This window comes from Streptomyces sp. NPDC023838, from assembly GCF_040639555.1.
Lineage (GTDB): Bacteria > Actinomycetota > Actinomycetes > Streptomycetales > Streptomycetaceae > Streptomyces.
This window is the reverse complement of sequence record NZ_JBFAAD010000006.1, coordinates 171,117-226,966: the sequence shown is the minus strand read 5'-3', so window position 1 is coordinate 226,966 and position 55,850 is coordinate 171,117. Positions and strand designations below refer to the sequence as shown.

General features: G+C 72.0%; 55 protein-coding genes and 1 pseudogene (1 of these 56 only partly in view). 26 read left to right on the top strand and 30 right to left on the bottom strand.

From position 1 onward, the window contains the following. Positions 1-162: 162 nt before the first annotated feature. Complete coding sequence (locus AB0G17_RS10425) at positions 163-660, bottom strand: MarR family transcriptional regulator (RefSeq protein WP_361378659.1); 498 nt, start codon at positions 658-660, stop codon at positions 163-165. 150 nt (positions 661-810) lie between these two features. Here AB0G17_RS10425 and AB0G17_RS10420 point away from each other — a divergent pair, with 150 nt between their 5' ends. Continuing rightward, positions 811-1,449 (top strand): NAD(P)H-binding protein, encoded by a 639-nt coding sequence (locus tag AB0G17_RS10420; protein ID WP_361378656.1) that lies wholly within the window; start codon positions 811-813, stop codon positions 1,447-1,449. 20 nt (positions 1,450-1,469) lie between these two features. On the opposite strand, the gene AB0G17_RS10415 is transcribed toward AB0G17_RS10420, so the two are convergent. From AB0G17_RS10415 to AB0G17_RS10395, 5 genes are all read right to left on the bottom strand, one after another. Continuing rightward, entirely contained in the window at positions 1,470-2,816 is a 1,347-nt protein-coding gene (locus tag AB0G17_RS10415) for an alpha-glucosidase/alpha-galactosidase (RefSeq protein WP_361378653.1), read from the bottom strand. Continuing rightward, positions 2,813-3,775, bottom strand: coding sequence for a carbohydrate kinase family protein (locus tag AB0G17_RS10410; protein ID WP_361378650.1), 963 nt, complete (start codon positions 3,773-3,775; stop codon positions 2,813-2,815). Before AB0G17_RS10410 ends, AB0G17_RS10415 begins: the two co-directional genes overlap by 4 nt. A 64-nt stretch (positions 3,776-3,839) precedes the next feature. After that, positions 3,840-4,712, bottom strand: a complete 873-nt coding sequence (locus AB0G17_RS10405; protein ID WP_361378923.1) for a carbohydrate ABC transporter permease — start codon at positions 4,710-4,712, stop codon at positions 3,840-3,842. A gap of 11 nt (positions 4,713-4,723) precedes the next feature. Next, positions 4,724-5,743 (bottom strand): sugar ABC transporter permease, encoded by a 1,020-nt coding sequence (locus tag AB0G17_RS10400; RefSeq protein WP_361378647.1) that lies wholly within the window; start codon positions 5,741-5,743, stop codon positions 4,724-4,726. After that, the gene (locus AB0G17_RS10395; protein ID WP_361378644.1) at positions 5,740-7,092 is read right to left on the bottom strand and encodes an ABC transporter substrate-binding protein; all 1,353 of its coding nucleotides are present in this window, start codon (positions 7,090-7,092) and stop codon (positions 5,740-5,742) included. The genes AB0G17_RS10400 and AB0G17_RS10395 overlap by 4 nt, the downstream gene beginning before the upstream one ends. Before the next feature lie 407 nt (positions 7,093-7,499). Here AB0G17_RS10395 and AB0G17_RS10390 point away from each other — a divergent pair, with 407 nt between their 5' ends. Together AB0G17_RS10390 and rph are read left to right on the top strand one after the other, a co-directional pair. After that, complete coding sequence (locus tag AB0G17_RS10390) at positions 7,500-8,300, top strand: TNT domain-containing protein (protein ID WP_361378641.1); 801 nt, start codon at positions 7,500-7,502, stop codon at positions 8,298-8,300. A gap of 312 nt (positions 8,301-8,612) precedes the next feature. Then, positions 8,613-11,285: a rifamycin-inactivating phosphotransferase gene (rph, locus tag AB0G17_RS10385; protein WP_361378638.1), complete on the top strand. Its 2,673-nt coding sequence runs from the start codon at positions 8,613-8,615 to the stop codon at positions 11,283-11,285. A gap of 347 nt (positions 11,286-11,632) precedes the next feature. Here rph and AB0G17_RS10380 read toward each other — a convergent pair whose 3' ends face one another. Then, positions 11,633-12,238 carry a class I SAM-dependent methyltransferase gene (locus tag AB0G17_RS10380; RefSeq protein ID WP_361378635.1) on the bottom strand — a complete coding sequence of 202 codons (606 nt, stop codon included), beginning with the start codon at positions 12,236-12,238 and terminating at the stop codon, positions 11,633-11,635. 144 nt (positions 12,239-12,382) lie between these two features. On the opposite strand from AB0G17_RS10380, the gene AB0G17_RS10375 reads away from it, so the two are divergent. Beyond that, on the top strand, positions 12,383-13,213 hold the full coding sequence (locus tag AB0G17_RS10375) for an alpha/beta hydrolase (RefSeq protein ID WP_361378632.1): 831 nt from the start codon (positions 12,383-12,385) through the stop codon (positions 13,211-13,213). Here the strand turns inward: AB0G17_RS10375 and AB0G17_RS10370 are convergent. The 7 genes from AB0G17_RS10370 to AB0G17_RS10340 form a co-directional block, all read right to left on the bottom strand. Continuing rightward, positions 13,200-14,396, bottom strand: coding sequence for an oxygenase MpaB family protein (locus tag AB0G17_RS10370; RefSeq protein WP_361378629.1), 1,197 nt, complete (start codon positions 14,394-14,396; stop codon positions 13,200-13,202). The two genes, AB0G17_RS10375 and AB0G17_RS10370, sit on opposite strands and share 14 nt — an antisense overlap. Positions 14,397-14,483: 87 nt before the next feature. Continuing rightward, positions 14,484-15,524, bottom strand: coding sequence for a polyprenyl synthetase family protein (locus tag AB0G17_RS10365; protein WP_361378626.1), 1,041 nt, complete (start codon positions 15,522-15,524; stop codon positions 14,484-14,486). A gap of 1 nt (position 15,525) precedes the next feature. Next, a complete protein-coding gene (locus tag AB0G17_RS10360; protein ID WP_361378623.1) occupies positions 15,526-15,807 on the bottom strand; it encodes a hypothetical protein in 282 nt (93 codons plus the stop codon). A gap of 206 nt (positions 15,808-16,013) precedes the next feature. Then, on the bottom strand, positions 16,014-17,153 hold the full coding sequence (locus AB0G17_RS10355; RefSeq protein ID WP_361378620.1) for a serine hydrolase domain-containing protein: 1,140 nt from the start codon (positions 17,151-17,153) through the stop codon (positions 16,014-16,016). An 86-nt stretch (positions 17,154-17,239) separates the two neighbouring features. Then, positions 17,240-20,686 (bottom strand): sialidase family protein, encoded by a 3,447-nt coding sequence (locus tag AB0G17_RS10350; RefSeq protein WP_361378617.1) that lies wholly within the window; start codon positions 20,684-20,686, stop codon positions 17,240-17,242. Positions 20,687-20,824: 138 nt separating this feature from the next. After that, the gene (locus tag AB0G17_RS10345; RefSeq protein WP_361378614.1) at positions 20,825-22,252 is read right to left on the bottom strand and encodes an alkaline phosphatase family protein; all 1,428 of its coding nucleotides are present in this window, start codon (positions 22,250-22,252) and stop codon (positions 20,825-20,827) included. Between the two features lie 176 nt (positions 22,253-22,428). After that, a complete protein-coding gene (locus tag AB0G17_RS10340; RefSeq protein WP_361378611.1) occupies positions 22,429-22,986 on the bottom strand; it encodes a TetR/AcrR family transcriptional regulator in 558 nt (185 codons plus the stop codon). A gap of 142 nt (positions 22,987-23,128) precedes the next feature. On the opposite strand from AB0G17_RS10340, the gene AB0G17_RS10335 reads away from it, so the two are divergent. The 4 genes from AB0G17_RS10335 (at position 23,129) to AB0G17_RS10320 (ending at position 25,411) form a co-directional block, all read left to right on the top strand. Next, the gene (locus AB0G17_RS10335; RefSeq protein ID WP_361378608.1) at positions 23,129-23,587 is read left to right on the top strand and encodes a nuclear transport factor 2 family protein; all 459 of its coding nucleotides are present in this window, start codon (positions 23,129-23,131) and stop codon (positions 23,585-23,587) included. A gap of 27 nt (positions 23,588-23,614) precedes the next feature. Further along, the gene (locus AB0G17_RS10330; protein WP_361378605.1) at positions 23,615-24,178 is read left to right on the top strand and encodes a hypothetical protein; all 564 of its coding nucleotides are present in this window, start codon (positions 23,615-23,617) and stop codon (positions 24,176-24,178) included. Positions 24,179-24,275: 97 nt separating this feature from the next. Beyond that, on the top strand, positions 24,276-24,524 hold the full coding sequence (locus AB0G17_RS10325; protein WP_361378602.1) for a DUF397 domain-containing protein: 249 nt from the start codon (positions 24,276-24,278) through the stop codon (positions 24,522-24,524). Positions 24,525-25,018: 494 nt separating this feature from the next. Further along, a complete protein-coding gene (locus AB0G17_RS10320) occupies positions 25,019-25,411 on the top strand; it encodes an SsgA family sporulation/cell division regulator (protein ID WP_361378599.1) in 393 nt (130 codons plus the stop codon). Between the two features lie 37 nt (positions 25,412-25,448). Here AB0G17_RS10320 and AB0G17_RS10315 read toward each other — a convergent pair whose 3' ends face one another. Next, on the bottom strand, positions 25,449-26,291 hold the full coding sequence (locus AB0G17_RS10315; RefSeq protein ID WP_361378920.1) for a helix-turn-helix transcriptional regulator: 843 nt from the start codon (positions 26,289-26,291) through the stop codon (positions 25,449-25,451). 144 nt (positions 26,292-26,435) lie between these two features. On the opposite strand from AB0G17_RS10315, the gene AB0G17_RS10310 reads away from it, so the two are divergent. The 3 genes from AB0G17_RS10310 to AB0G17_RS10300 all read left to right on the top strand — a co-directional run bounded on the left by AB0G17_RS10310 (position 26,436) and on the right by AB0G17_RS10300 (position 30,214). Further along, positions 26,436-26,732, top strand: a complete 297-nt coding sequence (locus AB0G17_RS10310) for a hypothetical protein (protein ID WP_361378596.1) — start codon at positions 26,436-26,438, stop codon at positions 26,730-26,732. A 169-nt stretch (positions 26,733-26,901) separates the two neighbouring features. Continuing rightward, positions 26,902-28,032: a hypothetical protein gene (locus AB0G17_RS10305; protein ID WP_361378593.1), complete on the top strand. Its 1,131-nt coding sequence runs from the start codon at positions 26,902-26,904 to the stop codon at positions 28,030-28,032. A gap of 61 nt (positions 28,033-28,093) precedes the next feature. Beyond that, positions 28,094-30,214, top strand: coding sequence for a BTAD domain-containing putative transcriptional regulator (locus tag AB0G17_RS10300; protein ID WP_361378590.1), 2,121 nt, complete (start codon positions 28,094-28,096; stop codon positions 30,212-30,214). Here AB0G17_RS10300 and AB0G17_RS10295 read toward each other — a convergent pair. Then, complete coding sequence (locus AB0G17_RS10295; protein WP_361378587.1) at positions 30,196-31,017, bottom strand: hypothetical protein; 822 nt, start codon at positions 31,015-31,017, stop codon at positions 30,196-30,198. The genes AB0G17_RS10300 and AB0G17_RS10295 overlap by 19 nt on opposite strands. Before the next feature lie 141 nt (positions 31,018-31,158). On the opposite strand from AB0G17_RS10295, the gene AB0G17_RS10290 reads away from it, so the two are divergent. Together AB0G17_RS10290 and AB0G17_RS10285 are read left to right on the top strand one after the other, a co-directional pair. After that, complete coding sequence (locus tag AB0G17_RS10290; RefSeq protein ID WP_361378584.1) at positions 31,159-32,001, top strand: metallophosphoesterase; 843 nt, start codon at positions 31,159-31,161, stop codon at positions 31,999-32,001. After that, a complete protein-coding gene (locus tag AB0G17_RS10285; protein ID WP_361378581.1) occupies positions 31,995-32,711 on the top strand; it encodes a 4'-phosphopantetheinyl transferase superfamily protein in 717 nt (238 codons plus the stop codon). The genes AB0G17_RS10290 and AB0G17_RS10285 overlap by 7 nt, the downstream gene beginning before the upstream one ends. Before the next feature lie 36 nt (positions 32,712-32,747). Here the strand turns inward: AB0G17_RS10285 and AB0G17_RS10280 are convergent, their stop codons facing one another. Beyond that, on the bottom strand, positions 32,748-33,269 hold the full coding sequence (locus AB0G17_RS10280; protein WP_361378578.1) for a helix-turn-helix domain-containing protein: 522 nt from the start codon (positions 33,267-33,269) through the stop codon (positions 32,748-32,750). A gap of 318 nt (positions 33,270-33,587) precedes the next feature. Between AB0G17_RS10280 and AB0G17_RS10275 the strand changes: the two genes are divergently transcribed. The 5 genes from AB0G17_RS10275 (at position 33,588) to AB0G17_RS10255 (ending at position 38,389) form a co-directional block, all read left to right on the top strand. Beyond that, positions 33,588-34,331 (top strand): hypothetical protein, encoded by a 744-nt coding sequence (locus AB0G17_RS10275; protein WP_361378917.1) that lies wholly within the window; start codon positions 33,588-33,590, stop codon positions 34,329-34,331. A gap of 150 nt (positions 34,332-34,481) precedes the next feature. Continuing rightward, positions 34,482-34,931 (top strand): SPW repeat protein, encoded by a 450-nt coding sequence (locus AB0G17_RS10270; protein ID WP_361378575.1) that lies wholly within the window; start codon positions 34,482-34,484, stop codon positions 34,929-34,931. 218 nt (positions 34,932-35,149) lie between these two features. After that, on the top strand, positions 35,150-36,085 hold the full coding sequence (gene hemC / locus AB0G17_RS10265) for a hydroxymethylbilane synthase (RefSeq protein WP_361378572.1): 936 nt from the start codon (positions 35,150-35,152) through the stop codon (positions 36,083-36,085). Between the two features lie 196 nt (positions 36,086-36,281). Continuing rightward, a complete protein-coding gene (locus AB0G17_RS10260; protein WP_361378569.1) occupies positions 36,282-37,586 on the top strand; it encodes a radical SAM protein in 1,305 nt (434 codons plus the stop codon). Between the two features lie 293 nt (positions 37,587-37,879). Next, on the top strand, positions 37,880-38,389 hold the full coding sequence (locus AB0G17_RS10255) for an ATP-binding protein (RefSeq protein ID WP_361378566.1): 510 nt from the start codon (positions 37,880-37,882) through the stop codon (positions 38,387-38,389). A 42-nt stretch (positions 38,390-38,431) separates the two neighbouring features. Here AB0G17_RS10255 and AB0G17_RS10250 read toward each other — a convergent pair whose 3' ends face one another. Continuing rightward, positions 38,432-38,641, bottom strand: coding sequence for a hypothetical protein (locus tag AB0G17_RS10250; RefSeq protein ID WP_361378563.1), 210 nt, complete (start codon positions 38,639-38,641; stop codon positions 38,432-38,434). A 423-nt stretch (positions 38,642-39,064) separates the two neighbouring features. Between AB0G17_RS10250 and AB0G17_RS10245 the strand changes: the two genes are divergently transcribed. The 4 genes from AB0G17_RS10245 (at position 39,065) to AB0G17_RS10230 (ending at position 41,657) form a co-directional block, all read left to right on the top strand. Beyond that, positions 39,065-39,517, top strand: coding sequence for a subtilase-type protease inhibitor (locus AB0G17_RS10245; protein WP_361378560.1), 453 nt, complete (start codon positions 39,065-39,067; stop codon positions 39,515-39,517). Positions 39,518-39,674: 157 nt separating this feature from the next. Next, positions 39,675-40,712, top strand: a complete 1,038-nt coding sequence (locus AB0G17_RS10240) for a PHP domain-containing protein (protein WP_361378557.1) — start codon at positions 39,675-39,677, stop codon at positions 40,710-40,712. A gap of 117 nt (positions 40,713-40,829) precedes the next feature. Next, positions 40,830-41,123 carry a hypothetical protein gene (locus AB0G17_RS10235; RefSeq protein WP_361378554.1) on the top strand — a complete coding sequence of 98 codons (294 nt, stop codon included), beginning with the start codon at positions 40,830-40,832 and terminating at the stop codon, positions 41,121-41,123. Between the two features lie 171 nt (positions 41,124-41,294). Next, positions 41,295-41,657, top strand: coding sequence for a hypothetical protein (locus AB0G17_RS10230; RefSeq protein ID WP_361378551.1), 363 nt, complete (start codon positions 41,295-41,297; stop codon positions 41,655-41,657). A 72-nt stretch (positions 41,658-41,729) separates the two neighbouring features. Here AB0G17_RS10230 and AB0G17_RS10225 read toward each other — a convergent pair whose 3' ends face one another. Next, positions 41,730-42,083 (bottom strand): nuclear transport factor 2 family protein, encoded by a 354-nt coding sequence (locus tag AB0G17_RS10225; RefSeq protein WP_361378548.1) that lies wholly within the window; start codon positions 42,081-42,083, stop codon positions 41,730-41,732. Positions 42,084-42,257: 174 nt separating this feature from the next. Here AB0G17_RS10225 and AB0G17_RS10220 point away from each other — a divergent pair, with 174 nt between their 5' ends. Beyond that, positions 42,258-43,790, top strand: a complete 1,533-nt coding sequence (locus AB0G17_RS10220) for an SDR family oxidoreductase (RefSeq protein WP_361378545.1) — start codon at positions 42,258-42,260, stop codon at positions 43,788-43,790. 12 nt (positions 43,791-43,802) lie between these two features. On the opposite strand, the gene AB0G17_RS10215 is transcribed toward AB0G17_RS10220, so the two are convergent. The 11 genes and pseudogenes from AB0G17_RS10215 to AB0G17_RS10165 all read right to left on the bottom strand — a co-directional run. Beyond that, positions 43,803-44,354 (bottom strand): DUF2165 domain-containing protein, encoded by a 552-nt coding sequence (locus AB0G17_RS10215; RefSeq protein ID WP_361378542.1) that lies wholly within the window; start codon positions 44,352-44,354, stop codon positions 43,803-43,805. A gap of 48 nt (positions 44,355-44,402) precedes the next feature. After that, positions 44,403-44,954: a hypothetical protein gene (locus tag AB0G17_RS10210; RefSeq protein WP_361378539.1), complete on the bottom strand. Its 552-nt coding sequence runs from the start codon at positions 44,952-44,954 to the stop codon at positions 44,403-44,405. Between the two features lie 159 nt (positions 44,955-45,113). Then, a complete protein-coding gene (locus AB0G17_RS10205) occupies positions 45,114-45,611 on the bottom strand; it encodes a peptidylprolyl isomerase (protein WP_361378536.1) in 498 nt (165 codons plus the stop codon). 140 nt (positions 45,612-45,751) lie between these two features. After that, positions 45,752-46,054 (bottom strand): hypothetical protein, encoded by a 303-nt coding sequence (locus AB0G17_RS10200; protein ID WP_361378533.1) that lies wholly within the window; start codon positions 46,052-46,054, stop codon positions 45,752-45,754. A 102-nt stretch (positions 46,055-46,156) separates the two neighbouring features. After that, positions 46,157-48,406, bottom strand: coding sequence for a tetratricopeptide repeat protein (locus tag AB0G17_RS10195; RefSeq protein WP_361378530.1), 2,250 nt, complete (start codon positions 48,404-48,406; stop codon positions 46,157-46,159). Beyond that, complete coding sequence (locus AB0G17_RS10190) at positions 48,406-49,089, bottom strand: hypothetical protein (protein WP_361378527.1); 684 nt, start codon at positions 49,087-49,089, stop codon at positions 48,406-48,408. The genes AB0G17_RS10195 and AB0G17_RS10190 overlap by 1 nt, the downstream gene beginning before the upstream one ends. Positions 49,090-49,241: 152 nt before the next feature. Further along, on the bottom strand, positions 49,242-49,880 hold the full coding sequence (locus AB0G17_RS10185) for a maleylpyruvate isomerase N-terminal domain-containing protein (protein ID WP_361378524.1): 639 nt from the start codon (positions 49,878-49,880) through the stop codon (positions 49,242-49,244). An 86-nt stretch (positions 49,881-49,966) separates the two neighbouring features. After that, positions 49,967-51,205 (bottom strand): cytochrome P450, encoded by a 1,239-nt coding sequence (locus tag AB0G17_RS10180; RefSeq protein ID WP_361378521.1) that lies wholly within the window; start codon positions 51,203-51,205, stop codon positions 49,967-49,969. Further along, entirely contained in the window at positions 51,202-51,801 is a 600-nt protein-coding gene (locus tag AB0G17_RS10175; protein WP_361378518.1) for a cupin domain-containing protein, read from the bottom strand. The genes AB0G17_RS10180 and AB0G17_RS10175 overlap by 4 nt, the downstream gene beginning before the upstream one ends. A 38-nt stretch (positions 51,802-51,839) precedes the next feature. Then, positions 51,840-53,036: a cytochrome P450 gene (locus AB0G17_RS10170; RefSeq protein ID WP_361378914.1), complete on the bottom strand. Its 1,197-nt coding sequence runs from the start codon at positions 53,034-53,036 to the stop codon at positions 51,840-51,842. 360 nt (positions 53,037-53,396) lie between these two features. Then, positions 53,397-54,437, bottom strand: a pseudogene (locus AB0G17_RS10165) (type III polyketide synthase); the annotation flags it as partial. A gap of 389 nt (positions 54,438-54,826) precedes the next feature. On the opposite strand from AB0G17_RS10165, the gene AB0G17_RS10160 reads away from it, so the two are divergent. The 3 genes in view from AB0G17_RS10160 to AB0G17_RS10150 are tightly spaced (at most 56 nt apart) and all read left to right on the top strand, a layout consistent with a single transcriptional unit that may run on beyond the window. Further along, positions 54,827-55,318 carry an SDR family NAD(P)-dependent oxidoreductase gene (locus tag AB0G17_RS10160; RefSeq protein WP_361378515.1) on the top strand — a complete coding sequence of 164 codons (492 nt, stop codon included), beginning with the start codon at positions 54,827-54,829 and terminating at the stop codon, positions 55,316-55,318. A gap of 56 nt (positions 55,319-55,374) precedes the next feature. Further along, a complete protein-coding gene (locus AB0G17_RS10155) occupies positions 55,375-55,524 on the top strand; it encodes an SDR family oxidoreductase (RefSeq protein WP_361378911.1) in 150 nt (49 codons plus the stop codon). Between the two features lie 23 nt (positions 55,525-55,547). Beyond that, positions 55,548-55,850 carry the 5' portion of a signal peptidase I gene (locus tag AB0G17_RS10150; RefSeq protein ID WP_361378512.1) on the top strand. 99 nt of this gene lie beyond the right edge of the window, so 303 of the gene's 402 nt are visible here — the first part of the coding sequence; the start codon lies at positions 55,548-55,550; its stop codon lies off the right edge, out of view.

The window sequence follows — 55,850 nt, the reverse complement described above, 5'->3', positions numbered from 1 at the left end:
CGGGCCGACGGGCGGGGCATCGGCTCCGCGCCCGGGACCGGGGCCCGTGCGGGCCGACGCCGTCTCCACTGTCTCCTCCAGCGCGTGCCCACGCCCGTCGGCCGTACTCCATCCGTCGCCCGGCGCCGCTGCCTCGGGCCGTCCGGGGTGTCGGCGGCCGGATCAGTCGATGCCGTCCCCGAGGGATTCGAGGAGTTCGCGCAGGGTCCCGGCGAGTTCGTCCCGCCGGTCCGGGCCGAGGGCCGTGAGCAGCCGTTCCTCCGTGGCGAGGTGGTCGGGCAGCGTCCGGTCGACGAGCGCCTGGCCCTCGGTGGTGAGGGCGACCTGGACGACCCGGCCGTCGGTCGGGCTCGGGGAGCGGGTCACCAGGCCGCGCGCCTCAAGGCGGTCGAGGCGCTGCGAGACGGCGCCCGAGGTGACCATCGCCGAGCGCATCAGCTCGGCGGGCGTGAGCAGATGGGGCGGCGCGCTGCGGCGCAGGGTCGCGAGCACGTCGAAGGACGCCGGGTCGAGGCCGTGCTCGGCGAAGGTGCGCCGCAGCTCGGTCTCGATCAGCCGGGAGAGGCGTTTGAGCCGCCCGATCACCGCCATCGGCGAGACATCGAGGTCGGGGCGGCGTTCGCCCCACTGCGCGAGCAGGAGGTCCACATGGTCGGTCACGGATCTCAGACTAGCCAATCTCTTAGCGGTGAGGTACTTTTCTCTTAGCGCTAAGAGAAACTTTCAGCGCGGACCGGCCGAACCCACGACCGGCCCCACCAGTGACCGGCCGAGCCGGTGCGACGGACGAACCAGAAGGAGCGGACACTCATGCGCATCACCGTCTTCGGAGCCGCGGGAAACGTCGGCAGGCGCGTCGTGGACGAGGCCATCGCCCGGGGCCACGAGGTCACCGCCGTCGTGCGTGACCGCGTCCGCTTCGCCGAACTCCACCCGGCCGCCACCGCCCGTACCGGCGACGCCGCGAACGTCCAGGACATAGCCGAGCTGAGCGCCGGGCAGGACCTGGTCATCAGCGCCACCCGGCCCCCGGCGGGCAGTGAGGGCGACCTGGTCACGGTGACCAAGGCGCTCCTGGCCGGGCTCGCCGGGACCGGGGTGCGCGTGCTGGTCGTCGGCGGCGCCGCCACCCTGACCCTGCCGGGCGGCGGCGGAGCCACCGTCGTCGACGACCCGGACTTCCCGGCCGACTGGCGGCCGATCGCCGACGCGTGCACCGAGCAGCTCGCCGTCTGCCGCGCCGAGACCGAGGTCGACTGGGCCTACCTCAGCCCGGCCGCCCTCTTGGAGCCGGGCGAGCGCACCGGAACCTACCGGCTCGGCGCCGACGAGCTCCTCGTGGACGACCAGGGCGTGTCCGCCATCTCGATGGAGGACTTCGCGGTGGCGCTCCTGGACGAGGCCGAGGAGCCCCGCCACCACCGCACGAGGTTCACCGTGGCGTACTGAGGCGCCTGCCCGCAGCGGTCTCAGTGCCCGAGCAGCACCCTCAACTCGGGCTGGAGCAGCTCCCCGTGAGCCTGTACGAGGTCGTCGCACAGATCCCAGATCCGCTCCACCGGCAGCGTGGCGGCGGTCGCCGCGTCGGTCATCGCGGCGTGCCGCACATGTCGGGGCTCGCCCTCGGTGGCGGCGCGGACGACCAGATCGGTGACGCTCGCGTATGTACGGTTCAGCGCCGCGCACTGCGGCGGGAGCGCGCCGACGTGGGTCGGCTGGACGCCCGACGCGTCGACCAGACAGGGGACTTCGACCACGGAATCGGTCGGCAGATTGCTGATCAGATGGTGGTTGGGGACGTTGCCGTAGATCGTGCGGGGGGTGCCGGTCACGATGCTGTGGACGATCTGCGGGGCGTACTCCATAGTGCCCTCGACCGGCAGCGGTCGGCCCGCTGCCAGGGCGTTGCGGGTGCGCTCGTAACTGACCGTGTTGTCCTCGATGATGTCGAGGTAGGCGCCGATCGGCAGCCGCAGCCGCTCCACCTCGCTGTCGTGGTGCAGGTACCACGGCACGTACTCCGAAGAGTGCTCACTGGTCTCGGTGGGGTAGTGGCCGAGCCTGCGGTACATGTCCACGCGGACCCGGCGCAGCAGTTCGCGGTCCTTCTCGATGGCGGCGTCCAGGAGCGGGTGCAGATCCCGGCCGTCGCGCTCGAAGCGCAGCACCCACGCCTGGTGGTTCATCCCGGCGGCCAGGTACGACACCTCGGAGAAGTCCACGCCGACCAGCTCGGACAGGTCGTGCATCGTCCAGTACACCGAGTGGCACAGCCCCACCGCCTTCAGGTGGGGGGCGATCCGGTGGAGATACAGCAGGTTCATCGCCATCGGGTTGGTGTAGTTCAACAGCCAGGCGTCCGGGCAGAGTTCGGCCATGTCCTCGGCGATTCCGCGCAGTACGGGGAAGGTGCGCAGGGCCCGGAAGATGCCGCCGACGCCGAGCGTGTCCCCGATGGTCTGGCGCAGCCCGTAGCGCGCGGGGACGGCGAAGTCGGTGCGGGTCGCCGCGTTCATGCCGACCTGGACGGTGTTGATGACGAAGTGCGCCCCGTCGAGGGCGCCGCGCCGGTCGGGGTGCGCGGTGACGACGGGGGCGACCTTCAGAGCCGTCGCGATGTGCCGGGCCGCCGCCTCCGCGGTGGCCAGCCGCTCCGGGTCGATGTCGTGCAGCGCGATCCGCAGACGGGTGAACTCGGGGAAGGCGAACAGGTCGGCCAGCAGCCCCTGGGTGAACACCACGCTGCCCGCGCCCATGAAGGCGATCTTCACTTCGGCCGGTTCGGCCATCTCGGTGACTCCAGTCGTCTCGGTCATGCGGGAACTCCGGTCCCGGGGACGTGGGCCAGTGCCTCGTCCCAGGTGGGCTGGGCCGCGGTGCCGCCGCGGCCGCGGGTGGACAGCGAGCCGCAGGCGACGGCGACGGCCAGGGCCTCCGGAAGGGCGAGCCCGCGCAGGACCGCGGCGACGAACCCGGCGTCGAAGCTGTCCCCGGCCCCGACCGTGTCGAGCGGCTCGACGGGCAGGGCGGGAGCCGTGGTGACCCGCGTGCCGTCGTGAGCAAGGGCGCCCTCGGCGCCGTTCTTGACCACGACGAGCGGGCCGCGCCGGGCCAGCGCGGCCGCCGCCGCGGCCACGCCCTTGGCGACGCCGGTCAGGGCGCGCGCCTCGGCCGCGTTGGGCAGTACCTGGTCCGTCACCTTAAGGACCGGGTCGAGCAGTTCCGCGTCCCAGCGGCCGGACGGGTCGTCGTTGGTGTCGAGCGAGGTGGTCGCGCCCAGCTCGCGCGCCCGCGCGAACACCTTGGCGAGCGCCCCGGCGAGCCGTGGCATCAGGAAGAACGAGGCGGCGTGGACGTGCCGGGCGCCGGCGAGCAGCTCCTCGGGGACGTCCCCGGGCCCGGTCGCGGCCAGGCACCCGGGAGCGGTGAGGATCGCGCGGTCGGCGCCCCGGGTGAGGACGGCGGTGAGCGGGGTGGCCCGTTCGGGGTCGGTGGTCAGGGCCGAGGTGTCGACTCCGCGCGCGGCCAGGGCCGTACGGACGAAGGCGCCCGCCGGGTCGTCGCCGACGCGGCCCGCGAACGCCACGCGCAGCCCGAGGCGGGCCGCGCCGCAGGCCATGATCGCGGCGGAGCCGCCGAGGACGAGGTCGGCCCGCTCGACGAGCTGCTCGCGCTGTCCGTACGCGAGGTCGCGCGGCACCGGGCCGAGGACGACGTCCGGGTTGGCGTCGCCCACGACCAGCAGGTCGAAGGGGCGGGAAGGAGGTGAAGGCATCACGAAGGGCTCTCTGGTCCGGGGGAGGGTGCTCGGGGGCGTCCCGTGAAGGCGCGGGTCCGCCTCAGCCCTTCAGCCCGCTCGACGTCAACGACTGGATGAAGGTCCGCTGGGCGAACAGGAAGGCGAGCAGCACCGGCAGCACCGTGATGACGTTGCCCGCCATCACCGCCGCCCACTGCGTGTGGTGCTGCCCCTGGAAGGTGGTCAGCCCCAGCTGGAGGGTGTACTGGGTGTCGTGGTTGATGGCGATCAGCGGCCAGGACAGGTCGTTCCAGGTGGCGAGGAAGGTCAGCACCGCGACCGTGGCGAGCGCGGGCCGGGCCAGTGGCAGGACGATCGAGAAGAGCACCCGTAGCCGTGAGCACCCGTCGATCCAGGCGGCCTCCTCCATCTCCCTGGGCAGCCCCAGGAAGAACTGCCGGAAGAGGAACACCGCGAACGGCGTGACCAGGGACGGCACGATCAGCGCGCCCAGTGTGTCGATCAGCCCCAGCCACTTCATCACCAGGAACGTCGGGATCATCGTCAGCTGGAACGGGATCACCATCGTCGCCAGCATCAGCGCGAGCAGCGCCCGCGAGCCCCGGAACCGCATCCGGGCGAACGCGTAGCCGCCGAGCGCGCCGAGGACCAGGTTCGAGCCCACGGCGACGGTCGAGACAATGCACGAGTTGGCGAACCAGCGCGGGAACATCGCGTTGCCCAGCACATAGCGGTAGCCGCCGAGGTCGATCCCCTTGGGCCACAGCGCCGGCGGGAACCGGTTGATCTCGGCATTGGTCATGAACGAGCTGAGCACCAGCCACACCAGCGGCAGCGCGAAGCCGAGCGAGAGCGGAGCGAGCAGCAAGTGCCAGGCGCTGAACGGCAGTCGACGCCGCCGGGCCGCGCGCGGCACGGGGGCCGCCGCGGGAGCGGCGCCCTCCTTGACCATGGTGGAGGCGGTCATCGGGCCACTCCTTCCGCGCGCCGCAGTCCGGGCGCGGCGCCGGTGGTGCGCTCCCGGTGGCGGCGGTAGAGCGTCACCGCCGTGCCCGCGAGCAGCAGGGCGACCGCGAGTACGTACGCGGCGGCGGCGCCGTAACCCGCGGTGAAGGTCCGGAACGCCTGCTCCCACACGAAGTACACGATGACGGTGGTCGACTCCAGCGGGCCGCCCTTGGTCGTCACGTACACCAGGTCGAAGACCTGAAGCGCGGTGATCAGCTGCCACAGCACCAGGAACGCGGTGATCGGGGCGAGCGTCGGCAGCGTCACGTACCGCAGGACCTGAGCCCGGTTCGCCCCGTCCAGACGCGCCGACTCGACGAGTTCGGTGGGTACGTCCTGGAGCGCGGCCAGGAAGACCACGACGCAGAAGCCGATCCCGCTCCACAGCGAGATCGCGAGCAGGACGTACAGCGACTGGCCGGGGTCGGTCAGGAAGCCCTGCGGGGAGACGCCCAGCTTGTGGAGGATCGAGTTGGCCGCGCCGAACTGCGGGTCGAAGATGAAGGAGAACAGCACGCCCTGCGCGGCGGCCGAGACGACGAACGGAATGAAGACGAGCGTGCGGTAGACGCCCACGAACCGGATCCTCCGGTTCAGTGCGAGGGCCAGCGCGAGTCCGCCGGCCAGGCTCAGGGGCACGTACACGCCCGCGTACGTCAGCGTGTTCTCGACGGCCTTGCGGAAGCCGGGGTCCTTCGACAGGGCCCGGTAGTTGTCGAGGCCGACCCAGCGGCCGGGGGTGACCAGGTCGTCGGCGCGGAACGACAGCAGCAGCGACCAGATGACCGGCACCACGCTCAGCCCCAGGATGACCAGGACCGACGGGGTGATGAACGCCCAGGCGGTGGCCTGTTCGCCGCGCGCCCGCCGCCGTCGGGCGCGGCGCCGCTCGGCGGGCTCCCGGTCGGCAGGGGCCAGGGTCAGCGGGCGGGGTGCGCCCGTACGGGATCCTCGGTCCACGACGGCCCTCCTCATCGGGGAATCAGCAGGGCGGCGTCCGCCTTGTCGGCGCACCGGCGCACCGCCTTGGCGGGGGAGGCGCGGCCGAGCAGCACGGACACCACGGCCTCGCCGGTGGCCTGGGAGATCTGCGGGTAGGCGGGGTGGATGGGCCGCACCCGGGCGGTCTCCAGGGCCTTGGTGAACACGGGCAGGCCCACGGTGTCGGCGGAGTGCCGCTGCCAGGCGCTCTCGTGCTCGGTCCGTCTGCTCAGCGGCAGACTGCCGCCTCCTATGTCCCACCGCACGTCCTGCGCGGGAGTGATCAGCCAGCGGACGAACTCCACGGCCGCCCGGGCGCGCGCCTTGCCGTTGTCGAAGACGGTCCAGGTGTCGGGCCCGGAGATGGTCAGCGGCTTTCCGCTGTAGGTGGGCATGGGCACCACGTCGTACGGCAGTTTGGATTCCACGATGTTGGGGAGCTGCCACGGCCCGGTGATCACCATGCCCATCCGGCCGGAGGTGAACACCTGGTACATCTGCTCGCTGCCGGGTTTGGGGTCGACGTAGACGCTCTTGTCGGCGACGAGCCGCGCCACCGTCTCCAGGGCCCGCCGCCCGGTGTCGGCGAAGCCGATGCCCTTCCCGTCCGGGGCGATCACATCGCCGCCGAGGTCCCAGATCATCGGCCACAGCCGCCACACCGTGTCCTCGTCGCCAGCGCCGGGCCAGGCCGTGCCGAAGACGCCGCGCCCGGCGTCGGTGAGTTTCTTGGCGGTGGCCACGAACTCGGGCCAGGTCCAGCCGGGCTTGGGCAGCGGAATCCCGGCGCGCTTGAACAGGGTCGTGTTGCAGGCGACGGCGAGCGAATCGAGGAGGGAGGGCGCGGCCCGCACCTTGCCGTGCAGGGTGACGGCGTCCCTGACGGAGGGCCAGAAGTCGTTCCACGGCGGGTCGCCGTCGTGCATCACACCGGTCAGATCGACGACTTTGGGGCTGCGGGCGATGCTGGCGAGGTCCGAGCCGAAGATGTACGCGATGTCGGGGTAGGCACCGGCCGCCAGCGCGGCCGTCACCTTCTGGAGCATGGCGTCGGCCACGACGCCACCGCCGCTCGCGTTCACCCGGATGCGGGGCTGCGAGCGGTTGAAGTCGGCGGCGAGCGCCTCGATCGCCTTGGCGCCGATCTCGTTCTGGCCGTGCCACATCTCGACGGTGACGCGGCCGTCGGCGCCGACGCCGTCGGAGGTGGTCGAGGCGCAGGCGTCGAGCAACGGGAGAGCTGCGGCCCCGGCGACGACGCCCGCCCCGGTGCGCAGCACCCGGCGGCGCGGCAGGCCCGGGGCGGGGTGGGGCTTGCTGGTGCGGTCCTGACCGGCGGGCATGGTCGTCCATCCCTTAGCGGGTGCGCCCCGCCTCGGACGCGGGACACACGTCCTGGCGACTCGGGCCGGACTCCGGATCGGGTCGGGATCCGCTACCGGCTGGGCGCGCCTCTCGAAGCGCCGGGCCGTACGAAGGCCCGGCACTGGCTGGATGAAAGCGCCTCGGGGGTCACGCGTCAAGTACCCGAGAGGGTCCACCCGTCCGCGTGCCGCCGGTCACCACGCGTCACTCCCGGGCACAACAGCGCGCTTCCGGCCGCGCCGTGCGGTGTTTCGGCCTACTTGCCGGTACGGGGGGCTCCAAGTGATCGCGGAGCCATTACATGTGAGGCGCGGTCACGTTGTTCATGAAAACTCGTCGCGTCACTCGCTGCGCAACTCGTCGCGCGGCTCCGAGAGGGGACTTGATGGCTGGTCTGATGCATCGCTTCGGCAGGGTACGGATCCTCTTGGGCGCGGGAGCGTCGGGGGCCGCGCTGGTCGCGACGGTGGTGTTCGGCGCCGCACCGGCGCAGGCGGCCGCACCCGGCGGAGGCAGGGCCGCGAGCGCGGGGACCACGTCGCAACCTCAGACGGTCGCGCCCGTCGGGGCTTCGTCGCAACCGGTTGCTCCGGCCGCCTGCTCGGGCACGTACGAGGGCGACGAGCGCCTCGGCCCGCAATACCTGCCGAAGCCCTGGCAGGACCCGGTCGGCCCGCTGGTCCTCGGCTACCACCGCACCGGCCACCTCAGCCCCACGGCGTTCCTCGCCACCTACTGGGACCCCACGGCGGGCAGTTGGAAGTACCCGCCCAACGACGGCTTCGCCAACCGCCCCGACGGCAGCCTCGACAAGCGTCCGGTACGGCTGCGGGTCGGCGAGGACCTGGACCGTTTCGGCTCCGAGTACGGCGCGTTCCTGGCTCCGGCCGGCGCGAGCTACGCACGCCGGGCGCTGCCCCCGCAGAGCCTGATCACCCGCGAGGCGGCGTACCCGTGCGCGTACCACGCGTACGAGGTGACCAAGAGCTTCACCGTCTGGGAGGGCCGGATCGCGCCCTGGTTCGAGCAGCGCGGCGGCGGCGAACAGGTCAAGCTCGACCCGGCGTTCGTCGACCCGGGCGACGGCCAGAAGCTCAATGTGAAGTGGCTGCTTGACCACGGGTATCTGAAGGCGGAGACGAATGTGGCGGCGGCGAGGAGCGCGCTGGCGGGGGTGGCGGGCTGAGCTGAGGAAGCCAGTCGGTTCCCCTGGAAAGGCACAAAGGCAAAAAGGCAAAAGGCAACGGCAACAAAAGGCAATGGCAAGGAGAGCTCTCTCCTTGCCACTCTCAACGTATAGCGCGTCGGGGGGCTTGCCGCAAGGCCCCCGTCACGGCGCAGAATCGTCGTCCGTTGCCACAACCTGCGGAAACGGGGGACACGACGTGTGTGTGTTGTTGAGGACATGCTCGACACGAGCTTCGACGGAGTGGGAGGCGCCGGTCACTCGATCGGTCCCCGCAGTACGGCGGGGCACGGCCGCCTCGGAGGTGTCGCAGTGACCGGGCAGTACGTGGTGGATCTTCAAGAGGTCGATGAGACGCAGGTCGCGGTCGTCGGCGGCAAGGGCGCGCACCTGGGCGGGCTGTCGCGGATCGAAGGCATCCGCGTGCCGGCTGGCTTCTGCGTGACGACGGACGCCTTCCGGCGGATCATGGCGGAAGCGCCGTCGATCGGCGAGCGACTCGATCAGTTGTCGCGCCTGACCCAATGCAATGAAGAGGGGGACGACCGGGAGGCGATCCGCACGCTCAGCGCGCAGATTCGCCGGACCATCGAAGGCATTGCCATCCCGGGCGATCTCGCGGCGGCGATCACCCGCGCGCTCGCCCGAGTCGGTGAGCAAGCCGCCTATGCCGTCCGATCCAGCGCGACGGCGGAGGATCTGCCGACGGCCTCCTTCGCCGGTCAGCAGGACACGTACCTGAACGTCGTGGGGCCGACGGCGATCCTCCAGCACATCAGCCGGTGCTGGGCCTCGTTGTTCACCGAGCGGGCCGTGACCTATCGCCGGCGGAACGGCATCGACCACCGTACGGTCCACATGGCCGTGGTCGTGCAGCGGATGATCTTCCCGCATGCGGCCGGCGTCCTGTTCACGGCCGACCCCGTCACGGGCAACCGGAAGGTCGCCACCGTGGACGCCGGGTTCGGCCTCGGCGAGGCACTGGTCTCCGGCCTGGTGAACCCGGACGTCTTCAAGGTGCGGGACGGCGAAGTCGTCGCCAAGGCGATCGGCGCCAAACAGCGTGCCGTTCACGCCCTGCCTGCCGGCGGTACGCAGGAAGTGGCGATCGACTCGCGGCGGCAGCAGCAGCCGACGCTGACGGATGCGCAAGCCGTGCGGCTCGTACAGCTCGGGCGACGGATCGAAGCGCACTTCGGCCGCCCGCAGGACATCGAATGGTGCCTGGTCGACGACGGCTTCCAGATCGTTCAGAGCCGGCCGATCACGACGCTGTTCCCCGTCCCCGAGGCCGACGACCAGGAGAACCACGTCTACGTCTCGGTCGGTCATCAGCAGATGATGACCGACCCCATGAAGCCCCTCGGGTTCTCCATGTGGCAGCTGACGGCCATGGCGCCGATGCACGAGGCCGGCGGGAGGCTGTTCGTCGACGTCACCCGGCGCCTGGCCTCGCCCACGAGCCGGGCCGGCCTCCTGGACCTCATGGGGAGGGGTGATCCGCTGGTCAGGGACGCTCTGGAGACCGTTCTCGACCGCGACGACTTCGTGCCCTCGCTGCCGGACGCGGGTTCCGGCGGGGCACCGGCCGGTGGGGGACCGGCTGGCGGGGCACCGGCCGGTGGCGCCTCCGTCCCGACCGAGGCCGACCCGGCCATCGTCACCGAGCTGATCGAGCGCAGCCGGGCGTCCCTCGCCGCCCTGGAGCGTGACATCCGGACGAAGACCGGACCGGCGCTGTTCGACTTCCTGCTGGAGGCCTTCGAGGAGCACAAGCGCGTCCTCAGTGATCCGCTGAACCTTCAGGCGATCATGGCGGGGATGGAGGCCACGTGGTGGCTCAACGACAAGCTGCTGGAGTGGCTGGGCGAGAAGAACGCGGCTGACACGCTCACACTCTCCGTCCCCGACAACGTCACGTCCCAGATGGGACTGGAGCTGCTCGACGTCGCCGACGTGATCCGCCGGCATCCAGAGGTCGTGGCGTATCTCCAGGACGTCGAGGACAAGGACTTCCTGGACGAGGGCTCGCTGGACGAGGGCTTCCTGGACGAGTTGCCAAAGCTCGCGGGCGGGAGGGAGGCGCGCGACGCCATCGAGACTTACCTCGACCGGTACGGCATGCGCTGCGTCGGCGAGATCGACATCACGAGGCCACGTTGGCGCGAGCGCCCCACCACGCTCGTGCCCGTGATCCTCGACAACGTCAGGAACTTCGAGCCGGGCGCTGCCGAGCGGCGCTTCGAGGAAGGCCGGCGGAAGGCGCGGAAGAAGGAACAGGACGTGCTGTCGCGCCTGCGGGCTCTGCCGGACGGGGACCGGAAGGCCGACGAGGCCAAGCGGATGATCGACCGGGTCCGAACCTTCATCGGATACCGGGAGTACCCGAAGTACGGCATCATCAGCCGCTACTTCGTCTACAAGCAGGCCCTGCTGGGGGAGGCCGAGCGCCTCGTGCGGGCCAACGTGCTTCCTGAGAAGGAGGACATCTTCTACCTCACGTTCCAGGAACTCCACGAAGTCGTGCGCTCGAACGAGGTGGATGGTCGGCTCATCCAGCAGCGCAAGGACGCGTTCCGGTCGTACCACGCGCTCACACCGCCCCGGGTGCTCACCTCGGACGGCGAGGCCGTCACCGGGGCGTACCGGCGCGACGACGTGCCCGCCGGCGCCCTGATCGGCCTCCCGGTTTCCACCGGGACCATTGAGGGAAGGGCCCGCGTCATCCTTGACATGGCGGACGCCGATCTCGAAGCGGGTGACATCCTGGTCACGCCCTTCACGGACCCCAGCTGGTCGCCCCTGTTCGTGTCCATCGCGGGCCTGGTGACGGAGGTGGGCGGCCTGATGACCCACGGCGCGGTGATCGCCCGGGAGTACGGCTTGCCGGCCGTCGTGGGCGTGGAGCGGGCCACCCGGCTGATCCGGGACGGTCAGCGGATCCGCGTACACGGAACGGACGGGTACGTCGAGATCCTGCCTTGACCGACCGCACCGAGAAGGCCCATCCGTGACTTTCGAGCGAACAACGCCGAGCAGGTGACGGGCAGAGCAGCAGGGCGGTGGCCACCAGAGGCCGGAGCCTCTCACCGGCCCTACTGGCGTATGCGGCGCTCGGAGGTCACCTGGACGCAGTAGCCGGGAGTCGGACAGGTCGCGGACCGGTCTGTGCGGTCGAATGATCGGTACTAGCCGCGCCCGTGGCGGTCTGGTCGCCCCGCTGGAGTCCTGCCGGGCGAGAGCCCTCGTACTGGACGTACGTGGGCTTTCGCCCGGTGCGGCGAGAGTGCGTGCCAGGCGTCGCAGGACAGACGGGAATTTGACGACAGGCCCTAGGACACGGTGAACACCAGCTCCGACCACCGCACCCCAGTCCGTCCATGCAGATCCCCCCGGCCGCCCCGGTGGGCGAGTCGCAGCCCCGCCGCCTCTGCCAGCGCGACCGTCTCGGCCTCCGGTACGTCGAACATCCGCCGTCCGGACGGCACCGGTCCACTGCGTACCGTCATCGCCAGCATGCCGCCGGGAGCGAGCAGCGCGGCCACCGTCCGCATGCCACGGGCGCGTTCCGCGGCGTCCAGGTGCATCCACACCGCCGTGAGCAGGATGAGATCGAACCGCTCGCCCAGCCCGGCCAGCACCGGCAGGTCGGGAAGGGCATCGTCGAGCCAGGTCACTTTCGCATCCGGGTGCAACCGCTCGCCGTGCAGGCGGAGTTCGGCGGTCGGCTCGACCGCCGTGACCGTATGGCCCAGGCGGGCCAGTGCCGCCGCGTCCCGGCCGGTTCCGGCCCCGAGGTCCAGGGCGCGTACGGGCGACGCCGGATAGAGGTGCAGCAGGGCGCCGTGGACCTCCTCGAAGGTCACGCTCTCGTACTGCTCGGCCAGCGCGTCGGCGTCCGTGCTGTACCCCTGCGTTCCCGCGACGGTGTCGTTCACACGGTCAGGCTAGACGATCAGCGTGGTGCGGGCGGCCGGGCATTACCCGCCAGGTAATCGACCAACCAGCCCCGCCCCCCGCATCATTGATCACACAACGCACCGCCGCGCCGAGGCGGTCGCTGACGGGGAGGATCCAGCACCATGCCGTACTTCGAGACCAGCACCGACGGCACCCGCCTGCACTACGTCGACTACGGGCCGCGCGAGGGCCGGACGGTCGTCTTCGTCAACAGCTCCTACTTCGGTACGGAGATGTGGGAGTTCCAGATGCTCGCGCTGGCCGCCGACGGCTACCGGTGCGTCGGGCTCGACCGGCGCGGGCACGGGCGGTCCGACGACGTTTGGGGTGGCTTCGACCTCGACACCCTCGCCGGGGACGTCGGCGCGCTCCTCGAGCACCTCGACCTCACCGACATCACTCTGGTCGGCCACTCCATCGGCACCGCCGAGGTCGTCCGCCACCTCACCCTGCACGGCAGCGGGCGGGTGGCGCGGGTCGCCCTGGTGGCCGGGATGGCACCCGGCCCGGTCCGCTCGGCCGACCACCCCGAGGGCGTCGACCCGGCGCTCATCGCCGCCGGGAACGAGGTCTTCCGCAAGGACCGCCCAGGGTTCTTCGCCAACGGCGCCGCCGCGTTCTTCGCCCTGGACCGCCCCGGCAACGAGGTCTCGCCCGCCCACGTCCAGTACTGGGAGAACCGCTGCGCGGGTGCCACGGCCCGCGCAGCCAACGCCCTCGGCGACCTCGTCGTCACCCTGAACGTCGCCCCCGAACTCGCCAAGATCGACATCCCGGCCCTCGTCATCCACGGCACCCACGACGCGTCCGCGCCGATCGCGCTGACGGGGGAGCGGGCCGCCCGCCTGATCCCGGGCAGCACGTTCCATGTGTACGAGAACGCCGGCCACGGGCTGTTCGTCACCCACGCGGAGCGGCTCACCGCGGACCTGCGGGAGTTCACCAACCGCTGACGGCTCCCGTCCCGTGTCCGGGGAGCCGGGGCGAGAGCGGGGGCGGAGTCCAGCGGTCGGTGCGAGGTTTCGCCGACTCCACGCCGTATGCGCTCTTGAGGTGTTCGGGGATGGCGTACTGCATCACCCGACCGCGGGTGAGTGAGGCGATTTCGAAGCGCGTGGTGAGTTTGCCCAGGTAGTCCAGACCCCAGGCACCCAGGGGTGACACGTCCTCGATGCGCTCCAGGACGCCCAGCAGCGCCGGGCCGAGCTTGACGGCGGAGTCCCAGGCCGAGCGGGGGACCTGGAGCCAGTCTGCCGCCGTGTCGCCGATGAGGAAGCGGATGACGGCGGAGACGACGGGGTCGAAGAAAGTGCCGGGGACCACCTCCTCGTACAGGTCGATGAGCTGGCGGGTCAGCCGTACACCCTCCTCCGAGGGGCCCATGTGGCGGGCCATGTAGAGGTCGGAGAAGTCCCGGGCCGCCGTGAGGTCGGGCGGGACCGCGTCCTGGTCGACGCCGAGCATGGCGCCGACGACGCGCCATGCGTAGTAATAGGCGTCGGCGCCCTCGTTGGAGATGTGGACGCCCAACCGGTCCAGGGCATCCAGCACCTGGATGGAGAACATCATCTGGCCGCCGATCACGTCCTCCTGGCAGATCGGCACCCCCAGCGCCGCCTCGTCCCAGAGCCCCTCACGGCGCAGATGGTGGCGGATCGACGCGTGCAGCAGGCGCACCTTCTGCGCTGCGGGAACGAACCTGCTGCCCGCCTCGAACGCGTCCGGCTGCATCAGGTAGACGGTGAACTGGCCGGTCTCCGCCATGCGTTTGGACGGATACTCCAGGGAATGGGTGGCGCTGAGCAGCTTCGCCACATGCGGGACGACATAGCAGGCCGGCATCGCGGCGAACGACAGCGCGGTGGAGATGTGGACGTTGTTGTCGATGAAGAACAGCCGTGCCCTCTCCATTTCGCCCCAGTCGACCCAGTCCGGTGGCTGCGCGGTGGTCTCCAGGTACTCGCGGGCCACCACGGGCAGCCCCTCGGGGAGCGGCTGCCCGGACTGGTTGAACCACCGCATGAGGGTGTTGAACTTCCCCACCTCGCCGCGTGAGAAGAGCGCCTCCACCGTCGCATCGGCCAGTTCGTCACCCGTGAGCCGAAGCGCGTCCATGGTTACGGGGGTTGAGGTCACCGGGAGTCCTTTCACAGGATGGAGCATGGAATGGCGTATGCCGGACTGGTACGTCATGTACGGAACGGGGGAAGACCGGTCTTCCGGTCATGCCGCGCGGTTGACGGCGGCCGTCACCAACGTGCTGAGGGCCTCGCCCGCCTCCGGGGGCAGAGGTATCCGCCGCAGCGCGGCCGTCGCGGCTTCGACCCGCTCGCTGATCATCCCCTCGACGCGCGCGGGGGCGCCGGACCGCTGCATGATCTCCCGCGCGCGGTCGAAGTCCGCCGTGCCCAGATCGCGCCGGCCGAGGATTTCGTGCAGAACCGTGCGTTCGGCCGGAGTCGCCCCGGACAGGGTGAGGGCGAGCAGCGCGGTCGGTTTGGCGCCCACGAGATCGTCCGTGTTGGACTTCCCGGTCTCCCGGGGGTCGCCGAAGACCCCGAGCAGGTCGTCGCGGAGCTGGAACGCCTCGCCGAGCGGTACCCCGTACGCGCTGAAGACGTCCAGGAGCCGGGCCGGTGCGCCGCCGAGCCTGGCGCCGATGTGCAGCGGGTGTTCCACCGTGTACTTCGCCGTCTTGTAGCGGATGATCTCCAACGAGCTGGTGGGACAGGCGGGTTGCCGCGCGCGCAGGATCTCCAGGCACTCGCCCGCCACGAGTTCACGGGCCAGCGTCGCCCACAGCGGGCGGGCCCGTGCCAGATAGGCGGCCGGCAGCCCGCAGGTGGTGAACAGCTCTCCCGCCCAGGACATCAGCAGATCGCCGACGAGCATGGCCAGCGCCCGGCCGTCCGTGGATCGCTGGTGACCGCCGACCGCGTCCCGGAGTGCGACATGCGCGGTTGGCGCGCCCCTGCGAGTGGCGCTGTCGTCGATGAGGTCGTCGTGCACCACGGCCGCCGCGTGCACCAGCTCCATGGCGGCCGCCGCCTTCACCATGGCATCGCTGTCCGGCTGGCCGCAGGCGCGCCAGCCCCAGTAGCAGAACGCGGCGCGCAGCCGCTTGCCCGCCGCCATCGTGTGCCGCAACTGCTCGACGACCGGAGTCAGTTCGACACCGATGTCGAGTAACGCCACGCTCTCCTCGTCGACGAACTCCCGCAGTACGCGGTCCACGCGCCGCCCGATGTCGGGCTGATCCCGCACCTCAGGCACCGGGCCGCTCGCGTCGCTCGGCGACGCGGCGCGCCACCGCCTCCATGTGTGGCTCGGACGGCGTGGCCATCCGCTTCAGCGCGAGCTCGCCCCGTACCCTCAGTTCCTCCCGGCCGTCGTCCGCCAGTTCCTCCAGGTCGGACCGGCCCAGCACGCCACGTACCCGGTGAATCGCGCTCTCCGCCTGCTCAAGCCCCAAGTCGACCAGTCCGGCGAGGAGTTGGATCGCCTCCTCCCCGGTCCTGCTGTGCGAGCTGTCCCGACGTGTCGTCACATCCGTCGCCCTCTCTGTCCGGCTGTTGCCCCGCGCCATTCCGGTACGGCAAGTTCCAGGGGCACAAGCGCGGAGAGACTGCCCCCACAGGCGGGCAGCCAACCCGGCGGTCACAGGGCCGGCCGACAATCCGTGGCATCCGGGGGAGGCGTACGGGAGCGCCGTGGGGCGCACCGGCGGACTGAGGTCGTGTGCGGTGCAAGCGCTCAGCTCGCGGGCGCCCCACCGATGCCCAGCGCAGCCCGGATCTCCCGAAAGAGCCGCTTGTCCAGGCCGTTCACGCTCATCCTGTTCTTCGTCACGGCGAACGAGAAGCGGTGCGCGGGGTCGGCGGAGGCGGCGCTGCCGCCCGAGCCGTTCGTGCCGAAGCCGCCGTCGGGGGAGCGCACCACCGAGCCCGCGCCGCCCAGCATGAAGCCGTAGCCCTTCAACAACGGGAAGCCCAGGGAGCGGTCCTCGCCGCTCGTCCTCGGGGTCGTCGCCTCCTTCAGGGTGGCCTCCGACACCAGCCGTACGCCGTCGAGCTCGCCGCAGGCCAGCGCCGCGTACACCCGGGCCGCCGCCCGGGCCGTCATCGTTCCGTTGGCGGGGAGCGCGGCCCGGCGGAAGTCGGCGCGGTTGGCCAGCGCGGCCACCGGCAGCACCCGGCGAGGGGCGAAGGCGAAGAACGGCGAGTCCGGCGGCATCCGGTCCAAGTACGCCGACCAGCCGCCGTCGTAGCAGGTGGCGAGCCCGGCCACCAAGTGGTCCGGGACCGAGAACAACAGCGAGTCCGCCACCCCCAGCGGCCCCACCAGCTCCTCCCGCAGCAGCTCGTCGCACGGACGGCCCGTCACCCGGCGCAGGGCCTCCGCGAGCAGTACGCCGTACGTCCAGCCGTGGTAGCCGCTCGCCGTGCCGGGCTCCCACAGCGGCGCCTGCCCGGCCAGCCAGTCGCCGACCGCCGCCACGTCGAACAGCTCCTTCGGGGTCACGTCCGGGGGCAGCTGCGGCAGCCCCGCCGAGTGCGACAGGACGTGGCCGAGAGTGATCTCCGACTTCCCGCGCGCCGCGAACTCCGGCCAGTGGGCGGCGATCGGGGTGCCGTAACCCACCACGCCCCGGTCCACCAGGACCGCCACCAGCGCCGCCGCGATCCCCTTGCCCGTCGACCACGAGGGCACCAGAGTCTCCGCCCCCATCGGTCGTCCGCCCTCCACATCGGCCAGACCCGCCCACGCGTCCACGACGAGTTCCCCGTCGAGGTAGGCGGCCACCTGGACGCCGATCTCCTCGCCGGACGCGATCACCTCGTCCAGGATCTCCTCGGCCCGGGCCTGGGCACCGTCGCACCGTGCGTCCGTCATCCTCGCCGCTCCCCACTCGCGCCGGTGGCCGCCCGCCGCAATGACGCGACGGGCGGCCACCCCCTACGTACCTGCGGACAACCTTCCTACATACGGGCGAATTCCGATCCCGTGATCACCTGGAACGGCAGCCACGTCGACGTGGCCGTGCCCGGCAGGCTGTTCTGGGTGCGCAGCGCCGTCAGCTCGTCGGCCGACAGCGCCTTCCGGGTGATCCGGAACTCGTCGAGCGAGCCGGTCAGCGGGTTGGTGCCGTCCGGCTTGGCGCCCAGCCGGAAGCCGTCCACCGCATAGGTGTCACCCGTGGTCACCGAGCCCGCCGGGGCCGCCGCACTGCCCAGCGTCTGCCCGTCGACGATCAGCAGAAGCTGACCGTCCGCCCGCTCCAGCGCCACGTGGTGCCAGGCCCCGTCGCCGAAACCGGCCGCCGCCGAGGCGTCCTCCGCGGCCACCACCGTGGTCGCCGTGTCCGTCTCGAACGCGGCGTACAACCGGTCCTGCCCGGGCTGGGCCCGCAGCCAGATCTGCCGTTCCGAGGCGCCCGTCCCGTACGCCCACACCAGCACCTGGTCCGGACTGCCGCTGGTGGCCGAGTACTTGAGCCAGGTGCTGAGGGTGAAGTCGGCCGAGCCGAGCGCGGTGGCCGCGCCGTACGGCAGGTCGACGGCGTCGTTCGAGCCGTCGAAGGCGAGCGCGTTGCCGAATCGGCCGGGCATCGTTGTCGCACCGCCGCGCACGAAACCGTGCCCGCAGTGGACCGTGGAGTCCGGGGTCGCCGGACCCGCGGCCGGCCGCACCACGTCCTTGGCGCCCGTGTACTGGTTCTCGAACGACCACCACAGAGCCGGAAGATCGGCCGGGTAGGAACCGGAAGAGCCCGCCGTGGAACCCGCCACCGTCGAGATCTCGGCCGTGGTGAGCGCCCGGTGGTAGACGCGGAACTCGTCCACGTCACCGTTGAGCACGCTCGTGCCGTCCAGCTTCGAGCCGACCCGCACGCCCTGCTGGCCGCTGCCCTGCGCGGGCGTGAGCGAGCCGGTCAGACCGCTCACCGTGACCGGGGTGCGGGCGTCCACGCCGAGCGTGACCTTGTCGGCCGACCGGGTCAGCGTCATCAGGTGCCAGGTGTCGTCCCCGAACCCTGTCGTCGACGTGCTGTCGGGGAGCGCGACCGCCGCCGTGCCGGTGTCCGTCTGCACCCAGGCGTAGAGCCGGTCCTGCGACGGCTGGGCGCGCACCCACAGCTGCGGGCTGCCGCTCCCCGTCCCGTACGCCCACACCAGCGCCTGGTCGGCCGTGGTGGAGCCCGCCGCGTACCGGAACCAGAGGCTGTACGTGAAGTCGCCCGCGCCGACGTCCAGCGTCGGTGAGAACCCGGTCTCGGTGCCCGGGTGGGTGCTGTCGACGGTCGCCGCCAACGACCCGATCCGGCCGGTCGGCAGGGTCGGCACACCGCCGAGCAGGGTGCCACTGGCGCAGTGGCCGGAGACGTCGTCCTCGATGGTGATGCGGCGGCGGTCCGGGACGACCGCCGTGTCGATCACCTGGAAGGGCAGCCGCGCCCCCATCGAACGGGTGGCGGCGTCGGTGTCCAGGGTCGTCGCGTCGGCGCGCACCTGGTCGAGCTGAGGGTCTGTCAAAGCGCTGCGGTAGAGGCGGAATTCGTCCAGGGCGCCGCCGAAGGCGTCGCTCGCCCCGGTGTCCGACTTCGCGCCGATCCGGATCCCCTCCACGCCGTTCTGCGGCGCGTCCGTGACCGAGCCCGACACGCCCGTCGCCGTCCCGGTGACCGTTCCGTCCACGGTGAGCCGGATCTGGGCGCCGGAGCGGATCAGCGCCGCGTGGTGCCACTGGTCGTCCCCGAACGCCACGCCCGACGAGGGGTCGGTGAGCGTGAGCCACGCGCCGCCGCCCGCGCCCTGCACCCAGGCGTAGAGCCGGTCGTCGGCGGGCTGGGTGCGCAGCCACACCTGAGGCTTGGTGCTGCCCTGGCCGTACGCCCAGAACAGCGCCTGCTGCCTGCTCGCGGTCGTCGCCGCGTACTTGAACCACAGGGAGTACGTGAAGTCGCCCGCGCCCGGGTCGATCGTCTTGGCGTACGGCACGTCGGCGTAGTCGCCCGCGCCGTCCAGGACCAGGCCCTGCCCGAACCGGCCGCTGCCCACGGCCGCGTTGCCCTGGAGGTAGGCGTCGTTGGCGTCGGGACCGGAGTCCGGGCTGGTGCGGCCGGCCGTCGGGCTCTTCTGCGCGGAGGGCCTGCCGGTGAAGGTGCCCGGTATGCCGAGCGCCCCCGGCGTGGTCACGTTGAAGCGGATCTCGTCGGCGGAGTTGCTCGGGCCGCCCTCGTAGACCAGACCGAGCTCGCCCGTGTCGAGCTCGGCGAGGTCGGAGTAGGAGGCGCGGTCGTTGCTGATCAGCCCGTTGGACGCCGCCGTCCACGTGGCGCCCTGGTCGGTGGAGTAACGGATCTTCATCAGCTTGCGGTCGGAGGGGTCCGACGGCGCCGAGAAGACCATGGTGTCGCCGGGTGTGCGCTGATACGTCTGGCGCAGGGTGAGCGCCGAGCCCTGCACCTCCGGAGTGATCAGACCCGGGATGACCGTGGAGGCGGGGACGGTGGTGCCGCCGTCGGTGCTCACCGCGCGGGTGCGGTGGTTGACGCTGCCGCCGATCTCGTTGCGGGCCGCCAAGTACACGCTGCCGCCCGGCAGTTCGGTCACCGAGACCTCGCCCGGCTTGACCGCGCCCGCCACGTACGAGTTGGCGGTGGTGCTCGCCTGCCAGGTGGCGCCGTGGTCGTCGCTGTAGAGGACGCCCGCGTAACGCGTGGTCGCGTCCGGGTTCTGGTGGGCGCCGACGACCAGCCGCCCGGCGTGCGCGCCCGCCGTCAGCTGGACGCCGTGCGAGGGGCCGGTGGCGAACCAGCCGGTGTTGGCGCCGGTGAAGGTCGGCAGCGCCTTGGGCGCGCTCCAGCTCACCCCGTCGTCGTCGCTGCGCTGGACCCAGGGGAGCCGGAGCCCCGTCGGCGTCTCCTCGTTGGAGGTGCTCAGCAGGAAGACGGAACCGGTCTCGCGGTCCACCACGGGCGCCGGGTTGCCCCGGGTGAAGGGCGCCGTGCCGTCGGTGGGGCTGCCCTCCAGGACCACGTGGGCGGGGCCCCAGGTGCGGCCGTCGTTGGTGGAGCGGCGCATCACCAGATCGATGTCGCCGCGATCGGCGCAGGTGGGGGACTTGCGGCCCTCGGCGAACGCGAGCAGGCTGCCCGCCTTGGTCTTCACCAGGGCCGGGATGCGGTAGCAGCCGTAGCCGCCCACGCCGGAGCGGAACAGTACTTGCTCGGCGCCGACGAGGGCGCGCGAGGACGGGAGGGGGCCGCTCGCGTACGACGCGGGCGCGGCGAGAAGGAGGGAGACGGCGGCGACGGCGAGGGCGAGCAGCCCTGCGACGGCCCGGCCGGCCGACGGTCCGCACCGTGTGACGCAAGCGCCGCCCGGTGCCGGTGAGTTGTACGGGGTGAACCACATGGAGGTCATGGTGATGATCGTGGGGTAATGAATTCGACCAACGCCCGGTGGCCGGCTGTTGAACGCCGTGTGAAGGTCTGGATATTCCCGGCGGAGCCGCCCGGAACCGGAAGCGACCGGCTCCGGACAGCCTCTGGTCCCACGGGTCTACGTGTGCGGCCGGTGGCCCCTCTCCTGGCGCGGGAACGACTGGTCGGCGCCCGGCAGCTTCGGCTTCGGCAGCGTCGCCACCTCCTTCTTCGCCTCCTCCAGCTGCTCCGCCGTGTTCTGCGGCAGGCGCGGCGGGCGCGGCCGGGCGTGGGTGAAGCGGAACGCCGAGGTGAGGTCGCCGAAGGTGCGGCGCCGCCACTGGCTGATGTTGGGTTCCTCGACCCCGGTGAACTCCTCCAGGAACCGCAGCGCCGAGGTGTGGTCGAACGCCTCGCCCGCCACCCAGCCGCCCACGGTCCAGGGTGAGACGACGATCGCCGGGACCCGGAAGCCACCGCCGATCGGCAGTCCCTGGACGAACTCATCGGCTGTGCCCGCCTCGGGTGTCGGCGGCGGCACATGGTCGAACAGGCCGTCGTTCTCGTCGTAGTTCAGGATGAACGCGGTCTTCGCCCACACCTTCGGGTTGGCGGCGATGGCCTCGATCTTGCGGGCCACGAAGTCCGCGCCCGCCGCCGGCAGATAGTCCGGGTGCTCGGACTGGAAACTCGTCGGCATGATCCAGGAGACCGCCGGAAGCCGGTCGGCCCGTGCGTCGTCCTCGAAGGTGCCCTCGGGCTGCGGGCGCACCCCGCGCTCGTAGAGGTCGGAGCCGGGCGCGGCCGCACGGAAGGTCTGGAACTGCTCCAGCATGTTGCAGCCGTAGTCGTCGTCCTGCTGGTAGACCTTCCAGCTGACCCCGGCCGCCTGGAGCCGCTCGGCGTAGGTCGTCCACCGGTACGGCGTGGGCGCCTTGTTGGTGATGACCGGGCCGCCCAGGGTGCCGCCCGGGTCGATGGTGCCGGTCATCCAGTACAGCCGGTTCGGCCAGGTCGGCCCGAAGACCGAGCAGAAGTAGTTGTCGCAGACCGTGAACGTCTCCGCGAGGGCGAACTGGAACGGGATGTCCTTGCGGGTGTAGTACCCCATCACATACGGCCCGTTGATCCCGTCCGCCTTGCGGTGCGCGGGCAGCCACTGATCCATCTTCCCGCCGTTCCAGGCCGCGTGCTGCACGGACCAGGCGTGGCTGGTGGACGGGATGGCCTGGGCGCTGGAGCGGTGGGTGTCCAGGTGGAAGGGGAGCAGATAGCCGTCGGGGTTGACCTCGTCCGGCTGGTAGAACACCGAACGGCCGTTGGGGAGCCGCAGCGCGTGCGGGTCGTTGAAGCCCCGGACGCCCGAGAGCGTACCGAAGTAGTGGTCGAACGAACGGTTCTCCTGCATCAGCATCACGACGTGCTCGATGTCGCGGATGGAGCCCCGGCGCGGTGCCCCCGCCGCGACCGCCTTCTGCACGCTGGGCGGAAGCAGGGACAGCGCCGCCGCGCCGCCGATCGCGCCCGCCGCCGATCCGAGGAGTCTGCGCCGCGTCAACTCGGCCATGAGGATTGCCTCCTGAGCTGTCGGTGTGGGTCCGTTGTCCTGGACCGCACCGAACATGCTTCCCGGCTCGAAGGGCTGGGCAGTGGGGCAATCGGTGAACACGCCGCCAACACCCGGCGAGCACGCCGCCGGGCGGGGGAGCGGTGGACCCGGACGGGCCCGGTGAGTGGCGGGGGTCAGCCCCGCGCCGCCGCCATCAGCGCGGCCGCCGCCTCGCGGGCCTGGAGTGCGGGATCCTGGCTGTGGAAGATGCCCGCGGTCACCATCGCGCCCTCGGCGAGGAGCGCCAGATGGTCGGCGAGGCGCTCGGGCAGCCCCGCGTCCGCGACGAGCGAGCCCACGTACCCCCGGAAGGCGCTCTTGTGGGCGCGCGCCTGGGCGGCGACGCGTGGGGAGGAGGCGCCGAGTTCGCCGTACGCGTTGATCCATGCGCAACCGCGGAAGCCCGGCTCGCCGAACCAGCGGTGCAGATGGTCGAAGACCGCCAGGATCCGCTCCTCCGGCTCCGCGCGCTCCTCGACGTACTCCGCCAGGCGCCCGCGCCACACCGTGTCCCGGCGCTCCAGATACGCCTCGACCAGCAGGTCCTTGGCGGGGAAGAGGGCATAGAGGCGCTTGAGGGAGACGCCGGAGGAGCTGCGGATCTCGTCCATGCCGACGCTCTGGATGCCCCGCTCGTAGAACAGCGTCCCGGCGGCGTCGAGCACCAGCTCCCGTGCGACTGCGCTGTCCATGCCCTCTCCACTCCTTGAACTGAGAACGATCGTTCTCTAGAGTAGCGGCACGAGCCGGAGAACGGCCGTTCTCCCCACTCCTCGGCGCCAGTTCCTGACCGATTTCACCCGTTCGCTACCGCTTTGACAGGAGAGCCCCGCCATGACCCCTCGTCCGCCCCTTCCCCCCTTCGACCTGCACACCGCCCGGCAGAAGGTCCAGGCCGCCGAGGATGCCTGGAACACCCGCGACCCCGAGAAGGTCTCGCTCGCGTACACCGAGGACTCGCGCTGGCGCACCCGGGACACCTTCGTCACCGGGCGGGCCGAGATCGTCGAGCTGCTCACCGCCAAGTGGGCGCGCGAGCTCGACTACGCGCTGCGCAAGGAGCTGTGGGCGTTCGAGGGCAACCGCATCGCCGTGCGCTTCCAGTACGAGTGCCGGGACGCGACGGGGCAGTGGTGGCGCAGTTACGGCAACGAGCTCTGGGAGTTCGACGAGAACGGCCTGATGGCCCGCCGCGAGGCGAGCATCAATGACCAGCAGATCGGTGAATCGGAACGTCGGATCTTCGGAACACGCCCCGATTCCGAGCGGGGGGTCGCCTTTCCGCTCCGCTGAACAGGCGAATTTTGGAGGGAAGTACCTATGCAGCTCACCAAGCGGGCCGGCCTCGCGGCGATGATGACGTGCATGGCCACGGCCGCGGCGGTCACGCCCGCCGCGGCCGAGTCGTCCGTACCCGTCGCCGTACCGCTGGACGGCCTGGAGACGGTGCTGCCGTTCGAATCCCCCACGGTGAGCGCGGGGGTGCCGATCCCGATGCCGGGCTCGCCGGGCGGCCCGCGGCACGTGGTCGGCTCGCCGATGCCGTCCCCGGTGCTGCCGCGGCTGCCGGTCACCACGGAGGTGCCGTCGACGCTGCTCAAGGCGCCGCTGGCCGATCCGCTCACCGACGACAAGCTCGGCTCGGCGGCCCTGACCACGCCGTGCGCGCCGGTGCGCGCGGAGAGCCCGGGGGCGATTCTCGGCGCGCCCGTCACGCCGCCGCAGGCCGAACTGTTCGGGCTGCCTGGGGCTCGGCGAGCCCCAGGCCGGAGTGCTCGCGCCGACGCTGCACGGCTCGCCCGCCGCCAACCTCGGGCTTGTGTGAGCGGATTCGGTCAGACGCCTCACGCCAGGCGCTCCCCTCGCGCTCCCAGGAGCCGCTAGCGCACCAGGCGTTCATTTGTCAAGGGTACTAGAAATGCGCCGACTCGGGCTCGTAGCGTGCTGAACAGCCCCCACTGCCGCACGAAGGAGCTCTTCCGTGGACCACTCCCGCCTTGTCGAGGTCACTGAATACGTCAACCGCAATGCCCCTCACCTCGCATTCGAGAAGTCGTCATTCAGCGACCTGGACCACTCCAAGGATTGCGTCGGATTCGCCGTGGACGGCGACCGGATCGCCGTGACGCATACGAAGGACGCCGGCGCGCCGGTGCTCCGGTACAGCCGGTCCGAGATCGCCGCCATGGTGCGTGCGGCGAAAGCGGGACAGCTGGACAAGTTCTGCTGATCCGTTCCTTCCCCCAGCCGCCCGCGGCCGCCACCGACGCGGCCGCGGGCGGTGCGCTGTCCCGATCGCGACGCCCCGCTGAACGCAATGTTCCGGCCGATTCGTCCCCGGGGCGACGGGGATTGTGAAGGCTTCATCACAAGGCCGCGCGACCCGCCCCGGAGCCCGCCCCACCGCTGTTGTCTGCGGCGGGGGCGGTGCACCGGCCCGCGGGGCGGGGGGATCGGCCGGCGCCGTACGGGGTAAGTGATCCGTGCGGGCATGCGAATTTGCGACACCGTACGCACAGTTTCCACATCCCCGGGCGAATTTGTTCGCGAAGTCGGTCACTATCACGGCCGTTGAGTACGTCATAGATGCGTATGCCGAACAACGCCCGGCGACCGGCCGCCGGTGACTGTCCCGACGAGGGGGGCGACATGGAAGAGATCTGCGTTCCGTTGTATGTCGAACTACTGCACGAGGGTGATGCCATGACCCCCGTGGAGGCCTTGATGGCTTACGACCCCACCGACCCGCTCGCCGTTTCGGTGGAATTCGTCTGCGGCAATGGCATGCATACGACATGGACCATGGGCCGCGATCTCGTGGCGGAGGGGCTGACCTCCCGCTGCCCGGTCGGCCTCGGTGACGTGCGGGTCTGGCAGTACGGCGAGAACGGGCTGCGGATCCGGCTGCACTCGGACGAGGGCAGCGCGGACCTGCTCGCCGAGATCGAGGACGTCGCGGACTTCCTCTCCCGTACGTATCAACTCGTCCCGGAGGGCAGCGAGCTGGAGGGCTTCGACGTCGACGAGGTGATCCGGCTGCTGCTCGCCACCACACCGGTGCAGGGGCGCTGCTGGTGCGGCCATGAGTACCCGTGCCTGGACCACGGCGCCGAGTAGGGCCGGAGCCCGCTGGTTCCCGCTGTACGGGAGCGTCTCAGCCCCGCTGTGAGGCGCCGAACCGCGCCAGCCGGTCCGCGGTCGCACTCCCCGGCGGAGGGGTGAAGAGCACCAGGCGGTGGTCGCCCTCGGGGGCGAGCAGCACCTGGCAGAACAGGTCGAACGGGCCGAGCTCCGGGTGGAGTACGCGGACCCGGTCGCGTCTGCGCACGGCGACCTCGTGCAGCTCCCACAGCGCCGTGAACTCGGGACTGACGCTCTGCAGACGGGAGATCAGCCGCGCCGACTCCGCGTCGCCGAAGCGGCGGGCCGAGGCCGCGCGCAGGTCCGCCACGTGCAGATGGCTGTAGTAGCTGTGCTCCTCCTGCGGGTACGGGGCGCGGGCGGCCGGTTCGGTGAACCAGCGCCAGACGACGTTGCGGCCGTGCTCGGTGACCGTGCACACCTCACCCAGGAGCTCCCGCGCCATGGGGTTCTGGACGAGCACGTCACCGAGGTCGCTGAGCACCACGGCCGGGGTGTTGGTGAGCTGTTCGAGCAGGTGCAGCAGACCGGGGCTCACCTCCCCGTCGGACGAGTGCGCGGCGGGCGGCCGGTGCCCGGAGAGCAGATACAGATGGTCGCGCTCGTCGTCGTTCAGCCGCAGGGCCCGGGCCAGCGCGCCGAGCATCTGCGGCGAGGGCTGCGGTCCCCGCGCCTGCTCCAGCCGGATGTAGTAGTCGGCGGACATCCCGGCGAGCTGCGCGACCTCCTCGCGCCGCAGTCCTGGGGTGCGTCGGCGCGGCCCCGCGGGCAGTCCGGCGTCCTGCGGGGTGACCCGGTCACGGCAGCGGCGCAGGAAATCAGCGAGCTGGCGGCGGTCAGTCGTCATGATCATCATCATGGCGGAAGCCGGCCGCCGGAACCAGGGACCGGCGGTACCAGGGTCCGCTGGATCCGCGCTCGACCCGTGGCGCGCGTACGCTCCCGGCGGCCCGCAAGGCTGGTGTAAGGCAACCGACAGAGCCACGGCCACGATGAGGTCATGGATTCTGCGAGGGGGAGCCGCGAGCCGGCCGAACGGCTGCTCGTGGAGATCGTGGAAGCGGTGCTGGCCCGCACGGGGGTCGGGCCGGCCACCGGGGGGTCGTGGCGGCTGCGCGAGGGGGAGTTCTGGTGCCATGTCTCGCCGTCGGGCGAAGCCGGGCGTCCGCAGGGCTGGAAGCTGCACGTCGCCGCGGTCCCGCTGGCCGCGCCCCTGGTCCTGGCGCGGGCGGCGGAGATCCTGGTGCGCCACGGGTGCCGCTTCAAGTTCCGCCGGGACCGCCGGCCGGGCCGGTGACCTCGTCTCGCACCGCTACGACCGAGGCGGCGGCGGGAAGTCCCTCACCGCCTACCCCGAAGCGGACGACGCCGGGCTGCGGGAGCTGGCCGCCGAGCTGCACCGGGCGACCCTGGGCCTGCCCGGCCCCGCGATCCTCTCCGACCGGCCGTGCTTTCCGGGCAGCCTGGTGCACTACCGGTACGGGGTGTTCACCGGGGTGCCCGCCCTCGGCGACGACGGCATCCGCGGCGCCATGCTGGTCGCGCCGGACGGCCGGCTGGTCCCGGACCGGCGCCGGGCCTGGTTCGCGCCGCCGGAGTGGGCCCCACGCGACCCGTTCGCCCAGGGCGAGTCCGCCGCCCTGGCGGGGCGGGCTGCCCCGGCCGAGGTGCTGCTCGACGGGCGCTTCCTCGTGCAAGGGGTGATTCGGCACGCCTTCGGGGGCGGAGTCTTCCGGGGCGTCGACGAGTCCACCGGTACGCCCGTGATCATCAAGCAGGCGCGCCGGCACACCGCCGCCACCCTCACCGGCCGCGACGCGCGGGACCTGCGGCGCCACGAGGCGGCGATGCTGGAGGTGTTCGCCGGGAGCGGCTTCACACCGGCCCCGGTCGCGCTCTTCGAGCAGCAGGGGGACCTGTTCCTGGTCCAGGAGGCCGTCGACGGGGTGACGCTTCGTCAATGGGGTCTGGACAGGCTGGAGTTCCGTGAGAACGAGCGGTGGGGGACGCCTGTCGCCGATGCCCTGCGCCGGGCGCGCTCCCTGGCCTGTCTGATGGGGCTCGTCCATGCCGAGGGGTGGGTCCTGCGGGACTTCAATCCCAACAACGTCATGGTCACCGCCGACGGCGAAGTGTGTCTGACCGACCTGGAGATGCTCGCGCGTCCGGGCGAACCCGCCCCGCGCATCCACACCCCCGGATACGCGGCGCCGGAACAGATCGACGCGCCGCGCCACGGCCCCGCCCCCGGCGCGGCGGCCGACCTCTACAGCCTCGGCGCGACCTTCTTCCACCTCGTCACCGGGGTCGACCCGCTGCTCGCCGCCGACGACCCCGGCCCGCGCGGCAATGCGGGCCGGCTCGCCGCCTGGCTCGGCCGCCTCGCTCCCGGCAACGAGGCCGCACACCGCCTCGCCCCGCTCGTCGTGGCCCTGCTCGACGACGACCCGGCCCGCCGCCCCGGCCTCGACGAGGTGCTCGACCGGCTGGCGGAGACCGCCCGCGCCGCCGCCGGGCCCGGTGCCGCCGCGGAGGTGATCAGCCTCGCCGTCACCGAGGCCGATCACCCCCCCCGGCCACGGGAGTACGCGCTCTGACCGAGCCCGAGCTGAAGGAACGGATGAGACCCGTCCGGCGGGGCGGGCAAGAGGGGAACGGATGAGTACGGCTCAGCTGGAGGAGCACAGGCGGGAGTCCACCGCGGCCCGGGGCGCGCCGGCCCGCGCCGCCCATCTGCCGGGTGCGGCGGGCGCGGCGGGCGGGGAGCCGCGCGCCGGAATCCTGGACGCGTCCGAGGGGCGGCGGCTGACCATGGCGCACCAGCTGCTGGGGGAGCCCGCGCGGGCGCTGGAGGTCCACCGGCGCACCGAGTTCACCGGCGCCGCGAGCCCGGACGAGATCACCGCCCTGGCGTGGGCCGCCGCCGCGTACTGCGCGCACGGTGAACTCCGCCGGGCGCAGGCGTCGGTGGGCCGCGCCGTCCGGGCGCTCGCCCACTGTGCCGACCCGGGCGCGCAGGCGGTCACCCACGCGGTGGCCGCCGTGGTGGCGGCCTGCGACGGGCGGGGGGCGGTGGCCGAACACCACCGGGAGCTGGCGGAGGAGGCGGCGTGCGGGGTGGGGGACCCCGCGCTCGTCCTGCTGGTACGCACGTGTGCCGCGCAGGAGCGGATCGAGCTGGGCCAGGCCCGCCGCGTCCTCGCCGGGCTCGACACGGCGCTCAGCGCGCTCGGCCCGGACGAGGGACGGGCCGAGCTGCCGGAGCTCCTGCCCGCCGCCGGGTGCCTGCGCGGCTCGGCGCACCTGGCGCTCGGTGAACTCGACTACGCGGCCGCCGAGTTCAGCTGGGCACTGGCGCGCTACGAGCGCCTCGGTGAGGCCACCGGGCACGCGGGGCTCGGTGCCCGCGCGCTGCTCGGGCTCGGCGACGTGCACCGCGAGCGCGGCACTCTCGGTCCCGCGCGAGCCGCCTACCAGGAGGCGGTCGTACGCAGCGAGCAGTGCGGCGACCGCCAGGTCCTGGCGGCGGCGCTGACCGGGCTCGCCCTGGCGCGCGGCGCCGAGGAGCCGTGCGCGGCGGCCCTGCTGGCCCGGCGCGCGGTCGGCCAGTGCGCGGGCCGGACCCGGATCCGTGCGCTGATCGCGGCGGGCTGGGTGGCGCTCGCCGACGAACGGCCGGAAATCGCGGCCGAGGCGGCCCGCCAGGCGGCGGGCGAACCCGGCGCCCAGGCATGCCGCCCGGTCTTCGCAGAGCTCCTGGAGCTGGAGGCGATGTGCACCCGCGAACCCTGCGTACGCGAGCGGCTCCTCGAAGACGCCCAGGCGATGTGGACCGCCGCACGCCGGCCCGTGGCCGTGGCCCGGGTGTCCGCCGCCCGCGCCCTGCTCTCCGGCGCCGGCGGGCCGCAGCTGCGTGAAGCGGTCGGGAGGCTGCGGCAGTTGGGCGTGCGCGAACGTGCGGCGGACGCGGCGGGGCTGCTGAACCGGGCGACCGCGCCGCTGCGCCCCTCGGCGGCCGTACGGGTCCTCGGCGGCTTCCGGGTCCTGCGCGACGGCAACCCGGTCGGACCCGAGGAGTGGCAGTCGAAGAAGGCCCGCGACCTGCTCAAACTCCTGGTCGCCCGGCGCGGGTTGCCGACGCCGAGGGAGGTCGTGGTGGAGGCGCTGTGGCCCGGGGAGGACCCGGCCCGGTGCGCCAACCGGCTCTCGGTGGCGCTGTCGATCCTGCGCCTGGTGCTCGACCCGGAACGCCGCCTCGCGCAGGACCACTTCATCGCGGCGGACAAGCACGTCATCGGCATCGCCCGGCTCCGCGTCGACGTCCGGGACTTCCTGGCCGCCGCCCGCCACGCCCTGGCGCTCGCCGACCGCTCCGGCTCGCACGCCTACGCCGCGCTGGCGGACGCGGAACTGCTCTACCGGGGAGACGTCCTGGAGGACGAGCCGTACGCCGAGTGGGCGGTCGCCCTGCGCGAGGAGGCCCAGGCCGTCCACTCGGAGCTGCTCGCCCGGCTCGCCACGGCGGCGGCCGAGCGCGGCGACCACCACGCCGAGGTCCACTTCCGGCTGCGCCTGCTGGAGCGCGACCCGTACGACGAGGACACCCATCTCGCCCTGATCGCCCTGCTCGCGGAGGCGGGCCGGCACGGCGAGGCCCGGCGCCGCCATCTGCTCTACGTCGAGCGGATGGCGGAGATCGACGTGGAGCCCTCCCCGCTCCCGCGCCCGGACCGGCGTGCCCGGGGCCCCGCCCGCCCGGCTCAGCGCGGCCGGGACTGATACAGCCGGGCGTGATAGCGGCCCGCACTCTCCAGACCGGCCGGGTCGTGGCCCGCGAGAACGACCTGCCCGATCGCGGAGTCGCGCTCGGCCGGGCCGGTGAACAGCCGCTGCGGGTAGGCCCGCGAGGCGTCCGACACGGTGACCAGACCGTGTGCGGCGAGCGCCGAACTCACCGGCGCGTACGAGACGGTGCGCAGGGCGAACGCGCTCACCCACACCGGCAGCCGCGCACACCCCAGCAGCGCCTCGAAGGTGCGGTGGCTGACATAGCCGATGCCTCCGGTGACCGTGATCAGACCGGTGCGCGCCACGGCCGCGCGCAGCGGCTCGCTCGGCGGGGCCAGCTCCAGGTTCTCCGCGTACGCCTCGTCGAGCAGCCCGACCGCGAGCGCGTAGCCCACGGCGCGCTGCGCCGCGTCCAGACCGACGACCGGGCTCGCGTCGGCCCGGCGCCGGGAAGCGTAGAACGCCCGGTCGTACGCGATGAGCTCGGCCGTCGAGAGCTCGGCCACCTCGGGGCTGGTGTAGTGCGCGTACAGCTCGGCGAGGGTGAGGTGGTGGTTGAGGAGCGCCGCGTTGATCCCGTACGAGCAGCACAGGTCGAGCACCGTGACCGCGCCGCCCGGACCGCAGGCCGCGGCCCGGGCGGCCCGGTCGTGCCGGAAGACCTCCTGGGCGTGATGCGGAATCTCGTACTCGAGCGGAGCGAGCCGGCGGAAGTAGGCGCGGGGGTCGGGTGCGTCGTAGATCTCGTCGAAGCGCGCCTTGCCCGGCGACGCATGGCTGAGTCCTCGGCTCATGGGGCGTACCTCCGCAGGCAGGGGGCGGGTGTTGCGCGCATGAACCTCTATCGGACTCCTGGAGTGCGTCGGTAGACCGCCCGGTCCGAACAGGCCACCGGAGAACGAGCGATGAGCGGACGGACGTAGGGTGTGATCATCATGAGTCTCTATGCCATCAGTGACCTGCATGTCGGCCATGCGGAGAACCGCGCGATCGTGGACGGGCTGCGGCCGGACTCGTCCGAGGACTGGCTGATGGTCGCCGGGGACGTGGGGGAGAAGGCGGACGACGTGCTCCGGACGATGGAGCAGCTCGCCGGCCGGTTCGCCACCGTCGTCTGGGCGCCCGGCAACCATGAGCTGTGGACACCGCCCGCCGATCCGGTCCAGCTGCGCGGCCAGGCCCGCTACGAGTATCTGGTCCAGCGGCTGCGCGACCTCGGGGTGGCGACCCCGGAGGACCCCTACCGCCAGTGGCCGGGCCCGGACGGGCCGGTCGTCGTGGCGCCCCTCTTCGTGCTGTACGACTACACGTTCCGCCCCAAGGGCGCGCACACCAAGGAAGAGGCGCTGGCCGTCGCCCACGGCACCGGCGTGGTGTGCATGGACGAGTATCTGCTCCACCCGGACCCGTACCCCAGTCGCGACGCGTGGTGCCGGGCGCGGCTCGCGTACACCCGCTCGCGGCTGGACGCCGTCGACCCGGCGCTGCCGACGGTGCTGGTCAACCACTTCCCGCTGGTGCGCGAACCCACCCGGGTCCTGCGCCACCCGGAGTTCGCCCAGTGGTGCGGCACCGAGGCCACCGCCGACTGGCACGTGCGCTACCGGGCCGCCGCCGTCGTCTACGGACATCTGCACATCCCGCGCGCCATCGACGCCGACGGAGTGCCGCACCTGGAGGTGTCGCTCGGCTATCCCCGCGAGTGGGGCAGCCGCTCGGCGCCGCCGCAGGGACTCTGCCGGATCCTGCCCGAGCCGGCCTCGGTGATCCGATGGTGACCCGCGCGCTGCTCCAGGGGCTGCTCCCGGCGCAGGTGGTCGTGGCGGAGCTGTTCGCCGACCCGCCGTCGCTCGAGCTGTTCCCGCAGGAGGCCGAGCTGGTGGCGAAGTCGGTGGACAAGCGGAGGCGGGAATTCGCCACCGTACGGCTGTGCGCGCGCACCGCGCTCGCCCGGCTCGGGCACGCGCCCGGCCCGATCCTGCCCACCGGGGAGGGCCCGGCCTGGGCCCAGCGCGCCCCGCGCTGGCCCGTCGGCGTCGTCGGGAGCATGACGCACTGCGACGGCTACCGGGCGGCGGCCGTCGCCTCCGCCTCGGCCATCGCCTCGGTCGGCGTGGACGCCGAGCCCAACTCACCGGTCCCCGAGGGGGTACGGGAGATGGTCACCCGGCCCGAGGAGCGCGGCGTCCTGGACCGGCTGGCCGCCTCGCATCCGGCCGTGTCCTGGGACCGTCTGCTGTTCAGCGCCAAGGAGAGCGTCTTCAAGGCGTGGTTCCCGCTGACCGGCCGCTGGCTGGACTTCGGTGACTGCGTCATCACCCCCGACCCCGAAAGCGGCACTTTCACCGGTGCGTTGCAGGTGCCGGGCCCGGTGGTCGATGGTGTCCGGGTGGACGTGTTCAGGGGGCGGTGGCGCACGGCGGAAGGCGAGAACGGGGGCCTGGTGGCCACCAGCGTGGTCGTGGGGCGGCAGCGCGACGCGGGTTGAGCACGGCGGGCGCGCGTCCGACCGGTCGTGGGTTTCTCAGGCGCGCAGCGCGTGGAGCAGGCGGTGCGGGCGGCTCAGAGCCACCGTGACCGGGTCGTCGTCCTCGCCGGCCGGGCCCAGTCCGGGCCCGGGTGTGACCAGGATGTCCCGCACCTCGACGGCCGCGTCGCAGCGCGTGCACCGCCCGTCGGCGGCGATCGGCGCGTCGTCGGCGGCGTGCCGGAAGATCCGGCGCGGGCCGCCCTTCGCGTAGTGCTCGTCGCCCCAGCCGGTGAGCGCCCGCACCACCGGCCACAGCGACACGCCCTTGGGGGTCAGCTCGTACACCTCGCGCCGCCCGGCGCCCGGCACCCTGGCGAGGACGCCCTCCTCGGTGAGGGTGGTGAGCCGGGCGGTGAGGACGGCGCGCGGGACCCCGAGGTGCGCCGCGAAGTCGCCGAAGCGGCGCACCCCGTGGAACGCGTCCCGGACGATCAGCAGCGTCCAGCGCTCGCCGACGATCTCCAGTGAACGGGCCAGGGAACAGGGCTGGTTGCTGTAGTCGCGGGGCAGCGTCACGGGCCGACCCTAACCCGGAACAGTTCGGTGAGTGAACCAAAATCTTGAAGGTCCTTCACACCGCGATTACCTTGGTGTGGACCCCCGTGTGCGGCCCGTGTTCGACCTGGTGCACGATCTGGGGGTGGGTGGGGAGCTACGCGCCGAATGTCACGGCTGCCTGGCGCTGCAGCGTGAGGGGTTGATCAAGCAGTGTTCCGAGTTGCCGACGGCCGTCGTGACGGGGCCGAGGGTGGCCACGGCGGGGCGGTCGAGGGGGTCGGCGCGGCGGTCGAGCCGCCTTTGGGTACCGGCGAGGAGCGCCGGAGAGGGACCGACCTGCTGCTGCGTCTGGTCCGGTTCGTCGTACGCACTCTCCAGGGCGAGTTCCACGGCATCGTCGTCGACCCCGTACGGCAGCTGATCCACCGGGGGCTGCGCGGGCTCTTCCTCGGGGTGCTCGCCTGTGTGGCGGTGATCGTCTTCCACGCCATCCACCTGACGCGGGCGGGCGCGGTGGTGGTCCGGCTGACCGGCGAGGTCAAGGCCGATCTGCCGCTGTGGCTGGCGCTGTTGCGCACCCCCATCTCGCTCTTCGTCCCGGCCCTCGACCTGCCGGTCTGGGCGGGCCTCACCCAGCTGTTCCTGGGCTTCGCGCTCGCCGAACTCGCGCTCGGCCGGACCCGGACGCTGGTGATCGCGTACGTCACGACGCTCGCCGGGACGCTCAGCGCGCGCGTCATGATCGCGCTCGGCCCCGGCACCTGGGGCGGTCTCGGGCTGCCGCCGGAGATCGGACAGGTGCTGGACACGGGGCCTTCCGCGGCCGTGGTCGGGCTGTTCACGTATCTCTCGGTGGTCCGGCGGGCCCCGATCGTGTTCGCGCTGACCGGCGGTTCCATGCTGTTCGAGGCGACGGTGAAGCCCAATCTGGCCGGCCGTGAGCATCTGATAGCGGTGGGCATGGCGATCGTGCTCGGTCTGCTGCACGGACGCGTCGACCTGGGCCCGGCCGCGCTGCGCCGCAGGTGGTCGCGGTGGCGCAACCGGCGCGCGATGGCGACCGCCGAGGCCACGGTCTAAGGGATTTCTACACAGAACGCCCAAAACTTCTGTAGACATCGGATAACGGTTAAATCTACGCATAAAGGCCAGATAAGAGCACACTGGAATCGCGACCGGATGTCGCATCGGGGCCACAAGACTTGCAGGCATCAGAAGGAGGCGAGTCACATGGCCGACGTCTCTCACCGACCAGGTGACATATCCGGGCACCCCGACGTATCGGAGATGCGGGACAGATACGCGGCGATGCTGGAGACCCGAGGGGTCGCGGCGGTCGAGGAACTCGTGATCCTCGCCGGAATCTACGCGGCGATCTCCGGCTGGACCGTGCACTTCTCCGGCGCGCTCCCGACGCTCGCCCTGACCAACCTGATCGTCGGCATCGCTCTCGCGGTGATGGGCCTGTGCATGTCCATCGTCCCGGAGCGGTCGCAGGACCTGAACTTCGTGGCCCTGCTGTTGGGCGCCTGGCTGATCGTCGCTCCGTGGGTGGTCGCCCGCCACCCCGGCACCGGAGCAATCCTGAGCAACGTCATCACCGGCGGTGCGGTGTGTCTGTTCGCGCTGGTCGCGGGCGGCATGCTGATGAGCAAGAACAGAAGGGGCAGGGCCACCTGATCCAGGGCGGCTGCCCGCACAGCCGCCCGCCCCAGGGCCCCCGCCCGCGCGAGCCGCGGCCGGGGGCCCGCGGCTGTCCACCCGCGGGGCAGTTTTCCGTATCGGCTGATCGTCGCCGGACCCGGCGCGGGACGGGCATCAACTCCCCTGGCGCGCAAAGACACTGAGGGTACGGGGCGATGTGAGCGAGATCCGGACGCTCGCCATATCGTGGACGCATGTCTACTGCCGAGTTGATCCGGATCGTCTCGCGCGACTCGCCCATGGCGCTCGCGCAAGTGGAACGCGTACGCGCCGAACTCGCGGCCCTCCACCCCGAGGTCGCCACCGAGGTCGTCCCGGTCAAGACGACCGGCGACAAGTGGATGGGCGACCTCTCGCTGGTCGAGGGGAAGGGCGCGTTCACCAAGGAGGTGGACGCCGCGCTGCTCGCGGGCGAGGCCGACCTCGCGGTGCACTGTGTGAAGGACGTGCCCGCCGACCGCCCACTGCCCGCCGGAACCGTCTTCGCCGCCTTCCTCAAGCGCGACGACATCCGCGACGCCCTGATCCACCCCGGCGGTCTCACCCTCGACGAACTGCCCGACGGCACCCGGATCGGCACCTCCTCCGTCCGCCGCATCGCCCAACTGGCCGCCTCCCACCCGCAGCTGCGCTGTGTCCCGATGCGCGGCAACGCCAACCGCCGTCTGGAGAAGCTGGCCGCGGGCGACGCCGACGCCCTGCTGCTCGCCGTCTCGGGCCTGGAGCGCATCGGCCGTACGGACGTGATCACCGAGGTCCTCTCCCCGGAGGTGATGTGCCCGCCCATCGGCGCGGGCATCCTGGCCCTGCAGTGCCGCGAGGGCGACCGCGAGCTGATCGACCTGGTGAGCGACCTGGGCGACCCCGACGCCCACCGCGAGGCCACGGCCGAGCGGATGTTCCTGCACGTGCTCCAGGGCCACTGCAACAGCCCGATCGCCGGATACGCCAGGGCCGCCCGCAACGGCGATCTCTCCCTGCGGGCCTGTGTGTTCACCCCCGACGGCAAGACGGTCCTCAACGCCCACGAGTGGGCGGGCCCGCTCGACCCGGCCACGCTCGGCACCTCGGTCGCGGTCACCCTGCTGCGGCAGGGAGCCCGCGAGCTGATCGACTCGATCGCCCACTGAGCCCGTACCGGCCCGGATACCTAAGCCTTTCGGCGGAGGAGAAGCGCGACCGCAGACCGATCCGCCGAAGATCGCTCCGCGACTACCATGGCGCTCGCTCGCCGGCTTCGTCGTCGATGCCCAGTCCATCGGCGAAGCCGGCGAGAGCGTAGGTTCAGTAGGACAGGAAAGCGACTGGACCGGAGGACGTCAGCACATGCTCAGCAGCCGTACCGATGAGGTCGAATCGTTGATGGCACGGTTCCCCGGAGTGCCCCGGGAAGCCGTGATCAAGGAGGATCTGCTGCGCGGAGGGCTGGCCTTCGACGACACGGCCCTCAGCGACAACGAGTCCGGAGAGGTCAAGCCGAAGTCGTACTTCATCTTCTCGTTCGACCACCGCACCCTCCCGGAGCTGGGCGCCGCCGCGCTGCGCCGCCCGCCGGAGGAGATCGTCCTGACCGGAGGCCCGTACGAGCTGCGCCGCACCGTCGTGTCGGTACGGGTCAACCCGGCGTCCCCGTACCGGGTCGCCGCCGACGACCACGGCATGCTCGGCCTGTACCTGGACGGCAAGCGGATCTCGGACGTGGGGCTGCCGCCGATGCCGGAGTACTACCGGCACAAGCTGTCGAACGGCAAGTCCGTGATGGAGGTGGCCCCGACGATCCAGTGGGGCTATCTGATCTACCTGACCGTCTTCCGGGTCTGCCAGTACTTCGGCGCCAAGCAGGAGTGCCAGTACTGCGACATCAACCACAACTGGCGCCAGCACAAGGCGGCCGGGCGTCCCTACACCGGCGTCAAGCCGGTCGAGGAGATCCTCGAAGCGCTGGAGATCATCGACCGGTACGACACCGCCAAGGCGTCCACCGCGTACACCCTCACCGGCGGCGCGATCACCTCGCACGTCGGCGGGCGCGACGAGGCCGACTTCTACGGGATGTACGCCAAGGCGATCGAGGAGCGCTTCCCCGGCCGCTGGACCGGCAAGGTGGTCGCCCAGGCGCTGCCCAAGGAGGACGTGCAGCGCTTCCACGACTACGGAGTGCGGATCTACCACCCCAACTACGAGGTCTGGGACCGGCGGCTGTTCGAGCTGTACTGCCCGGGCAAGGAGGAGTACGTCGGCCGGGACGAGTGGCACCGGCGCATCCTCGACTCGGCGGAGATCTTCGGCCCGCGCAATGTGATCCCGAACTTCGTCGCGGGCGTGGAGATGGCCGAGCCCTTCGGCTTCACCACGGTCGACGAGGCGATCGGCTCGACGGTCGAGGGCCTGCGGTTCTTCATGTCGCGCGGCATCACCCCGCGCTTCACCACCTGGTGCCCCGAGCCGACCACGCCGCTGGGCAAGGCCAACCCGCAGGGCGCGCCGCTGGAGTACCACATCCGCCTGCTCGAGGCGTACCGGGCGACGATGGACGAGTACGGTCTGACCTCGCCGCCCGGATACGGGCCGGCGGGGCCGGGGAACGCGGTGTTCTCGGTGAGCTCCTTCATGGACAGCCTGTCGGTCTGAGGCAGCTCCAGACATGGTTTACAATTCATCTATACGCGGGCCGCGCTGAACCGCCCGCCCATGTACGAGCCCCGGCAGGTCTCCCCCGTCCTGCCGGGGCTCTTTTCCTTGCCCTGACCGGCCAGGACGGGCCGAGGTCGGCCGCGTCGTGCGGCCTGTGTTGCGCGTTCACCCGGATGGGGTCACGCTGATTGCGTTCGCTCTGTATCTGAGTGACTACTTTCCGCTTTCTCGGGGCTGTCATTGTCGAAGCGGCAGCCGGTCCGCCGGCCGTCCTGATGAGGAGCGCAGTCGTGGGCGTGGTCGTGGAAGTGAACCGTCAGTACACCCTGGATCTCGAGGCCGCCCCCGAGCGGGTGCCGCAGATCCGCCGGATAGTCGCCGCACACCTTCGGTACTGGAAGCTCGAGTGCCTGATCCAGCCGGTCAGCCTCGGCGTGTGCGAGCTGCTCACCAACGTCTTCCGGCACGCCGAGGGCGACAAGCGCTGCACACTCGAACTGCGGTGGACGGGGCGGCGCCTGACCGCGGCCGTCCTCGACCGCGACCCCCGGCTGCCCGTCCTGGGCGGCGGCGAGCCGCTCGAGGCCCGTGGCCGGGGCCTGGCCATGGTGGCCTCGCTCAGCGACAGCTGGGGCACCCACCCCACGGCCGACGGCAAGGTCGTCTGGTTCACGGTGCGGGCCGAGGCGCCCGACGCGCAGGGCCTGGTCCGCCGGCGTCCCCCGCGGGCGCTGCCCGTGGCGAAGCGCCCGCCCGTCGCGGTGGCGCCGCTCGCCACGCTGGAGCCGGCGCGCCTGTAGCGGGTGGACGACAGGAGGGGGATACGGCCCGGGCGCCCTGTTTCACGGCACTTCGCGCAGGAACAGGGCGCCGCAGGTGTGACAGAACGGCCGCGCCCGCTCGGTGCCCCAGGCGTCGGCGGGCAACTGCTCCTGGGTCATGTCGAGTTCACGCCCGCACATGGACACGCTCTGGCCGGCGCGGACCATGTGCCACTCCTTGAGCGTGCTGCCGCCGGGCTCGGTCATCTCGGCGAAGATGCGGTGTTCCATCGTGTGCTGCTCCTTCGTGTGGGCCCGTGGGCGCCGGGCGGGCCGGGGCGGCGAGCGCGGCACCGTCACCACTCTGACGCCCGCCCCGCGTGCGCGCACGTCCGGCGGGCCCGGGGAGCGCAGGTCGGGGGCCAGATGGTGGCCCACGGATGAAATCAAATCGAAACCTTACTATTCAAGATTCAATGTTCTCGTTGCTTTAGAAAACAAAGTAGAGGCGGCTTTGCGCCTTCTTCTCTACGGGCGTCCATCAGCCCGTCCGACCGTTCGGATGGCTGTGGCCTGCAACTTCGTGCGATCGCCCGGTGCCGGAGGGTGACCGGATTTGTATACGGCGGTCTGCGGCACCCCCGGGACTGGACAAGACTCGGGCTCGTTCCTCGGTCCCCGAACAACAGTCCCTGAATGACAGGAGTGTTTGATATGCGTAAGACGCTTGGGCGTACGACTCTGGTGGCCGCGCTGGCGCTCGCCGGTGCCGCGGTTGCCGTACCGGGTGCGGCCGGCGCCGATCAGCACGACACCCGGGGTGCCGCCATGAGCCTCTACCCGCCGTCCGCGCTCGTGCTGACCGTGGCGCCGGGCACGGGCGACGACGGTGCGTCCGTCCAGCGCGCGGTGACGCTCGCCTGCGCGCCCACCCCCTCCGGTACGCACCCGGCCGCCAAGCAGGCCTGCGCGGAACTCAGTCACAACCAGGGGAACTTCGCCGCGATAACGGCGGGCCCCCCGGCCGGTGTGATGTGTACCAAGGAGTGGAAGCCGGTCACCGTCACGGCCGACGGCGTCTGGGACGGCCAGCGCGTCTCCTACCGCTACACCTTCGGCAATCCCTGCATCAAGCAGGCGAGCCAGGGCGTCGTGTTCAACTTCTGACCGACGAGCACGCTTCGTCGCCGCGCGACAGCGGGAAACGGCGGGGCACCCCCGAGTGGGGGTGCCCCGCCGCCGCGCTGCGCGGCCCCGTACGGGAGGCGCACGGCGTGCGCGGAGTGACCGCCCGGCGGACAATGGTGGGCGGTCGGAGGTGGCGATGGATCCGGTGACGGCGTTGAGGCGGATCGCGTTCCTGCTGGAGCGCACGCGGGCCCCTACGTATCGCGTACAGGCGTTCCGCAAGGCCGCCGCCGCGGTCGAGGACATGGCGGACGGCGAGGTCGAGAAGCGGGTGGCCGCCGGGTCGCTGGAGTCCGTACGGGGGATCGGGCCGAAGACGGCGCAGGTCGTGCGCGAGGCCCTGGCGGGCGAACTGCCGCACTATCTGCGGCGGTTGGAGGAGGAAGGCGCCTCCGCTCCCCTGGTCGAGGGCGGCGAGGAGCTGCGCGCGGCCCTGCGCGGCGACTGCCATCTGCACTCCGACTGGTCCGACGGCGGCAGCCCCATCGAGGAGATGGGGTGGGCGGCGGCCGACCTCGGCCACGAGTGGGCGGTGCTCACCGACCACTCGCCCCGGCTGACCGTGGCCAACGGCCTCTCCCCGGAACGCCTGCGCGAGCAACTGGCGGTGGTGGCCGGGGCGAACGAGCGCTGGGCGCCGTTCCGGCTGCTCACCGGCATCGAGTGCGACATCCTGGACGACGGCTCGCTCGACCAGGAGGAGGAGCTCCTGGAACAGCTCGACGTCGTGGTGGTCTCGGTCCACTCCAAGCTCCGCATGGACGCCGACGCGATGACCCGGCGCATGGTCGCCGCCGTCCGCAACCCGCACGCCGACGTGCTGGGGCACTGCACCGGCCGGCTGGTCACGGGGGGCCGGGGCAAACGGCCCGAGTCGGCGTTCGACGCGGACGAGGTCTTCGCCGCCTGCGCCGAGTCGGACACCGCGGTCGAGATCAACAGCCGCCCCGAACGCCTGGATCCGCCGCGCAGGCTGCTGCGGCGCGCGGTCGACGCGGGCGTGCTGTTCTCCATCGACACCGACGCGCACGCCCCCGGCCAGCTGGACTGGCAGGTCTTCGGCTGCGCTCGGGCCGAGGAGTGCGGGGTCCCGGCCGAGCGCGTCATCACGACGTGGACCCAGGAGGAACTGCTGGCGTGGACGCGCGAGGGCAGGACACCGGCGCGGGGTTGACGCGTCGGCGGCGTCGGCGGGCCCTGCCTCGGGCCGGCCCTCTGCCGCGGCATCCGCTTCTCGGGTGAGGATGAGCCGTGGCCGTGTCCATCGGCGGTGTCGGCCGGTTGTCAGGGCGTGATCTCAACACGACGTATCGCCACAGTTCTCGCCCTCGCCGCCGGAGTCTCGGGCCTCGGCGCGTCCGCGGCGAGCGCCGCGGACCTGGCCGGAACCAAGCCCATGGACGGCTCCCCGGTAGCCGTGCTCGACGGGCTGGTGGCGCGCTCCGTCCCGGCGGACCAGCGGAGCCAGACGCCCGCGGTGAAGGCCCAGCTCAGCCAGTTGAACAAGTTGAACGACCTCAACCAGCTCCACCAGGTCACCGACTCGGTCGCGCCCATCATGGGCCTGCTGCCCGGCGTGGGCTAGGCAGGCCCGCAGGAGGGGGAAACAGGCGGGCGGAGGCCGAATATGTGTTCGCCGCCAGGGCTGAAAGGTGACTGTCCGCAGGTCGGCACGTGCCGGTAGTAATTGCTCAGCACAAGTGACCGGACGCCGACATCGTCGGCGCGTTCCCGCTGCACTGACGAGGAGACCCACGTGATACGGACCCGTTTCGCCTGTCTCGCCCTCCTGGCCGCCGCGGCCGGCGTCGCCGGGACGACCCCCGCCAACGCCGCGCCCGGTGACACGCTCAACATGTGCGCCTCGACCCTCACCCCGACCGGCTGGGTGGACACCCAGTGGTGGAACAGCGGCGGCTGCGGATCGGGCTTCAGCCCGAACAGCAAGAGGATCATGCAGCTCACCGGCTACCCGGTGGGCACGAAGGTCAACGCCTGCGCCTCCACGTACCCGCCCGCGGGCTGGACCATCACCAGCACGTACTACAACGGTGCGTGCCGCTACTCGGTGGTCCCCAGCTTCGACCCCAACGCCTGGACCATCGTCAGAACCGGCTGAGTCACGAGTACGGAACGGGTGCGGAACGGGTGCGGGCGCCCCCGTTCCGCACTGCCGCCCGCCCTGCTCCCTCTACTCGTCCCAGGCCTGCACCAGGGTGTGTTCGATGATCTTCCCGTCCTTGAGTGACGCCATCGAGGTGGCCAGCACCCGTACGCCGTCGGGGTACTCGCAGGACTCGGTGAAGGCGACCTTGTCGCCCTGGACGACACACTCCTCCAGCTTGTGCGTCATGTCGCGGCTGTAGACGTCGGTGAGCATCTTGGAGATCTCGCCCTGGCCGTGCATGACCATCGGGTGGCTCGGCTGGGTATTGCGGTCGACGACGCGGATCTCCGCGTCGTCCGCGTACAGCGACAGCAAGGCCGTCGCGTCGTGGCCCTCAATGCCGCGGCGCAGCGTCTCGGTGTCGAAGGCGGTGCCCATGATGACCTCCTTCAGAAGGTCGCGGCCCGCACTTGGTGGGCCGCGAGGGGCCTACGCTTCGAGCCTCCTCCGCCGGGACGCGGACGGCAAACCGTGCCCGGTGCGGAGCGCCCGGACGGCCGGGAAAGGGTGTCGTGCCGCACGGAAGCGGTGCTCACGGGAGATCGTTGCCCGATGGCACGGCGAGCGGCGGAGGCGGGCATGAAGAGCGACGGCACTCCGGAACTCGTCCTGGTGACCGGCGCGACGGGCTACATCGGCGGCCGGCTGGTGCCCGAGCTCCTCGACGCGGGCTATCGGGTGCGCTGTCTGGCCCGTACGCCGGGGAAGCTGCGCGACCTCGTGTGGGCCGGGCGGGTGGAGACCGTGCGCGGCGACGTGACGGACGCGGAGTCGGTCGGGGCGGCGCTGCGGGGCGTGGACGTGGCGTACTACCTGGTGCACTCGCTGAGCGCCGGGCCGGGCTTCGAGGAGACCGACCGCTCGGCCGCCCGGATCTTCGCCGAGCAGTGCGCGGCGGCCGGAGTCCGGCGGATCGTCTACCTCGGCGGCCTCACCCCCGCGGGCGTACCGCGAGAGGACCTGTCGCCGCATCTGCGCTCCCGCGCCGAGGTGGGCGCGATCCTCCTCGACTCGGCCGTACCGGCCACCGTGCTGCGCGCCGCCGTCATCATCGGCTCCGGATCGGCCTCGTTCGAAATCCTGCGCCATCTGACCGAACGGCTCCCCGTGATGATCACGCCGAGCTGGCTGGGCAACCGCGTCCAGCCGATCGCCGTACGGGACGTCCTGCGCTATCTCGTCGGGAGCGCCCGGATGCCCGCCGACGTCAACCGGACCTTCGACATCGGCGGTCCCGAGGCCTTCAGCTACGAGCAGATGATGCGCCGGTACGCGGAGGTCGCCCGGCTGCCCCACCGGCTGATCCTGCGGGTGCCGATGCTGCCGCCGAGGCTCTCCAGCGAGTGGATCGGCCTGGTCACCCCCGTCCCCGGTGTACTGGCCCGGCCGCTCGCGGAGTCGCTGCGCCACGAAGTGGTCTGCCACGAGCACGACATCGCGCGGTACGTGCCCGACCCGCCCGGCACGCCCATCGGCTTCGACGAGGCGATCGAGCTGGCCCTGCGGCGGATCAAGGAGGCCAACGTGGTCACCCGCTGGTCCTCGGCCGCGCTTCCCGGCGCCCCCAGCGACCCGCTGCCCACCGACCCCGACTGGGCGGGCGGCACCCTCTACACCGACCGCCGCGAGCGCGTCGTGGACGCTTCGCCGGAGGCGCTGTGGAAGGTCATCGAGGGCATCGGCGGGGAGAACGGCTGGTACTCCTTCCCGCTCGCCTGGGCCGTGCGCGGCTGGCTGGACCGGCTGACCGGGGGAGTGGGCCTGCGCCGGGGCCGCCGGGACGCCGCACGGCTGCGGGTGGGGGACTCGCTGGACTTCTGGCGTGTGGAGGAGATCACCCGGCCGCACCTGCTGCGGCTGCGCGCCGAGATGCGGCTGCCGGGGCTGGCCTGGCTGGAGATGTACGCGGAGCGCGAGCACGACGGCCGCACCCGCTACCGCCAGCGCGCCCTGTTCCATCCGCACGGGCTGCTCGGGCACGCGTACTGGTGGAGCGTGTCGCCGTTCCACGCCGTGGTGTTCGGAGGGATGGCGCGCAACATCACACGGGCCGCGGCACGGGTGGAAGGGGGAGCGGCCGGCTGAGGCCCGACCGCCTCAGACGCCCCGCTCCTCGACACCCGGCAGGTGCACGACGAGCAGGGTGAACGCGGCCAGCATGAAGTCGCGCATCGCCGCGTCCAGCCCGTTCCACGCCTTGGACTGCCACATCGCGAACCACTCGCCCCCGATGGCGATGAACCCCGCGCCGAAGAGCAGCAGCACCATCAGCAGCCCCACCGTGCTCACCCGCCGCGCCCGGGCGAAGCCACCGCTGCCGCGCAGCGCCCGCGCCCACACCACGCCCGCCACGACAAGCACCACCGCCGCGACCGTCTCCCACGCGATGATCAGTACGTACGCGATGTCCTGGAGCGTCGTCGACTCGATCGCCCGCCAGGTGAGGTCCGGGTCCTTGAACGTCGTGTCCATGGCCAGGACATGGTGGACGAAGGCGCGGTTGGTGTCGAAGTCGGTGATGTTGCCGAACGCCACAAGTGCCATGTAGAGCGCGACGGTTGAGGTGAGCAGGGCGGCCGCGAGGGGCAGCACGGGGAGCGCGCCCGCCCGTCGGCGGAAGGAGTACCTGGACCGGGGCCGTGGGGTCATGCCGGACTCTTTCCGGCGGGGCGGCCGGTGAAACCCGCCGCCCGGGGATCAGGCGACGGCGGGCGGGTCCGCGATCGCGGTGATCATGAGGTCGCCCGGCCGGACGGTGTACGCGACGTCCGCGGTGGTGCCGTCGCCCCACTTCTGGGTGACGACCACGCTCGACCCGTCCGCGCCCACGGACGTGAAGGTCCAGGCGGAGGGGACGTTCGGGGCGCGGAAGACCGGGTCCTGGCCGGTGTGGGCCGCCGCCCACGCGTCGAGCGCCTGGTTCAGCTCCTTGGTGAGGAACCTGGCGCGCACCTCGGCCGGGGTCGCGTCCTCGGTCGTGCCCAGGCGCGCGTTGCGGTAGGCGGTGAAGAACGCCTCGACCTGGTCCTGCGCGGCGAGCGCGGACGCGGGCGCCGTCGCCGAAGCGGTGAGGGGGGTGGGGACGGGGTCGGCCGCTACGGGCCCGGCACCCAGCAGGCCGAGCAGCGCCGCGGCTGCCGCGACACCGGCGGCGTGGGCTCGCGCACGGCTCGGGGCGTGGACCCGCGTACGACTCGCGGTGTGGACCCGCGTACGGCTCGCGGTGGTGACTCGCGTACGAATGATCATGTCGTCGAGTCAAACATCGACCACGCGGGATCGGGATCGCCCACTCGGGTGGCGTGGGCCCGTGGGGGTGGCGCGGTCCGGCGCCGGGCGCCGAGGGGCTCACGCAGTACGTGTGCCCCTCGGACCGCCGTCGGCGGACAGCAGACGGAAGGAGAACCGTCAGAGCTGGCCGGACTCGGCGATGGTGACCTTCGCCTTGGTCTTGCCGCTCTGCGAGCCGAGGCCCTCGATCTTCTTCACGAGCTTCATGCTGTCCTCGTCCGCGACCTCGCCGAAGACGACGTGCTTGCCGTCCAGCCAGCCGGTCACGACCGTGGTGATGAAGAACTGCGAGCCGTTGCTGTTCGGGCCGGCGTTGGCCATGGACAGCAGGCCCGGCCGGTCGTGCTTGAGCGTGAAGTTCTCGTCGGCGAACTTCTCGCCGTAGATGCTCTTGCCGCCGGTGCCGTTGCCCCGGGTGAAGTCGCCGCCCTGGAGCATGAACTCGGGGATCACGCGGTGGAAGGAGGACCCGGCGAAGCCGAAGCCCTTCTCGCCCGTGGCGAGCGCGCGGAAGTTCTCCGCCGTCTTGGGGACCACGTCGTCGAACAGGTTGAAGTTGATCCGCCCGGCGGGCTCGTCGTTGATGGTGATGTCGAAGTAGACCTTGGTCGTCATGCCCCCATCCTGACATCCCGTCCGGCAAACCTGCTCTCCGGGCACCCCCTGGCGGGGCGGGCACGCCGATTCGGGCGTGCCTGCCGCCCAGGTCAGCGGTGGCGTCGCGGTCGACCGGCCGGCCGTCGGGGCCGCCCGCGTCAGCCGTCGGGGTTGGCCTCCCAGCAGGTGAGCTCCATCTCGTCGAGGTACGCCTGGTGCGTCTTGCCGGTCAGATGGGCGTTCGACTCGATCCCGACCGCCGTCCACCCGGCCATGCTCATGACGAGCACCCGCAGCCCGTCGGAGCCGTGCCTGGCCAGCACCTCGTCGGCCACCCGCAACGCCTCCTCCGGCACCCGCTCAGCGGGTTCGAGGCCGACCACCGTCCTCAGCAGTTCGATCGTGGTACGGGTGATCTCCGGCGCGATGGCCCGCAACCGCCGCTCCTCGTCCTTGTCCACACGCCCTCCTCGCTGGTGCACAGCGGAACGATAGGGCTGTTCCCAGCGCGCCGGACAGACAAGCCAACTCACCGAGCGCGCGGTTGGATTGAGCCGACACCGTCAGCGGGGCCGCACTCCGAGCGCCCTCAGCCGCCGGTCGGCCGCGTCGGCCACCGCTACTTCTCCCGCCTCCCGGTTGAGTCGGGAGTAGAAGTCCAGCACCTGGGCGTACGGCTGCGCGTACGCCGACACGTCCTGGCCGTGCAGCCGCTCGTACGCGTCGACCGCCAGCGCGCAGGCCGCGAGCGCGTCCGGGTTGCCGGGACGCGTCCCGTCGTAGAGCCCGCCCGCGAGGCGGTACAGCGCGTCCGCCGCCGTGGCCAGCCGCTCCACCGGAGTCCGCTCGTCCGCGACGGCGATCCGCAGCCAGTGCAGACAGCCGTCGAGGTCGTCGTGGTCGTTCATGGCCACCTGCGCGACCCGCAGCACCGCCTCGTTGTGACCGGCCCGGGCGGCGGCGGTCCACCAGTGCTCGGCCCCGTCCCGGTCGCCCTTCTCGTCCAGCAGACAGGCAAGTTCGTACGCGCAGAGCGCCTCGCCGGAGTCGGCGGCCGGACCCAGTGTGTAGCTGAACCCGCCCTCGGTGGCGGCCCGGAATCCGGTGGACCCCTGCGGGTCGCCGAGCCGCGCGGCGCCCTCCCGCCACCAGTGCTCCGCCTCGTCGACGCGGCCGGCCCGGGACAGGAAGACGCCGAGGTAGTACACGCCCCGGCTGTTGCCCCGCTCGGCGGACTCGCGCCACCAGCGTTCGGCCTCCTTCAGGTTTCCGGCCTCGTGCCGCAGGAAGCCGACGTGGACGGCGGCCTGGGCGTTGCCCGCCGCGGCCGCGCGGGTCCACAGCTCCTCGGCCTCGGCGGTCCGCCCCTGCCGGTTGAGCAGGACCGCGAGGTTCTGGGCCGCGTTGGGCTGTCCGTTGTCGGCGGCGAGCTTCCACAGCGTCTCGGCCCGGGCGGTGTCGCCCCGTCCGGCCAGGAGCGCGCCGAGCCCGTCGGCCCCCGCCCAGTCGCCCGCGTCCATGGCCCGGCGGTACCACCGCTCGGCCCCGTCCGTGTCGCCGCGCTGGAGCGCCGCCATGCCCAGGTGGTTGAAGGCCGCCGTGAACCGGCGCTCGGCCGCGCGTTCGTACCAGCGCTCCGCGCCCGCGAGGTCGCCCTGCCCGTGCAGCAACGTGCCCAGCGCGAACGCGGCTCGGCCACTGCCGGCCTGCGCCGCCGCCCGGTACGCGTCCGCCGCCTCGCACGACCGGCCCGCCGCCAGGTGCCGGTCGCCGGTCTTCCGGTGGCGCAGGCTCTCGGGGGGCTCCGGATCCGGGCCGGGGCGCGGGACGCCGCGCAGGACGCCGGCGCCGTCAGCCGCGACATGGGCCGCGACCTCGAAGGCGCGCTGCTCCGCTCCGCCCGCCCCGGGCTCGGTGTCCGGGGCGGCCGGATCCCAGTGGTCCGGGTAGAGCTCGCGCACCGGCGTGCTGGTGCGGCCGCCGCCCGGGTGGTAAGTCGCCATGCCCGTCGTGGCGGTGACCGTCAGGTCCCAACTCGGCGTGTACGTACGGCCGTCGCACGCGATCTCGGCGTCCAGCCGCCAGTGCACCCAGGCGCCGGACTCGGTGACGGGGGCCAGGACCAGGGTGACGCTCCCGCCCCCGGGAACGGTCAGCGGGAGCGACGGCGCCTCCTCGTCGACAGGGCGCACGGCCCCCGGGCCGTCGTCGAGCCGCACCTCGAAGTCCGGCCGGGCCAGGGGCTCGAACGCCTCCACCGAGCGCTGGATCGACTCCAGCAGGTCGGGGCTGTACACCATGTCCGGCACCCGTCGGTGAGCCATGCTGACGCCGGCCGCGACGATCGAGGCGTGCTGGGTGGCCCGAGCCTTCAACCGTACGAGAGTGACGTCGGACGGACCCTCGGCGGTGAGCGCGAACACCAGGTTGTGGCCGGTGAGCGGGATGTGCACGGCTTCGGCGCCGGTCTCCGGGCCGGGCGGTACGACCACGGCGAGATGACTGCGCGTCGTCACCTTCAGGGTGTACGGAACGTCGTTGGGAAGCCCACTCGTAGGCACTTCACGGACCGGCCGCTGCATCGCGTACACCGCCGCGCCGCTGTCGTCGGGTGCGGGCCGGGTGGCCGTGGCGAGGCGCTTCGGGGGCGCGGTCCGCCGCAGGGTCAGCGCTCCCGAGACGACGGCCACCGCGACCACGGCCGCCCACGCGGGCCAGGCGTGCGCCCCAACGGCGAGCAGGACCGCGCCGCCCAGGACGAGCGGGAGCAGGGTGGTGAGGGCCGCGCCGCGCAGCGCGGGTGCCGACGCCATCAGATGGCCGGGCGGGCGTGTCGGGCGGCGGTGCGGAAGGGGCGGCCGTCGAGGTCCACCCGGACGCTGCCGGTCCGGCCCCCGCAGGACCAGTCCAGCCACAGCACCCACTGGATGTCCCCGGCCTCGGTCCTGACCTCCAGGTCCAGCACCTCCGCCTCGTCCTGGTTCACCCGGTACGGGAAGTCGCTGGTGGCGAGAGGGCGTACGCGCGGCGGATCGGCGTCGAGCAGCACCTCGAACCGCCGCAGGGGGACCTCCGCCGCGTGCCGGGCGAGGTCACCGGAGCGGTCCGCGCGTGCGATCACCTCGACGCGCAGGTCCGTCAGCACCACGGGAAGGGGCCCGGCCCCGGTCGCGACCAGCCGGACCGTGTGCCCGCTGGCCGGGACCTCGACGACCCGGCCACCGTCGCCCAGGGCCACATAGTCCTGGTTCCTGATCCGCGTCGAGACGAGGACCGGGGCCGCCGTGCCGGAGTCCTGCTGAGCCCTGCGCCGCGCCAGACGGTCGCTGAACTGCCTGGGCAGGTCCTGGCTCAGATACGCGGCGGCGGCCGCGGCGGCCACCCCGCCGGACCACGACAGGACTCCGCCCGGGGCCCAGAGCAGGACCGCGCCGACCGCACCCGCCCCCGCGCCGCCCACCAGCCAGGCACGACCGCGCACCCCACGTCTCGCCATCGCACCCCGTCCCGGACCGTCCCCATGGATCAGTCCGCACAAGGTATCCGCCGAGCGAACGCCGTGTCAGACACTCACTGATTCAACTCGGCTCCGATGTACGCGAGTTGAGGTGGCCCCGGAGCTCGGACCGTAGCCGCACCGCAGGGGCGTCAGAACGCGGCGATCGTTCGGGGCGCCCGCTCGGCACGGCTGAGCGCCCGCAGCACCGCCGTCGGGCCGTGGCGGCGCACGGCAAGGCGGGAGAGCAGATCCACCACGGACTCGACGGCGCTCGGCGCGAGGTGCGGCGCGGCGATGCCCACGCTCACCGCCAAGTCGTCGCCGTGCACCGCGATCTCCATCATCCGGGTGGTCAGGAAGTCGTCGAGCAGCAGCGACCACGGGCCCCAGAGCGGAATGCGGACCGGCCGGTTCTCCGCCGTGGCCAGCGTCTGCGTCAGCTCGGCGACGGCCGCGTCCACCTGGTCGGCCAGCGCCGCCGGCCCGTCGGCGGACGCGTTCTCACCGCCCTGCCGGATCCGTACGCTGATCTCGTCGTCGAGACCCGCCCCGATCCACTCCACCCGCTCATAGTGCCCGAGCAGCGAGACCGTGGGCTCGGACGGCACGGGTGCGGCGAGCGTCGGCGGGATCGACAGGACCTGGTAGGCGAGATGGCCCGCCAGACCGGCCACACCGAACTCCGCCAGCGCGCTCGGCCCCGGCCACGCGGCGGCGACCGCCGGGTCGCGCAGCAGGTCCGGGACCGAGCCCGCCAGAGCGAGGAAGTCGAGCCGCAGTGAGGTCATCCCCGTACGGTATCCCGCCCCCGGCCCGCACCGGGCAAGCGGTCACCGGGCAGCGGTCGTCGGGCGATTGGTCGGGGGACAAGCGCTCACCAGGCAAGCGGCAGGGTCTCCGGGCCGCGGTTGATCGAGCCCCGGCGCCAGCGCACCTGCTCGGGTTCGACCGCGAGCCGCAGGTCCGGGGCCATGCGCAGCAGCGTGGACAGGATCACCTCCGACTGCATCCGCGTCAGTGCCGCCCCGAGGCAGTAGTGCGCCCCGTGCCCGAAGGCGAGGTTGGGGGACTCGTCGCGGGTCAGCTCGAAGCGGTCCGGCTCGGTGAAGACCTCCGGGTCGCGGTTGGCGGCCAGATACGAGACGTACACGGCCTCCCCGGCACGGATGAGCACATCGCCCACCGGCACGTCCTCGGTGGCGATCCTGGGCAGCCCCACGCCGTTGCGCTGCGGGATGAACCGCAGCAACTCCTCGATCGCCGTCGGCAGCAGCTCCGGGTCCGCCCGCAGCCGCGCCAGCTGCTCGGGGTGGGTGAGCAGCGTGTACACCATCGTGGAGCACTGGTTGCGGACCTGGTCGAGTGCGTTGAGGACGATCATCACGGCCAGCGAGATCAGCTCGGGGCGACTGAGTGCGCCCTCGGCCTGCGCCTGGGAGAGCTCGCTGAACAGGTCGTCGCCCGGGTGCTGGAGGCGGTGGTCCGCGAGCGCCCGGAAGTACCCGGCGATCTCGGCCTTGACCGCGTTGCTCTCCTCCAGGGAGTGGTCGCTGGAGAGGATGACGCCCCGCCAGGCCTGGAGTCGGCCGAGGTCCGACTCCGGCACCCCGAGCAGCTTCCCGATGACCTGCTCGGGCATCGGCCCGGTCACGCACTCCGCGAGATCGGCGGGCGGGCCCTGCGCCAGCATCTCCCCGACCAGCCGCTCCGCGATCGCCTCCGCCTCCACCTTGAGCAGCGCCACCCGCTTGCGGTTGAAGGTCTGGGCGAGGAGGCGCCGCAGCCGGGTGTGGTCGGGCGGATCGGTGCGGCCGATGCCTCCGGCGGGGGCCACCACGTGCGGGGTCATGCTGGTCACCGGCCGGTCGACGGTCAGCGCCCGGCTGAACCGCGGGTCCGAGGTGACCTCCTTGACGTCCTGGTAGCGGGTCACCAGCCACGCGTGGCCGTCCCCGAACCGCATCCGTACCAGCGCGACCGGCTCCTCGCGCAGCAGCCGGTGCAGCAGCGGATCGAACTCCAGGGCGTCCAGGTGCTCCACCGGCCAGAAGTGCTCGGTGGCCTCGCCGGAGGTGCGCCGGCTCAGCTCGTCGGTGCGTACGTCCTCGCTCATGACGTCACCTTCGCGTCCGTCACCCTCGCGTCCGCCATCGGCGTCTGTGCGGGAGGCGAGTGCCGCAGCGGGGTCAACTGCTCGATGTCGTACCGGACGCGCAGCTCCTGCACGGCTGCCGGGTCGATCCCGCCCCCGCTGTTGAGCAGTTCGAGCAACTCCTCGAAGTACCGCTCGTGGTCCGGGGGAGGGGCGGCCTGGAACAGCATCCTGGCTGGGCGGCCGGTCGGGTTCGCGAACGCGTGCGGGCAGCCCGGAGGCACGAGGATCATCGTGCCCGCCGTCGCTCGCATGTGGCGCTGCCCGGAGGGCGACTCCCACTCCCGCCAGTCGTCGAGGGTGCGGACCTTCGGTTCGAAGGCCATCACGTCCAGCTCGCCCTCCAGCAGGTAGAACAGCTCCTCGCTGCGGCTGTGGGCGTGCGCGCCGACGTCGAAGCCCGGCGGCACCACCACCTCGAAGGTGGAGGCGACGGTCGAGTGCGCGCCGGTGACCTTGAAGGTCACCTGCTGGGCGGCGGTCCTGAGGGTCCGGCCGCCGCCGGGCGGGATCACCAGACCGTCGGTGGGCCGGGTGTACGGATCGAGGTCGTCCACGGCTGTCTCCTCTCGAGGGTAAGGGTCCTGACGCACCGTCACCACCGCACCGGCAGTTCCCTGGGGCCGCGGATCAGCGCCCCGCGCTCCCACACCACCTCCTCCTCCGGCACGGCGAGCCGCAGACCGGGGAAGCGGTCCCACAGCGAGCGCAGCAGGATCTCGGACTCCATCCGGGCCAGCGTGGCGCCCGGGCAGTAGTGCGGGCCGTGCCCGAAGGCGACGTGCGGGTTGTGCGTCCGGTCGAAGTCGAGCTGCTCCGGATCGGCGAACACCTTCGGGTCGCGGTTGGCCGTCAGATACGAGACGTAGACGGGGTCGCCCGCGGGGATCAGCACCCCGCCCACCTCGACGTCTTCGAGCGCGATCCGCGACAGGCCCACGGCGTTGCGGTGCGGGATGTAGCGCAGCAGCTCCTCCACGGCCTGCGGGACGAGTTCCGGCTCGGCGCGCAGCCTGGCGAGGTGTCCGGGCCGGGTGAGCAGCGCGTACACCATGTTGGCGCTGTTGTTGCGCACCGCGTGCGCGCCGCCGATCTGGATCAGCACCGCCAGCCCGACGGCCTCGTCCTGGTCGAGCACCTCGTTCTCCAGGGCGCCCGCCAGCACGCCCGCCAGATCCTCCTGGGGCTCCGCCCTGCGCCGCTCGATGAGGTCGCGGAAGTACGCGGCCATCTCCGCCTTTGCTTCCTCGCTGGCGTCGCGGCCGCGTGCGGCGGAGATGATGGTGTCCGACCAGTGCGCCATCCGGGACTGGTCCTCGTCCGGCACTCCCATCAGCGCGCACACCATGGCGAGCGGGAAGGGCCGGTTGAGGTGGGCCATGAGGTCGAGCGGCCCGCCCCGGCCCTCCATCCGGTCGAGCAGCCGGTCCACCACCCGCTGGGCGTGTTCGTGGAGGCGGCGCATCGACCGGGCGGTGAAGGCGCTGGCGACCACGCGCCGCATCCGCGTGTGGTCCGGTGGGTCCGCGAACCCGACGGCGCCGTCCATCGGGATGAAGTGCGGGGCGAGCCTGGTGACCTGGCGTCCCATCACGGCCTGACGGCTGAAGCGGGGGTCCACGGAGACGAAGCGCACGTCGTCGTAGCGGGTCGCGAGCCAGGCGTGGCCCTCGCCGTTGGGCAGCTTCACCCGGGCGACGGGCTCCTCGTGCAGCAGCCGCGCGAGCAGCGGGTCGAAGGCGAGGCCGGGCAGGTCCGGCGGCGCCCAGAAGTGGATCTGCGGTTCGGCCATGGCGTTGTCGCCTCCTGTCTCGGTGGTGCGGGGGCAGGCGGGTGCGTCCGGTACGACGACCGCGTTCGGTACGACGGTCGTCTTCGGTACGACGGCCGTCTTCGGTACGACGGCCGTCTTCGGTACGGAGACCGTCTTCGGTACGACGACCTTCTTCGGTACGGAGACCGTCTTCGGTACGACGACCGTCTTCGGCACGGAAACTGTCTTCGGCACGGCGGTTACCGTCCTCGGTCCGGCGGTGACCGCCTCCGGCACGGCGGATTTCTGCGGCACTTGGGCCTTCCCAGGCGTCTGGGGCTTCTGCGGCGCTGCGGCCTTCTGCGGCGCTTCGGTCTTCTTCGGCACGGCCGCCGGGACGGTCCAGTGCCCCAGTGCCACCTCGGCGGTGATGCCCGGCCCGAACCCGGCGATCAGGCCCTTGGCCCGGTGCTCCATTCCGCCCTCGTCGAACAGCCGCCCGAGCGCGTCGAGGACGACGGCGCTGGCGATGTTCCCGTACTCGGTGAGCGTGGCGCGGCTGAACCGGAACGCCTCCGGCGGCACGCCGAGGTATGTGCAGAGGTCGTCCAGGATGCGGGGTCCGCCCGCGTGGACGATGTAGAAGTCCAGGGTGGAGGCGTTCCACCCGTGCTGGTCGGCGAGCCGGTCGAGGACGGGCGCCAGCGCCTCCATCGTGCCCGGGACGCGTTTGTCGAGCAGGAAGTGGAATCCGGTCTCGCGCACCGCGTACGCGATCCAGTCCTCGGTCCCCGGTACGAGGTACGAGCCGTTGCGCTCCAGCCGGATCCCGGTGCCGCCCGAGCCCCGGACGACCGCCGCGGCCACGGCGTCGCCGAACAGCCCGTTGGACAGCAGTGTGCCGACGCCCAGGTCGGTCGGCTGATAGCTCAGCGAGCAGAACTCGCAGGCCACGATCAGTACGTTGGCCCCGGGATACGCGGTGCAGAAGTCGTGCGCGCGGTTGATCGCGCTGCCGCCCGCCGCGCAGCCGAGCTGGGCGATCGGGACCTGGCGGGTCTCCGGCCGGAACCCCATGGTGTTGATCAGCCAGGCCGTCAGGGAGGGCATCATGAACCCCGTGCACGACACGTAGACGATCAGATCGATGTCACGCGGTGACAGCTCGGCCGTCTCCAGCGCCTGCCGCACCACCTGCGGCACCCGTGCCTTGGCCTCCGCCTCGTACAACTTGTTCCGCACCTCGAAGCCGGGGTGGCGCAGGGTTTCCTCGATCGGCTGGACGATGTGCCGTTTGGCCACTCCGGTGTTCTCGATCAGGCGTAGTGCGAGCGCGAGCTGGGGATGGTCGGCGTGAACGGTGCGCACCAGGTCGAGAGTCTGCTCAGAGGTGATCACGTGCTCGGGCACGGCGACGGCAGGTCGGCACAAGACAGCCATGGGCGGAACATCCTGAGGGGGTAGGCGGCGCCCGGTCTCGTGGCGGGGGTCGGGCGGGCTGCCGGACAGCCGTGTTGGATCATTCCAGGCCTGTGGGACAAGACCCGTCAGGTCGATCTAAAAGTACACAAAAGTGTCATTCGGCTGGCGGGCGTGACGCCGGGGTGCCAGCGGCCGGGGTGCAGGAAGAGGCGACGAAGGGGAATGGGCGTGGGCGTAGGAGTGGGAGTGGGCAGCAGGGGCATGTCGTCGGGGTTACTGGACGGGCGGGTGGCTCTGGTCACGGGCGCCAGCCGGGGGATCGGCGCCGCCGTCGCCCGCGCGCTGGGCGCGCACGGGGCGGCGTCGGCGCCGCCGTCGCCCGCGCGCTGGGCGCGCACGGGGCGGCCGTGGCCGTGAACTACCTGCGCAGCGCCGACGCCGCCGCGCGCGTGATCGCCGACATCGAGAAGTCGGGCGGCCGGGCCGTGGCGGTGGCGGGAGACGTGAGCGATCTGGAACAGGTACGGGCCGTGGTGGTGGCGAGTACGGCGGCGCTGGGCGCGCCGGACGTGCTGGTCTGCAACGTCATGGTCGGCACGGAAGCCGTCGGCGCGAGGGCGGGGGAGGGGGCAGGGGTGGCCGGGAGCTTCATCGACAGCCCGGAGCGCATCGCCTCGGTCCGGGACGCCGTCGCCTCCCAACTGGACGCGACGCTCGCGTGCTGCCACGCCGTCGTCCCCGCGATGCGGCGCTCCGGCGGCGGCTCGATCGTCCTGATCGGCGCCTCCGCCACGCACAACCCCTATCCCGTACCCGTCGAGATCACGGCGGCCAAGAGCGCCCAGGACGCGATCGGCCGGGCGCTGGCGCGGGAGTTGGCCCCGACAACATCCGCGTGAACACGGTCGCCCCGGGCTTCGTCCCCACCGACGCCAACGACAGGCCCTAGGCGTCCCTGATCGCCCACGTCGCCGCCGGCACGCCGCTGCCCGACGCGATCCGGGCGGAGGACGTGGCGGACGCGGTGGTGGTGCTGGCCGGCGACCTGTCGCGCAAGGTCACGGGCACGTTCCTGCCCCTGGACGGCGGCCGCACGCCGATCTGAGGCGACGGTTAGGGTTCGACACCATGAACGACGACGTGGGCGGCTCCTCCATGGGTGACATCGCCACCGACGAGGTGTACGTGGGCAACGCGGGCAAGGACGCCTCGCTGGACCGGGGGTGGCTGCTCGGGCACTTCAAGGACGCCGGGGATCCGCGGCACAGCGACGCCGTGGAGATCAAGTGGGGCGTCCACCCCCGTGGCGACGAGCGGGCGCAGTGGGTGACGGGCGAGGAGCGAACGGCGCTGCTCGTCCTGATCAGCGGCCGCTTCCGGGTGGAACTCCCGGGCCGCACCGTGACGTTGACGGAGCAAGGCGACTACGTC

Coding starts and splice junctions, on each gene's coding strand:
- AB0G17_RS10260 (WP_361378569.1), top strand. CDS start 36,282: ATGCTCAGCAGCCGTACCGATGAGGTCGAATCGTTGATGGCACGGTTC.
- AB0G17_RS10185 (WP_361378524.1), bottom strand. CDS start 49,880: ATGACCTCACTGCGGCTCGACTTCCTCGCTCTGGCGGGCTCGGTCCCG.
- AB0G17_RS10240 (WP_361378557.1), top strand. CDS start 39,675: ATGGATCCGGTGACGGCGTTGAGGCGGATCGCGTTCCTGCTGGAGCGC.
- AB0G17_RS10170 (WP_361378914.1), bottom strand. CDS start 53,036: ATGGCCGAACCGCAGATCCACTTCTGGGCGCCGCCGGACCTGCCCGGC.
- AB0G17_RS10335 (WP_361378608.1), top strand. CDS start 23,129: ATGACCCCTCGTCCGCCCCTTCCCCCCTTCGACCTGCACACCGCCCGG.
- AB0G17_RS10210 (WP_361378539.1), bottom strand. CDS start 44,954: ATGATCATTCGTACGCGAGTCACCACCGCGAGCCGTACGCGGGTCCAC.
- AB0G17_RS10250 (WP_361378563.1), bottom strand. CDS start 38,641: ATGGAACACCGCATCTTCGCCGAGATGACCGAGCCCGGCGGCAGCACG.
- AB0G17_RS10300 (WP_361378590.1), top strand. CDS start 28,094: ATGAGTACGGCTCAGCTGGAGGAGCACAGGCGGGAGTCCACCGCGGCC.
- AB0G17_RS10195 (WP_361378530.1), bottom strand. CDS start 48,406: ATGGCGTCGGCACCCGCGCTGCGCGGCGCGGCCCTCACCACCCTGCTC.
- AB0G17_RS10400 (WP_361378647.1), bottom strand. CDS start 5,743: ATGAGGAGGGCCGTCGTGGACCGAGGATCCCGTACGGGCGCACCCCGC.
- AB0G17_RS10205 (WP_361378536.1), bottom strand. CDS start 45,611: ATGACGACCAAGGTCTACTTCGACATCACCATCAACGACGAGCCCGCC.
- AB0G17_RS10290 (WP_361378584.1), top strand. CDS start 31,159: ATGAGTCTCTATGCCATCAGTGACCTGCATGTCGGCCATGCGGAGAAC.
- AB0G17_RS10190 (WP_361378527.1), bottom strand. CDS start 49,089: ATGGCGAGACGTGGGGTGCGCGGTCGTGCCTGGCTGGTGGGCGGCGCG.
- AB0G17_RS10390 (WP_361378641.1), top strand. CDS start 7,500: ATGGCTGGTCTGATGCATCGCTTCGGCAGGGTACGGATCCTCTTGGGC.
- AB0G17_RS10295 (WP_361378587.1), bottom strand. CDS start 31,017: ATGAGCCGAGGACTCAGCCATGCGTCGCCGGGCAAGGCGCGCTTCGAC.
- AB0G17_RS10320 (WP_361378599.1), top strand. CDS start 25,019: ATGGCTTACGACCCCACCGACCCGCTCGCCGTTTCGGTGGAATTCGTC.
- AB0G17_RS10180 (WP_361378521.1), bottom strand. CDS start 51,205: ATGAGCGAGGACGTACGCACCGACGAGCTGAGCCGGCGCACCTCCGGC.
- AB0G17_RS10245 (WP_361378560.1), top strand. CDS start 39,065: ATGCGTAAGACGCTTGGGCGTACGACTCTGGTGGCCGCGCTGGCGCTC.
- AB0G17_RS10350 (WP_361378617.1), bottom strand. CDS start 20,686: ATGACCTCCATGTGGTTCACCCCGTACAACTCACCGGCACCGGGCGGC.
- AB0G17_RS10405 (WP_361378923.1), bottom strand. CDS start 4,712: ATGGTCAAGGAGGGCGCCGCTCCCGCGGCGGCCCCCGTGCCGCGCGCG.
- AB0G17_RS10225 (WP_361378548.1), bottom strand. CDS start 42,083: ATGGGCACCGCCTTCGACACCGAGACGCTGCGCCGCGGCATTGAGGGC.
- AB0G17_RS10270 (WP_361378575.1), top strand. CDS start 34,482: ATGGCCGACGTCTCTCACCGACCAGGTGACATATCCGGGCACCCCGAC.
- AB0G17_RS10220 (WP_361378545.1), top strand. CDS start 42,258: ATGGCACGGCGAGCGGCGGAGGCGGGCATGAAGAGCGACGGCACTCCG.
- AB0G17_RS10415 (WP_361378653.1), bottom strand. CDS start 2,816: ATGACCGAGACGACTGGAGTCACCGAGATGGCCGAACCGGCCGAAGTG.
- AB0G17_RS10345 (WP_361378614.1), bottom strand. CDS start 22,252: ATGGCCGAGTTGACGCGGCGCAGACTCCTCGGATCGGCGGCGGGCGCG.
- AB0G17_RS10395 (WP_361378644.1), bottom strand. CDS start 7,092: ATGCCCGCCGGTCAGGACCGCACCAGCAAGCCCCACCCCGCCCCGGGC.
- AB0G17_RS10355 (WP_361378620.1), bottom strand. CDS start 17,153: ATGACGGACGCACGGTGCGACGGTGCCCAGGCCCGGGCCGAGGAGATC.
- AB0G17_RS10420 (WP_361378656.1), top strand. CDS start 811: ATGCGCATCACCGTCTTCGGAGCCGCGGGAAACGTCGGCAGGCGCGTC.
- AB0G17_RS10375 (WP_361378632.1), top strand. CDS start 12,383: ATGCCGTACTTCGAGACCAGCACCGACGGCACCCGCCTGCACTACGTC.
- AB0G17_RS10315 (WP_361378920.1), bottom strand. CDS start 26,291: ATGATGATCATGACGACTGACCGCCGCCAGCTCGCTGATTTCCTGCGC.
- AB0G17_RS10285 (WP_361378581.1), top strand. CDS start 31,995: ATGGTGACCCGCGCGCTGCTCCAGGGGCTGCTCCCGGCGCAGGTGGTC.
- AB0G17_RS10215 (WP_361378542.1), bottom strand. CDS start 44,354: ATGACCCCACGGCCCCGGTCCAGGTACTCCTTCCGCCGACGGGCGGGC.
- AB0G17_RS10330 (WP_361378605.1), top strand. CDS start 23,615: ATGCAGCTCACCAAGCGGGCCGGCCTCGCGGCGATGATGACGTGCATG.
- hemC (WP_361378572.1), top strand. CDS start 35,150: ATGTCTACTGCCGAGTTGATCCGGATCGTCTCGCGCGACTCGCCCATG.
- AB0G17_RS10340 (WP_361378611.1), bottom strand. CDS start 22,986: ATGGACAGCGCAGTCGCACGGGAGCTGGTGCTCGACGCCGCCGGGACG.
- AB0G17_RS10410 (WP_361378650.1), bottom strand. CDS start 3,775: ATGCCTTCACCTCCTTCCCGCCCCTTCGACCTGCTGGTCGTGGGCGAC.
- AB0G17_RS10310 (WP_361378596.1), top strand. CDS start 26,436: ATGGATTCTGCGAGGGGGAGCCGCGAGCCGGCCGAACGGCTGCTCGTG.